This window comes from Streptomyces sp. NBC_01077 (genome assembly GCF_045162855.1).
Lineage (GTDB): Bacteria > Actinomycetota > Actinomycetes > Streptomycetales > Streptomycetaceae > Streptomyces.
In genome coordinates, this window is the sequence record NZ_CP108669.1 from 2,446,183 (window position 1) to 2,503,659 (window position 57,477).

The following is a 57,477-nucleotide window of genomic DNA, read 5'->3' on the forward strand; positions in this document are numbered from 1 at the left end:
CTGGCGGATGCCCAGCTCGGTCATGCGGACGCCCGGGGGCAGCGCGAAGACGATGGTGGCGATGATGCCGGGGACCACGCCGACGCCGAAGAAGATGATGCCGGGAATCAGGTAGACCATCGCCGGCATGGTCTGCATGAAGTCGAGGACCGGCCGGAGCACGGTGCTGACCGTCTTCGAGCGCGCGGCCCAGATGCCGAGCGGTACGGCGATCACCAGGGTCACCAGGGTGGCGACGAGGACGAGCGAGAGCGTCGCCATGGCCTCGTCCCACAGCTGGACCGAATCGACGAGCGCGAAGCCGGCGAAGGCGAGAACACCGGCGGCGAGACCGCGCAGCCACCAGGCGACGACGGCGAGGATGCCGGCGAAGAGCAGCGGCTGGGGAGCGGACAGGACGGCGTCGATGCCGTCGTAGAGGCCGGTGACGCCGGTGCTGATGGCGTCGAAGAGCCAGGAGAACTGGGCCTGGAGCCAGTCGACGGAGCTGTCGACCCACTCGCCGAGGGGAAGCCTAGGCACGGGCGGTCACCTCCTTGACGTCCTTCGTGGCCGGGACGGCCTGCACGGCCTTCACGGCCTTCACGCCCTTCGCTTCGCCGGCGGTCTGCGTGTCACTGGCGGTCTTCGCGCCGAGCCCGCCCATGACGGCGAGCAGTCGCTCCGTCGGTACGACTCCGAGGACCGTGCCGTCGGAGTCCTCGACGGTCACGGGGTGCGGGGCGCGGGCGGCGACGGCGCACAGGTCGGCGACGAGCGTGTCCGGCCCGACGGCCTGGCAGGCGCAGTCGGCGGGGCAGTCCGCCGGGGTGGCGCCGTCCGTCATGACGGCGGAGGCGGTGAGCACCCGGGAGCGGTCGACGTCCTGGATGAAGGAGGCGACGTAGTCGTCGGCGGGGCGGACCAGGATGTCCTCGGCGGTGCCGAGCTGGACGATCCTGCCGTCGCGCATGACGGCGATCCGGTCACCCAGGCGCATGGCCTCGTTGAGGTCGTGGGTGATGAAGACGATGGTCTTCTTCAGCCGCTGCTGGAGGACGAGGAGCTGGTCCTGCATGTCACGGCGGATGAGTGGGTCGAGCGCGCTGAAGGACTCGTCCATGAGGAGCAGGTCGGCATCGGTGGCGAGCGCGCGGGCCAGGCCGACGCGCTGCTGCATACCGCCGGAGAGCTCGTCGGGCCAGGACTTCTCCCAGCCGGCGAGGCCGCACAGTTCGAGGGCCTCGGTGGCCCGGGTCTCGCGCTCGGCGCGCGGGACGCCCTGGACCTCCAGGCCGTAGGCGGCGTTCTCCAGAACGTTTCGGTGCGGGAACAGTGCGAAGTGCTGGAAGACCATGCTGATCTTGGTGGAGCGGACGGTGCGCAGATCGCGGGGGGACAGCGCGGTGAGGTCACGTCCGTCGAAGAGCACCCGGCCGGCGGTGGGTTCGAGCAGGCCGTTGAGCATGCGGAGAAGGGTCGACTTGCCTGACCCGGAGAGCCCCATCACGACGAAGATCTGGCCGGGTTCGACGGTGAAACCGGCGTCCACGACGGCTGCTGTCGTGCCCTCGGCGCGCAGTTCCTCGCGGTCGGCGCCGGCGGCGAGCCTGCGGACGGCTTCGTCGGGTCGTCTGCCGAACACCTTGTACAGGTGGTCGGCCTGGAGCCTGGACACATAGACCTCACGGGTAGCAACGAGAACGGCCCTCGCCACCCCCGCGTGGTCGGGCCGTGGAGCGGGCAGGATCGGCCCGCGGGCCCGTCGCGTACGGGGATCCTTTTGTTGAATCCCGTACCGGGTTCCGCTCCGGGCTCGCGCCTGCCCGGCTTCACAGGATGCAAACGCAAAGGTGACGGGGGTCACGTGCGGGGGTGGGGTTTCGGCTGCCCGAGGGGGCGTCACGCCGCGAGCCCGGCCTGATCCACGAGACGCCCCCCAGGTGTTCGCGGGGCGGGCCCGCGGTCCGGTGGGAAAGCGCCCCGGAGGCACCCCGAGCCCTAAAATCAAGCAGGTGACTCGACGCTTGATGCTCCTCGACACCGCCAGCCTCTACTTCCGCGCCTACTTCGGCGTGCCGGACTCCGTCCGGGCCCCCGACGGCTCGCCCGTGAACGCCGTGCGCGGACTGCTCGACTTCATCACCCGGCTCGTCCAGGACCACCACCCGGACGACCTCGTGGCCTGCTGGGACAACGACTGGCGGCCGCAGTGGCGGGTGGACCTGATCCCCTCGTACAAGGCACACCGGGTGGCCGTCGAGACGGAGACCGGCCCGGACGAGGAAGAGATCCCGGACACGCTGTCCCCGCAGGTTCCGGTGATCGAGGAGGTCCTCGCGGCGCTCGGCATCGCCCGGATCGGAGCGGCGGGGTACGAGGCGGACGACGTGATCGGGACCCTCACGGGGCACGCTGCGGGGCCCGTGGACATCGTCACGGGCGACCGGGACCTGTTCCAGCTGGTGGACGACGCGCGCGGGGTGCGCGTGCTGTACCCGCGCAAGGGCGTCGGCGACTGCGATCTGGTGGACGCGGAGCTGATCCGTACGAAGTACGGCGTGCGCCCCGACCAGTACGCGGACTTCGCGGCACTGCGCGGCGACGCCAGCGACGGCCTCCCCGGAGTGAAGGGCATCGGCGAGAAGACGGCCGCACAGCTGATCACGGAGTACGGGGACCTGGCGGGCGTCCGGGCGGCGGCCGAGGACCGGACGTCGAAGCTGACGCCGGCCAAGCGGCGCGGAATCGTGGAGGCGGCCGCATACCTGGACGTCGCACCGACGGTGGTGCGCGTCGCCGGAGACGTACCGCTGCCGGAGTTCGACCCGACCCTGCCGAAGGCCCCGCGCGACCCGGCCGCCCTCGACGCCCTGGTGAAGCGCTGGAATCTCGGCGGGGCGGTGGGCCGCCTGCTGCCCGTCCTGGAGCGCTGACGAAATCAGGCCACACTGGGTCGACCGCGCCTCGGGATGCTAGCTTAGGCATACCTAAGTACGTCGAGTCAGGAGAGCCCCCCGTGGCAGAGCAGCCCCGCACGGCACCGAAGGCCACCGAAGCGCGTGTGGTGCGCACCGAGCGCATCACCCCGCACATGGTGCGGGTCGTCCTGGGCGGCCCCGGTCTCGACGCCTTCGAGGTCGGTGCGTACACCGACCACTACGTGAAGCTGCTCTTCGCCCCCGAGGGCGTCGCGTACCCGGAGCCGTTCGACATGGAGCGGATCCGGGAGGACTTCCCCCGGGACCAGTGGCCGACGACGCGGACGTACACGGTCCGGGCCTGGGACCCGGTCCATCGCGAACTGACCATCGACTTCGTGGTCCACGGCGACGAGGGCCTCGCCGGCCCGTGGGCGGCGCGCGCCCGGGCGGGCGACACGATGCGCTTCCTCGGCCCCGGCGGCGGCTACGCGCCGGAGCCGGCGGCGGACTGGCACCTGCTCGCGGGCGACGAGAGCGCCCTGCCGGCGATCGCGGTGGCCCTGGAGCGACTGCCCGCCGGGGCGCGGGTGCACGCGTTCGTCGAGATCTCGGACGCCGCCGAGGAGCAGAAGTTCGCGACGGAGGACGGCATCCACGTCACCTGGCTGCACCGAGGCGACCGGCCGGCGGGCGAGGCGCTCGTCGAGGCCGTGCAGACCCTGGACTTCCCTGCGGGCGACGTCCACGCCTTCGTCCACGGCGAGGCGGGCTTCGTGAAGGAGCTCCGCCGCCACCTGCGACAGGACCGCGCCGTCCCGCGCGAACGACTGTCGATCTCGGGCTACTGGCGCCTGGGGAAGTCGGACGAGGCATGGCGCGCGATCAAGCGCGAGTGGAACGACCAGGTGGAACGCGAACAGGAGAACTGAGGCGCGAAGCGGGGAAGATGCTTGAGGCCTGGGGCCCGGGGGTGAACCCCCGGGCCCCATGCTGTTCCCCAGGCCATTCCCCGGGCAGTCCCCCGGGCCGTTCCCCGGGCCCCCAGGCCGCTCCTCAGGGCGTTCCCCGGGCCGCTCCTCGGGCCGTTCCCGGGGCCACTCCTCGGGCCGCTCCCGGGGCCGCTCCTCAGGCCGCTCCTCGGGCCTTCGACCCGCCGGCTACCTCGCCTGCCCGTACATGCGGTCCGAGGTGTCCGTCTGGGCCATGCGTCGCAGCGCCGAGAAGATCGCGTCGCCGAGGACGGTGCCGACGACCACACTCTCCACCAGTCCTTCGCGCGCCACATTGCGCGCCACGTACTCCAGGTCGGCCTTCGCCACCCGCTCTGCCGCTTCCGCGTACGAGTCCAGGACCTCGATGAACGACCCGTGGCCGACCTCGTCGACGGCCGCGAGGGCCACGGCAAGCGCCTCCGCCGCCGGGCTGCCCGGGTACGTGCGCCAGCCACGCGCGGCAATCAGTGCCGCCACCTGCTTCCGCGCCTCCTCGATCCCTGCGTGCGGCTCACGGTCGTAACGCGGCACCAGCCCACCGGCCACCGTGCCCAGCAGCTCGTGCACCGACTGCTCGGGGTCGTCGACCGCGACGATCACCTCGCGGATCGCCGCGACCGACAGGCCGCCCACGTCGAGGAGCGCCCGGATCAGGCGGAGTCGCTGCACATGCGCCTCCCCGTACGAGGCCTGGTTCGGGCTCGTCAGCTCTCCGGCCGGCAGCAGTCCCTCTCGTACGTAGAACTTGATCGTCGGCACGGACACCCCGGTCCTGCGACTCAACTCTCCGATGCGCACCGCGTATTCACCTTCCCGGTTTTGCTTCGGCCTTGCCGACCGACGCCCCATCATAGATAGTGGGGCTATCAGATAGCGGCTAGTTCCACTATCCATATCTTTCCACGGGGGATCCGTATGTCTTCATCGCACAAACCCTCGCTGAACACGGCCTCACAGAACGCGCCGTCACAGCACGCGTCGTCGCCGAACCCGCTCACCCGGCTCCACCGACCCCTGCTCTGGTTCGCCGTCTCCATGGGCGTCCTCGCCCTGGTCTCCGCCGTCGGCATCTTCGTCGACGACCGCATCCTGGTCGGCGTGCCGATCTGGACCAAGCCGTTCAAGTTCTCGGTCTCGTTCCTCGCGTACGCCCTCTCGCTCGCCTGGATGCTCTCGCTGCTGCCCCGGGGCCGCAGGGTCGGCTGGTGGGCCGGAACCGTCGTCGCCGTCGCCAGCGTCGGCGAGATGGTGCTCATCACCCTCCAGGTGATCCGCGGCCGGCGGAGCCACTTCAACCACGCGACCCCCTTCGACGACACCGTCTTCCAACTCATGGGCGCCACCGTCCTCGTGCTGTGGCTGGGCGCCCTGGCCATCGCCGTCCTCCTGCTGCGCGCCAAGATCCTCGACCGGGCCACGGCCTGGGCGGTCCGGCTGTCCTCGCTGATCGCCCTGGCGGGCGCCGCCGTGGGCTTCCTGATGGTCCGTCCGACCCCGGAACAGCTGACGGTCGACAACTCGCCGATCCAAGGCGCCCACGCCGTCGGGGTACCGGACGGCGGCCCTTCGATGCCGCTGACCGGCTGGGCCAGCAACGGCGGTGACCTGCGCATACCGCACTTCTTCGGCATGCACGCGCTGCAGCTGCTCCCGCTGCTGCTGCTCGTCCTGGCCGCGCTCGCACCGCGCTTCGCCCGCCTCGCCGACGAGCGGGTACGGCTCCGGCTCACCCTCACCGCCTCGGCGGCATACACGGCGACGTTCGTCCTGCTGACCTGGCAGGCACTGCGCGGCCAGGCACTGTTCGCACCGGACGGCGCGACGCTGGCGGGCGCGGGGGCGATCGTCCTGCTGGGCGGGGCAGCCGCGGCACTCTGCCTCCGGGGGGCCTCCCCTTCCCCCTCCCCCTCCTCCCCTCCCTCCCCGTCCTCGCCCGCCCCCGCCCCCGCCCCCGCCCCCAACCCCACCGAGGAAGTCACGTCATGACCGGATTCCTCTTCGAGCTGACGTTCTTCCTCGCCGCGCCGTTCTGGCTGCTGATGATCTTCGCGCCGGCGTGGCGGATCACCGAACGCGTCGCCGCCTCGCCCCTGACCGTGCTGCCGCTCCTGGCCGTCTGGGCGGTCCTGGCCGTCCCGGTCGCATCGGAACTGTGGACGGCGGTCAGCAGCCCCGACATCGACACCTTCCGCGATCTGGTGCGACTCGCGAACGGAGCCGGGGCGATCTGGGCCCAGATCATCGCCTGGGACCTGCTGCTCGGTCAGTGGATGTACCGGGAGGCACGCCGCCTCGCCGTCCCGCCCCTCCTGATGGCCCCTCTCCTGCTGCTGACGATCCTCCTGTCCCCCCTCGGCCTGCCGCTGTTCCTGGTGGTCCGCGCGGTGTGGGCGACCAGGGCGCAGCGGCTGGGGTCCGAGCCCGCTCTACCCTGATGGGATGCGAGACAACGACCGGTCCATGGGCGCCGTCCTCGGCTCCGCCGCGGGCGACGCCCTGGGCGCCCCCTTCGAGTTCGGGCTCCCGGGCGTCTTCCGGGAGCGTTTCCCCGACGGTGTCGGGGAGTTGTGCGGGGGCGGTGGCTGGGATCCGGGCGAGGCGACGGACGACACGCAGATGGCTGTCCTCGTCGGGGAGTCGCTCCTCGAACGGGGTGGCCTCGACCTGCCGGACGTCTTCGACCGGTTCCGCCGCTGGGCGGCGGCCGACCCGAAGGACATCGGTCTCCAGACCGAGCAGGTCCTGCTCGGCGGGGACCCCTGGGACCTGGCCGCCGCGATGCACTTCCAGATCAACTCCCGAGCCGCGGGCAACGGTTCGCTGATGCGGGCCTCGACCTCCGCCGTGTACTTCGCGGCGCGGGGACGGGCGGAGACGATGGACGTGGCGCGCCGGGTCAGTGCCCTCACCCATGGGGACGGTGCTGCCGGGGAGGGTACGGCGATCCTCCACGAGCTGGTGCGCGTCGCCCTCCTCGGCGAGGACCCGGTCGCCGCCCTGCCCGCGACGCTCACCGAGGTGGCCCCGGCGCACCGGGAGCGCTGGGCGACGGTCCTCGCACCCGGCTGGCACCCGGACGACGCCACCGAGTTCAACGGCGCGGTCTGGCCGTGCCTCGGTTCGGCCGTGTGGGCGCTCCGTACGACGGACACCTTCGAGGAGGCCGTCGTCGCGGCGGTCGACCTGGGCGGGGACACCGACACGGTCGCTGCCGTGACCGGCATGCTCGCGGGGGCCGTGTACGGCGCCGGCGCGATCCCCGCCCGCTGGACGACCACCCTCCACGTTCCCCTGCCCGGGTCCGGTGACCGGGTCCTGTACGCCGACGACCTCCGGGACCTGGCGACGGCTCTGGCGAGCCGTGGTGCTGCGACGGGGAGTTCCTAGGAGTCGGTCCGCTTCCGTGCCGTCAGTTGGAACAGTCGCGCGGTGTGCATGTAGGGCGCTCGGTCGGTGGTGGCGAGTTCCAGTCGCTCCAGGTCGTCGTAGTAGGCCTGGTCGTACTTGCGTGCGTCGTCGGTGATGTAGTCGCAGAAGCTGCGGATGCCGTGGTGCCGCACGTCGTGGCACCCCAGGTCCTCAAGGACCGGTATGACCTCCTCCGCTGTGTGCAGGGTCAGCTCCGAGTCGAACATCTCGTTCCGGAGCCGGTCGGAGTCGAGTGCGGCCAGCGCCGCCGCGGGGTCCATCTTCCGGACCGCGATGTTCAGCGGTGCCGAGTGCCGGTTGATCGCCATCAGGGAGAAGAGCCCTCCGTTCTTCAGGGGGGTGAGCGCCGTGGCGAGCGTTCCGGGCACGTCGTCCACGTACTGCAGGAGGTTGTGGCACATCACCACGTCGAACTCCCCCGTGGTGATGTCGGCGGGCAGGGCGGTCACATCGGCCTGGAGACAGGTCAGCCGCTCCGTCACGCCGCTCGCCGCGGCTCGCGTTTCCGCGGCGGCGAGCATGGCAGGCGCGTGGTCGACGACGGTGACGTGGTGCCCACGTGCCGCGAGGCGCACCGCGTCGCCGCCGTCACCGCCCGCGAGGTCGAGTATCCGCAGGAGACCGCCGCCCGGGGCATCGAGGCGACGCATCAGGTTCGCTTCGGCGAGTGTGTAGCGAATCCGGCCCCACGGGGCCTCCTGCCACTCTTTCCAGGTGGTCATCGCGGTGTTGAACTTCTCGGGATCTGCAGACATCCCGCGACGATAGCCGCGCCCCGAGCTCGCGGCCCCGCTTCAGCCCCGCGCCCGTACCGTCGCCAGGACGTCGCGGTCCGGTTGGAGGGTGAGGCTCGGGACCGGGAGGATCTCCTCGGTGGTGACGTCCACGTGGTAGCGGCGGGCCAGGACCGCGAGGACCAGGACGGCCTCCACGAGGGCGAAGCGGGTGCCGAGGCAGACGCGGGGGCCGCCGCCGAAGGGGAACCAGGCGTATTCGGGTATCTCCTCGGCGGGTTCGCCCTCCTGGTCGATCCAGCGCTCGGGGCGGAAGGCTTCCGCGTCGCCGTACCAGCGGGGGTCGCGGTGCGTGGCCCACTGGCTGGACCAGACGCGGGTGCCGGCGGGAACGGCCGTCCCGCCGAGTGTGGCGCCTTCTTTCGCGAGGCCGGTGATCAGCCAGATCGTGGGGTAGAGGCGGAGGGTCTCCTTGATGACGGCCTGGGTGTACGTGAGGGAGGCGTAGTCGTCGTAGCCGGGTTCGTGGTCGGCGAGGACCCGGTCGAGTTCCTCGGTGAGGGCGTCGCGGACCCGGGGGGTGCGGGAGAGCAGGTACCAGGCCCAGACGAGGGTGGAGCTCGTCGTCTCGTGGCCGCCGATGTAGAGGGTGACGGTCTCGTCGCGGATCTCCTGGTCGGAGAGGGGCGCGCCGGTCTCGTCGCGGGCGGCGAGGAGGCGGCTGAGGAGGTCGGGGCGTTCGGTCTCGCCTTCGCGGTGGCGGGAGACGACGCGGGAGACTTCCGCGTCGATGACGGCGGTGGCGCGTTTGATGCGGGCGCGTCCGGGGGTCGGGAGCCAGTCGGGCAGTACGGCTCCGATGCCGCTGAACTCGGCGCCGATCTCCTTCTGTGCGACGTCCATCGCCTGTCCGATGGCTTCTGCGTCGGCTGTGGTGTCGACGCCGAAGATGGTGCGGACGGCGACGAGTTGGGTGAGGGCCGCCATCTCCTTCTTGATGTCGATGTGCTGCCCGTCGGTCCATCGGTCGGCGAGGGCGACGGCGCATTCGGTCATGGTCGCGGCGTAGGAGCGGACCTGTTTCGGTCGGACGGAGGGCTGTACGAGTGAGCGCTTGCGGCGCCAGTCGGCACCCTTGGAGACGATGACACCGTTGCCGAGGAGGGTGCGGAAGGCGATGCCGAGGTCCGGCTGGTCGAAGGTGCGCTCGACCTCGGTGAGGAGTTCGCCGACGGTGTCGGGGTGGGCGATGAAGAGGGAGGGCTTGCGGCCGAAGCGCCAGCGGACGAAGTCGCCGCGGTCCCGGAGCTGTTCGAAGAAGGCCAGGGGGTTCTTGCCGAAGGCGGGCAGGCTGCCGAGGAGGGGCACACCTCGCGGCCCGTCGACCACAACCGGAACCACTGCCGGAGTCTCTGCCGGAGCCGCATCGGCCGGCGCGGCCGCTGCCGCGGTCGCTGCACGCGCCTCTGTCGGTTCCCCCTCGCCCTGCGTCTCGGCGTGCGAATGACCGGCTTGCGTGGTCATGGATGTCCCCTCCCCAACTGGCCTTCCCTGCTTGTGAGTCCATGCAATCGGAACGGCCGGGCCCGCGCCACCCCTGTGGACGACGGCCTGTGGACAACCGCGACGGGACGTCCGGAAAGGCCGAGTGCCCGTGGCGTGTTCGCCACGGGCACTCGGCCTTACAAAGGGGCTGGAGACCGTCAGCCCACCGAGCTGTAGGCGACGACCCCGCGCAGCAAGGAGTCCACGGCCTTGCGGGCGTTCTTGGCGACGGTGCTGTTCTCTCTGGGAGCCGCCGCCGCGATCTGTCCGAGGACGTCGATGACCTGCTTGCACCAGCGGACGAAGTCGCCGGCGGGCATCTCGGCCTCGCGCAGCACCTCGTCGAGGCTCTTGTCGGAGGCCCACTGGTAGGCGGCCCAGGCGAATCCGAGGTCGGGCTCGCGCTGGCCGACCCCCTCCGCCTGGTTGATCTTGAATTCCTCTTCGAGGGCGTCGAGACGGCCCCAGATCCTGACCATCTCGCCGAGCGCCGCCTTGGCGTTGCCCGCGGGCAGCTTGGGCGCGACGGCGTCGTCGGACTGGCGCGCCTCGAACACCAACGCCGAGACGCAGGCGGCCAGTTCGGCCGGAGTCAGGCCTTCCCAGACTCCGTCGCGGAGGCATTCGCTGGCGAGCAGGTCGAGTTCGCCGTAGAGCCGGGCGAGCCGCTTGCCGTTCTCGGTGACGTCGTTGCCACGCAGGTAGTCGAGCTCGGTGAGGAGCGCGACGATCCGGTCGAAGGTGCGCGCGATGGTGTTGGTGCGGCCTTCGATGCGCCGCTCCAGTTGCTCGGTGTCGCGCTGGAGACGGTGGTAGCGCTCGGCCCAGCGGGCGTGGTCCTCCCGCTCGTCGCAGCCGTGGCAGGGATGGGCGCGGATCTCGGTGCGCAGCCGGGCGATCTCGCGGTCGTCGGCGGCGGCGGAGCGCTGCTTGTGGTGGCGCTCGGGGTTGATGTGTCCGGCCTTGCTGCGCAGGGCGGAGGCGAGGTCGCGACGGGACTGCGGGGAGCGCGGGTTGAAGGACTTGGGGATCCTCATCCGCTCCAGCGCCTCGACCGGGACGGGGAAGTCGATGGAGGCGAGCCTCTTGACCTGCCGCTCGGCGGTGAGGACGAGGGGGCGGGGCCCGTCGTGGTGCTCGAAGCCGCGGTGGCCGTTGGTGCGGCCGGCCGGGATGCCCGGGTCGAGGACGAGGGCGAGTCCGGCGAACTTGCCGGTGGGGACGTGGATGACGTCGCCGGGCTTGAGCTTCTCCAGGGAGCCGGCGGCCTGGGCGCGGCGCTGGGCGGCACCCTGACGGGCCAGTTCGGTCTCGCGGTCCTTGAGGTCGCGGCGGAGCCGCGCGTACTCCTCGAAGTCACCGAGGTGGCAGGTCATGCCCTCGCGGTAGCCTTCGAGGCCCTCCTCGTTCTTCTGCACCTGCCGGGAGATGCCGACGACGGAGCGGTCGGCCTGGAACTGGGCGAAGGACGTTTCGAGGAGTTCGCGGGAGCGGTGCCGGCCGAAGCCTTCGACGAGGTTGACCGCCATGTTGTACGAGGGCTTGAAGCTGGAGCGCAGCGGGTACGTGCGCGTGCCGGCGAGTCCGGCGAGGTGGTCCGGGTCGAGACCGCGCTGCCAGAGGACGACGGCGTGGCCCTCGACGTCGATGCCGCGGCGTCCGGCCCGGCCGGTGAGCTGGGTGTACTCGCCGGGGGTGATGTCGGCGTGCTGCTCGCCGTTCCACTTGACGAGCTTCTCCAGGATGACGGTGCGCGCGGGCATGTTGATGCCCAGGGCGAGCGTCTCGGTGGCGAAGACGGCCTTGACGAGGCCCTTGACGAAGAGGTCCTCGACGACCTCCTTGAAGGTGGGGAGCATGCCGGCGTGGTGGGCGGCGATGCCCCGCTCCAGCGCTTCGAGCCACTCGTAGTAGCCGAGGACGTGGAGGTCTTCGCTGGGGATGGCGGCGGTGCGCTCCTCGACGATCTCGCGGACGCGTCGGCGTCCCTCGTCGTCGTTGAGCCGGAGTCCGGCGTAGAGGCACTGCTGTACGGCGGCCTCGCATCCGGCGCGGCTGAAGATGAAGGTGATGGCGGGCAGGAGCCCTTCGGCGTCCAGGCGCTCGATGACCTCGGGGCGGCCGGGGGTCCAGATGCGGGAGCGCTGGCGGCGCTCGCGCTCGCGGTCGGCCTCGCGGATCATCTTGCCGCGCCGCCGGTCGCGCGGGTTGTACGTGCGCGTGTTCTCGGTGCGGGCGAGGCGCTGGAGGTCGGGGTTGACCTCGCGGCGGGAGGCGCCGCGGCCGCCGTGGTCGGTCTCCTCCTCGAAGAGGTCGTACATCCGGCGTCCGGCGAGGACGTGCTGCCAGAGCGGGACGGGGCGGCTTTCGGAGACGATGACCTCGGTGTCGCCGCGGACGGTGTCGAGCCAGTCGCCGAACTCCTCGGCGTTGGACACGGTCGCGGAGAGTGAGACCAGCGTGACGGACTCGGGGAGGTGGATGATCACTTCCTCCCAGACGGCGCCGCGGAAGCGGTCGGAGAGGTAGTGGACCTCGTCCATGACCACGTAGCCGAGGCCGGAGAGGGCCTGGGATCCCGCGTACAGCATGTTGCGAAGGACTTCGGTGGTCATGACCACGATGGGCGCATCGCCGTTGACGCTGTTGTCACCGGTGAGCAGGCCGACCTTGTCGTTGCCGTACCGCTTGACGAGGTCGGCGTACTTCTGGTTCGACAGCGCCTTGATCGGGGTCGTGTAGAAGCACTTGCGGCCCTGGGTGAGGGCGAGGTGGACGGCGAACTCGCCGACGATGGTCTTGCCGGAGCCCGTGGGCGCGGCGACGAGTACGCCCTTGCCCGATTCGAGGGCCCGGCATGCCTCGATCTGGAAGGGGTCCAGATCGAACTCGTACATCTCGCGGAAGGGGGCCAGCGCGGTGGCCGCATCGGCGTTGCGAGCCAGTGCGGCCGCGTACGCCTCGGCTGGTGTGAGGTCCTCTGTCATCTTGTTGTCGAGCCTACCCGCCCCCTGTGACAGTGACGCGATCTTTATCGAGGGGATGTGGAGGGCCCGGCTCCGGGCCCGTGTTCGGGTCTCTCGTCGGGGGCCGGGGCCAGGACGCGCAGGGCGCCGGGGACGCAGCTCACGGTGAGGGGGAGCCGGCCGAGGGGCTCGCCGTCGGCGTAGCCCGTGGTGTCGGGGGCGTCGAGGGTGAGGGAGCGGACCCGGTACGTGGTGACCTTCGGGTGGCTGAGATGGGTGCCCTTGTAGACGCGGGGGAAGACCTTGATCAGGGTCCTGCGGTCGCAGTCGCCGACGACCGTGACGTCGAGGAGTCCGTCGTCGAGGCGGGCGTCGGCGCAGATCCGCATGCCGCCGCCGTAGGAGCTGCCGTTGCCGACGGCGACGAGGGTGGCGTCGGTCTCGACGACGCGCCCGTCGTCGAGGGTGAGGCGGTACGGGACGGGCCGGAAGCCGGCCAGTTCGGCGAGGATCGCGAGGTCGTACTTGAAGCGTCCGGCGGGGATGCGCATGCGGTTGCCCCGGTCGTTGACACGGGAGTCGAAACCGGAGGCGAGCACGGTGCCGTACCAGCGGCCGGTGACGGAGTCCCCGGCGGACCCTTGCGCAGTCTTCTCGGCGGAGTCCCCGGCGGACCCCCGGCCGGCCTCCTCGGCAGAGCCCCCGACGCACCCCCGGGCGGCATCCCCTGCAGGGTCCCCGCCGCCCGTCCCGATCCGCCCGAGGTCGACGCTGCGGCCGCCCGTGGTCCTGAGGATCCGCGCGGTGACGCGTGCCGCGGCGCCCGGGTCACGGACGGGCAGGCCCAGGGTCCGGGCGAAGTCGTTTCCGGTGCCCGCGGCGATGATCCCGAGCGGGGTACGGGTCCCGGCGACCGCCTGGAGGGCGAGGGAGATCATGCCGTCCCCGCCGACGGCGACCAGCGCGCCGGTGCCGGCGGCGACCGCCTCACGGGCGCGTCGCAGGGCGTCGTCGGCGTCGTGCCCGAGGACGGTACGGACGGAGAATCCGGCGTCCCTCAGGGCGCGGGCGGCGGGCTGGGCGGCATGGGCGCCGCGGCCGCGGCCCGCGGTGGGGTTGACGAAGAGGGTGAGATCGCTGGTCATTGGGGGTCCCCCCGGACGGAGTCTGGGGGGACCCTACAAGATCAGGTGATGTCGTCGTAACCGTTCGCCCGCTGTACGGCGGTCCCGCCCGGCTCGCCGGTGGCCTGCTCGGGCAGGGCCCGGGAAGCGCCGACCGGTTCGATGGCCCCGACGGTCTCCGGGGTCAGGTCCAGCGCCGAGGCCTCGTCGTCGTCGAGCTCGGCGTCGGGGTTGTTGCGCTTGCGTCGCCGGTCGTTGAGGAGGGAGAAGCCGACGGCCCCGAAGTACAGGACGGTGATGGGTCCGGCGAGGGCGATCATGCCGACGGGGTCGGTGGTCGGGGTGATGACGGCGCCGAAGACGAAGACGCCCATGATCACGCCGCGCCACCAGCCGGCCATGCGGCGCCCGGTGAGGACGCCGGTGAGGTTGAGCATCACCAGGACGAGCGGCAGCTCGAAGGCCAGGCCGAAGACGAGCACCATGCGCAGGGTGAAGTCGAGGACGTCACCGAGCGAGAGGATGTTCGCGGAGCCTTCGGGCGTGAGGCTGATGAGGACCTTCACGCTGATGGGGAGGATCAGGTACGCGAGGTAGGCGCCGGCGGAGAACAGCGGCACGGCCGCACCGACGAAGGCGTACGTGTACTTCTTCTCGCTCTTGTGGAGTCCGGGCGCGACGAAGGCCCACAGCTGGTAGAGCCAGACGGGGCTCGCGACGACGAGGCCCGCCGTCAGCGACAACTGGATCGTCGTGCTGAACGGGGCCATCAGCGTGTTGAAGGAGACGATCGCGCAGTTGCCGCCGTCGCTGGTGACGCCCGGTGCGCAGGTGGGCACCGACTTCGTCAGGAACTGCATCAGCTCCTCGCTGTACACGAGGGCCACGATCGTCACCGCGGCAACGGCGAGGAGTCCCTTCGCCATGCGGTTGCGGAGTTCACGCAGGTGCTCCACGAGGGGCATCCGACCCTCGGGATCCTTCTCCTGCTTGCGGGCAGACTTGGGCAACCCACGTCCTCATCTCGTGCGGCAGGCCGCCGCCCGGTGCGGCGGCCGCGGCGGACCGGGTCAGCGCTTGGTGGTGTCCGAGGGCTCGGTCACGGGACGCGAGCTGGTCACGTCACCGGGAGCGGCCTGGATGGTGCGCGGGGCGGGGTCCTGGGCGGTGGCGCCGGTGCCGGTGCCGGCCTGCGGCGGGTCGGCGGGGGCGCTCTGCTGGTCGTCCGACTTCATCGCCTTGGCCTCGCTCTTGAGGATGCGGGCGGACTTGCCGAGCGAGCGGGCCATGTCCGGAAGCTTCTTGGCGCCGAACAGCAGGATGATGACGACGAGAATGAGAATGATCTCGGTGGGGCCGAGCCTACCCATAGCTGTTTACCTTCTTCACCGAGGCGACATGGAGTGCGTGCCCGGCGGGTCGGACAAGCGTCCGGCCACCGCGCTGCCTGCGATCGTAACCCGCAGGAGTAAACGCAGGGCAATGGCCTTGCATACTCCCGATTGCGTCCGCCGAGCCCGGTTCAGGGCCACTTCGGGCAGCGTACGGCACGGATTCAGCGCAGGGACTCGCCCGTTCGGGCCAGACCGACGGCGGCTGTTTCGAGGTCTTCGGCGGCCTGGCTGATCCGCTGTGTGGTGTGGGCCACCTGACGGCCGAGGCGCTGGACCTCGACGAAGACCCGGACGGCGAGGACGCCGAGGACGGCGATGCCGAGGAAGCCGAGGGCGATGGCGAGCATGGGCCAGAACATGTGCTGAGCCTAGACGTTGGGCGGGGAGCGGTCGGGCGCAGGGCACGCGGGGACGCGGGCCCTCGGGTCGTGCGAAGCCCTCAGGCGGTCGTGTGGAGCCTCAGAGTGCGGACGCCGCCGCCGGTGAGGAGTTCGACGATGCGCTCGCCGGCGGGCTTGCGGACGGAGCTGCCGCACTCGGGGCAGGTGAAGGAGTAGAAGGTGGTGCGGCGGCTGGCCCCGATGGCGAGGCGCAGGGCGCTCGCGGAGAGTTCGAAGCGGGAGCGGCAGTCGGGGCAGGCGGCCTTGAAGAGGACCGGGGCCATCGTCGCCGTAAAACCGTGCATCACGGACATTTCCCTCATCTCTCGACTCCCGCGCTCACGCACCACGTGCACCCCACTCCCCCGCACCCTGTACGCCGGCTCCCCCCGCTCGTACACCCTGCACGTGCGCGGTCGCGTCCGGCGTCACGTCAGTAACAGCGTCCCCCGGGCGGGGAACGTCACTCGCCCTCGTACGCGGCGAGCGCGGCGGCGGCCGCCGTCCTGGCGTTGTCGGCGAGCTCCTGCGGCGCGACGATCCGCCCGTCGCTGCCCAGCCGCAGCGCCAGCCGGCGCAGCGAGGCCGGATCGGGCGTCCGCAACGTGATCCGCAGCCCGCCGTCGGTCAGCTCCTCGGCCCGGTCGTGCGGGTAGTACTCGGCGACCCAGCGTCCGCCGGGACCGACCTCGGCCACCACCTCGGGGTCGTCGGCGGAGGGCTGGACGAGACCCGCGGAGAGGTCGCGCAGCTCCAGCTCCGGCGGCGCCGCGTGCTCGTCGAGGATGCGGATCTCGGCCACGCGGTCGAGCCGGAAGGTGCGGCGCGCCTCGGAGAGCCGGCACCACGCCTCCATATAGGTGTGGCCGACGGCGAACAGCCGGATCGGGTCGACCTCGCGCTCGGTGAGCTCGTCGCGTGCCGGCGAGTAGTAGCGCACCCACAGGCGGCGGCGCTCGGAGATGGCCCGGTCGACTTCGGCGAAGACCCCGCCCTCGGACTCGAAGGTCACCGAGAGCCGGGAGCTGGCCCCGGCGGCCTCGCCGGCGGCGGCCTCCAGCTTGGCCGTGGCGCGGAGCAGCGCCTCCCGGTCGCTCTCCCGGAGCCCCGGGAGGGTGGCGACGGCGCGGGCGGCGACCAGGAGGGCGGTCGCCTCGTCGGCGGCGAGCCGCAGCGGCGCGGCGACGTCGTCAGGGTTGTGCCACCAGATCCGATCGCCGTCGGTGTCGATGTCGAGGAGGTCGCCGCCGCGGAAACTGGTGCCGCACATGGGCAGCACGTCCAGGTCGGAGATCAGCTCGTCCTCGGTGATCCCGAAGGCGCGTGCGACGTCGGCGACGTGGGCGCCGGGGCGCTCACGGAGATAGGTGACGAGCGAGAGCATCCGCCTCGTCTGGTCGATCGCGTTGGCAGCCATGCGGTACGTCTCCCCCTCAGCCCTTGGCCACGGCGCGCAGCCGGTCCACCACGTCGGCCCGCAGATCGGCCGGTTCCAGTACGACGACGTCGGGGCCGAACTCGACGAGCCAGGCGTCGAGGCCGTGCCCGTACGGGATCTCCAGCTCGTCCCAGCCGTCGGCGCCCTCGCTCACGGACTGGGCGCGGGCCCGCAGCGGGTAGCCGCAGCCGGTGCGCAGCCGGATCCGGGCCGAGCGGGTGGCGGTCTCGCCCGCCCAGCTCTCCACGGTCTCGCGGACGGTGACGACGTCGGGCACGGGGGCGGTGAAGGCGCCGGCCCGGGAGCGGACCTTGCCGGTGATCCGGGAGAGCCGGAAGACGCGCTCGGCGCTCCGGTCGCGGTCCCAGCCGGCCAGGTACCAGTGGCCGCGCCAGCATTCGAGGGTCCAGGGCTCGACCTGACGGGCCTCGGGGCGGGCGGCGTTGGCCTTGCGGTAGTCGAAGGCGACGGGCCGGCGGTCGCGGCAGGCCAGCATCAGCGGTTCGAAGGCGGCCTCGTGCACCGGGATGCGGGGTTCGAGGGCGCTGGCCTGGGTGTCGTACGAGTCCTCCGCCTCCGGCATGCCGGCGGCGCGGAGCTTCTGGAGGGCGCCGCTGGCGGCCCCGGCGAGACGGGCCTGCTGCCAGACCTTGGCGGCGAGGCCGAGCGCGGCGGCCTCCTCGGCGTCCAGGGTGATGGCCGGCAGCCGGTTGGAGTCGCGGCGGGCGAGGTAGCCGGTCTCGCCCTCCAGGTTCTCCACGGTCTCGATCACGAGGCCCAGCTCACGCAGGTCGTCCTTGTCGCGCTCGAACATGCGGTTGAACGCGTCGTCCCCGCTCGCTTCGAGGTAGGCCTCGATGGAGCCGCGGAGTTCCCGCTTGCTCAGGGGGCGGCGCGTCCCGAGCAGGCACAGCGCGAGATTCATCAGCCGCTCGGACTTGGCAATCGCCATCGACGCCCTGCACCCTTCCGCCGGGATCCACTTCTCGGACGTCCGACCGTACCGCTCCGGAGTGTCGGGACCAAAGCCGAGGGCCCCCGCCGTGGATGGCGGGGGCCCTCGGAGGACCGTCACCGGCCGGGACCGTGCCCGGCCGGCCGCGTCACGTGGCCGGGACGGTGCCCGGTCGCGTGTCGGGTCAGTGCTTGGCGACGCCCACGAGGTCGCAGACGAAGATCAGCGTCTCGCCCGGGGCGATCTTGCCGCCGGCGCCGCGGTCTCCGTAGGCGAGGTCCGCGGGGATGATCAGCTGGCGACGGCCGCCGACCTTCATGCCCTGGACACCCTGGTCCCAGCCCTGGATGACCTGGCCGGCACCGAGACGGAAGTCGAGCGGGGCACCGCGGTTCCAGGAGGCGTCGAACTCCTCGCCGGAGTCGAAGGACACACCGACGTAGTGGACCTTCACGAAGTCACCGGGCTTGGCGACCTCGCCGTCGCCCTCCCAGATGTCCTTGATGTCCAGGTCCTTCGGCGGCTCGCCACCCGGGAAGTCGATCTCGGGCTTCTCGATGCTCACTGAACTGCTCCTCATACTGATGAACTACGCGATCGGGACAGTCTTACATCTTCGTCAGGATGTCCACGGCGAACACCAGCGTGGAGTTCTTCGGAATGCCCTGCTTCTCCTCGTTGCCGAACGCCTCGGACGGCGGGGCGACGATGAGGACGCGGCTGCCGACCTTCTTGCCGACGAGACCGTCCTTGAGGCCCTTCAGCGTGAGCTGCGCGAGCGGGAAGTTCGCGGGCTTGCCCGTGGTGTACGTCGAGTCGAACACCTTGCCGTCCTTCCAGAGGGCGGCGACGTAGTTCACGACGACCGTGTCGGTGGCCTTCACGGCCTCGCCGTCGGCCTCGAGCACGTAGTTCGAGACGAGCTTGGTCGGCGGGTCGGTCTTGGGGACCGTCAGGGTGGGCGCCTTGCCGTCGGTGTTCGTCCCGACCTTCGGCAGGTCCTTGTTGTCCTGCGCGACCGGGGTGCCGGTGGCGGACTTCGGGATCGTGACGGACTTCAGGATGTCCACGACGAAGACGAGGGTGGCGTTGGGCTTGATGTCGCCCTGGCCCTGCGCACCGTAGCCGAGCTCCGGCGGGATGCCGATCTCGATGCGGCTGCCGACCTTCTGGCCCTCGAGGCCCTGGTCCCAGCCCTTGATGACCTGGCCGGCGCCCAGCGTCAGGTCGAAGGGCTGGCCGCGGTCGAAGCTGTTGTCGAAGGGGGTGGTGGAGTCCCAGGCCTGACCCAGGTAGTTCACCTGGAGCGCGTCGCCCTTCTTCGTCACCGGGCCCTTGCCCTCGCTGATGACGTTGACCTTGAGTTCCTTGGGCGGGGCGCCCTCGCCCTTGGCGAGGGTCGGCTTCTCGCCGAACTTGGCCCCCGCGGTGATGGCGGGCAGCCCGTTCGTCATCGAAGCGGAATCGGAGCCCTTGTCGTCGCTGCCGCACGCCGCTGTCGAGAGCAGCAGCAGCGGGACGACGAGAAGGCCGGCAAGTCGGCGCACGTGTTCCTCAGATCTCAGACGGCACAGTAGTTGTCCCGACACTCTAGGGGACCCTCCTGTCACGCCGAAGGGCTCCGCACGTCAAACGTGCGGAGCCCCATGACCGGTATGACCTGCTTACATTCCGGCGATCAGCTTTTCGACGCGGTCGTCGACGGAGCGGAACGGGTCCTTGCACAACACCGTGCGCTGCGCCTGGTCGTTCAGCTTGAGGTGCACCCAGTCGACGGTGAAGTCCCTCCGCTGCTCCTGCGCGCGGCGGATGAAGTCGCCGCGGAGCCGGGCCCGAGTGGTCTGCGGAGGCACCGACTTGCCCTCGAAGATCTTCAGGTCGTTGCAGATCCGGGCCGCCTGGCCGTTCTTCTGCAGCAGGTAGTACAGCCCACGACGGCGGTGGATGTCGTGGTAGGCGAGGTCTATCTGCGCGACCCTCGGGTTCGACATGGTCATGTTGTGCTTGGCCCGGTAGCGCTCGATGAGCCGGTGCTTCATGACCCAGTCGATCTCGGTCTCGATCCTGTCGAGCCGCTCGCTCTCGATGGCGTCGAGCGTGCGGCCCCACAGCTCCAGGACCTGGGCGACGTTGCCGGACCGGATCCCGCGGCGGTCGACGAAGTCGACGGCCTTCTCGTAGTACTCGCGCTGGACCTCCAGGGCGGAGGCCTCGCGGCCGCTGGCGAGCCGGACCTTGCGCTGGCCGGTGATGTCGTGGCTGACCTCGCGGATGGCCCGGATCGGGTTCTCCAGGGTCAGGTCGCGCATCACCGTGCCGGCCTCGATCATGCGGAGCACCAGGTCGGTGGCGCCGACCTTGAGCAGCATGGTCGTCTCGGACATGTTCGAGTCGCCGACGATGACGTGGAGTCGGCGGTAGCGCTCGGCGTCCGCGTGCGGCTCGTCACGGGTGTTGATGATGGGCCGCGAGCGGGTGGTCGCGGAGCTGACGCCCTCCCAGATGTGCTCGGCGCGCTGGGAGACGCAGAACACCGCGCCCCGCGGAGTCTGGAGGACCTTTCCCGCGCCGCAGATGAGCTGACGGGTGACCAGGAACGGAATGAGGATGTCCGCGAGCCGGGAGAACTCCCCGTGACGGGCGACGAGATAGTTCTCGTGGCAGCCGTAGGAGTTTCCGGCCGAGTCGGTGTTGTTCTTGAAGAGGTAGACGTCGCCCGCGATTCCCTCCTCGTGCAGGCGGCGTTCGGCGTCGACGAGCAGGCCCTCGAGAATGCGCTCACCGGCCTTGTCGTGGGTGACCAGTTCGGTCACGTTGTCGCATTCCGGTGTGGCGTATTCCGGATGCGATCCCACGTCCAGGTACAGGCGGGCGCCGTTCCGCAGGAAGACATTGCTGCTGCGGCCCCATGACACGACACGGCGGAAGAGGTAGCGCGCCACTTCGTCAGGAGACAGTCGGCGCTGTCCCCTGAACGTGCACGTGACGCCGTACTCGTTCTCCAGCCCGAAAATGCGGCGGTCCATGTCTGAACATTACGCCTGACGGCCTGTGCTGAAACCGGGTTGGACGTTCCCGTTTCGATCATTTTCCGATCAGTGCGTGTTCTTTTCCGTGTGTACGGAGGTGAGGGCGCCCGCATCTCCGGCGTGTCGCGCCTCGGCCCCGGGGGTTTTCGGGGCGGCGGGCACGTCGAGGACGCGGCCGGTGGCGAGCAGGACGAGGAGGGCGACGAGGCCGCCCACCCCGGCGACGGCGAATCCGGCGACCGTCCCGGCGAGTTCGACGGCGGGTCCGGCGACGGCGGAGCCGAGGGCCGAACCGACGCCGAAGGTGGTGACGAGCCAGGAGAAGGCCTCGGTGACCGTGCCGCGCGGCGCGTGCCGGTCCACGACGATGAAGGCGCAGGCGAGGACGGGCGCCAGGAAGACGCCGGCGAGGGCCGCCAGGCCGGCCATGGCGACGGGGCCGGGGGTGAGCACCAGCGGCAGGTAGCAGACCGCGAGGAGCAGGACGAGGACGCGGAGCCGCCGTTCGGGGGCTCCGGACCACTGCCGGGCGCCGTAGGTGACACCGCCGAGGAGCGCGCCGAGGCCGAGTGCGGCCATCAGCCAGCCGTAGACGGACGGGTCGCCCCGGTCGTCGGCGTACGCGATGGCGGCGACGGTGATGGAGCCGAGGGCGAGGCCGACGAAGAAGAAGGAACCGAGGAGGGCGAGGAGTCCCGGGGAGCGCAGGGCGCCCAGCCAGTGGGCTTCCCGGGGCGCGGAGCGCCAGCTGCGGGAGGGCTCGGAGAGGACGACGGCGAGGGCGCCGAGGACGCCGAGGAGGTTGATGACGAGGAGGGCGGCGGCGGGCGACCAGAGGGAGACGAGGAGGGTCAGCAGCAGCGGGCCGACGGTGAACATGACCTCCTGCGCGACCGCGTCCATGGCGTACGCCCGGTGGACCCGGTCCTCGCGGCCGAGGACGCTCGGCCAGAGGGCCCGCAGGCCGCCCTCCAGGGGCGGCGTGAAGAGCCCGGCGACGACGACGGCCGCGTAGGCGAGGCCGAGGTGGCCGATGCCGGTGAGGGCGAGCAGGACCATGCCGAGGGCGGAGAGGACCGCGGCGGGCAGCTGGACGCGGGGCTGGCCCTTGAGGTCGACGGCGCGGCCGAGGAGGGGCTGGCCGACGGCGGTCGCGACGCCGTAGGCGGCGATGAGGCCGCCGGCGAGGGTGTAGCTGCCGCCCTGGTCGCGGACGAACAGGGTGATGGCGATGGGACCGACGCCGTTGGGCAGGCGCCCCACGAGGGTGCCGGCGAGCAGCCGGGCGGCGTGCGGCGCCCGAAGTATGTCGAGATAGCCGCCGTGTGCCGGGGCCTCGGTGGCCATGTGGTCTCCCCTCGTCTCGGACCGCGCCCGAGGTTTTACGTATAACTTCCGTCGTCATACGTACCATGTCGGCAGTGCGCGGGTCCACCCCGCGACCGGGCCGGGGCCCCCTCCCGCGACCCGGAACCGTCCGACGCGGAGGCTTGTGTGCAGACCCCGGAGCCGCTCGGCGGCACCCGCCCCACCAGCCGGGACGTCGCCCGGACCGCGGGTGTCTCCCAGGCGACCGTCTCGCTGGTCCTCGGTGACAAATGGCGCGGCCGCGTCTCCGAGCCCACCGCCGAGGCCGTGCGGGAGGCCGCCCGGACCCTCGGCTACCGGCCCAACCTCGCCGCCCGCAACCTCCGCCTGGGCCGTACCCGCACCGCCCTGCTGATCGTCCCGGCGCTCACCAACGAGTTCTTCGCCCACGTCTACACGGGCGCCGCCGCCGCGGCGGCCCGGCACGGCTTCGGCGTCGTCCTCTACCCCTCGCCCGACGGCCTGGGCCCCGCGCGGGACCCCTTCGCCTCGGCGCAGGCCGCCCTCGACGGCGTGCTCGCCTCCTCGATGGCGACCGACGCCCTGGAGGCCTTCAGGGGCACCGACCTCCCGCTCGTCATGCTCGACAGCGACCCGGCCGGCCCCGGCGCCGCGGCCCATGTGAACCTCGACGTCGCCGACGGGATGCACCGGGTGACCGACCACCTGCTGGGCCTCGGCCACCGCCGCTTCCTCCACCTGGCGTCCGCGGCCCCGTCCTGGACCTTCGACGTGCGGGCCGCCACGCTGGCCCACGCCCTGCGCGGGACGGACGTCCGCACCGTACGGTCGCCGCTGAACGTCGCGGACGCGTGGGAGGCCGCGGGCCTGGCCCTCGCCGCCCCCGGGCCCCGGCCCACGGCGGTGATCTGCGACGACGACATCCTCGCGGTCGGCGTGTGCAAGGCCGCGCGTCGGCTCGGGCTGCGGGTGCCCGAGGACCTGTCGGTCACCGGCTTCGACGACATGGCCCTGGCGACGGTGGTCGAGCCGGAGCTCACCACGGTTCGACTGCCCGCCGAGGAGTTCGGCCGGCGGGGCATGGAGGCGCTCCTCGCCGTCCTCGGGGGCGAGCCGCCGGCGCCGACCTCTCTCCCCGTCACCCTGATCCCCCGGGGCTCCTCGGGGCCCGCACCGGCCTCCTGAAGCTCCTGAAGACTCCTGAAGGCCTCCTGAGGGGCCTTCTGAGGGCGGACACGCCGAAGGGGCTCCGGTCCGCTCGCGCGCGCCGAAGCCCCTTTGATCGGTTCGATCGGAGCGTCTACTCCTCGGGAGCCTCGTCCGAGGGCTCGTCCGTCTTCGTCGCCGCCGCGTTGTCCGCCTCCAGGAGACGCGACAGCTGACGGCCGACGATCCGCTTGAACTTGCGCTGCTGCGGACGCGTGCGGTCCAGGACCGCCACCTCCAGGCGCTCCGCGGGGATCTCCCGCTCACTGCCGTTGGTGTCCCGCGACAGGGCCTGCACGGCCAGCTTCAGGGCCTCGGCGAGGGACATGCCGTCCCGGTGCCGCTGGTCGAGGAAGGTGCTGATCTGCTCCGCGTTGCCGCCGACCGCGACCGAGCCGTGCTCGTCGACGATCGAGCCGTCGTGGGGCAGTCGGTAGATCTGGTCGCCCGACGAATCGGCGCCGACCTCGGCGACGACCAGCTCCACCTCGTACGGCTTCTCCCCCGCGCTGGAGAAGATCGTGCCCAGCGTCTGGGCGTACACGTTGGCCAGGCCGCGCGCGGTGACGTCGTCCCGGTCGTAGGTGTAGCCCCGCAGGTCGGCGTAGCGCACGCCGCCGATGCGGAGGTTCTCGTACTCGTTGTACTTGCCGGCGGCCGCGAAGCCGATCCGGTCGTAGATCTCGCTGAACTTGTGCAGCGCGCGGGACGGGTTCTCACCGACGAAGACGATCCCGTCGGTGTACTGGAGGACGACAAGGCTGCGGCCTCGGGCGATGCCCTTGCGGGCGTACTCCGCCCGGTCGGCCATGGCCTGCTGGGGTGAGACGTAGAACGGAGTGGACACCGGCGGTCCGTCCCTTTCTTCTGGGCTTCAGTCGGGCGACGAGTGGTCAGAGCAGGGCGGCGCGGGGCCCGTCGGGCTCCTCGAGACGCCGCTCGGTGACCGACCGGGCCAGCGCGGAGGACTCGTCCTCCGTCAGCCTGCGGTAGCCCTCGTCCGTGATGACCGTGATGATCGGGAAGATCCGGCGTGCCATGTCCGGACCTCCGGTCGCCGAGTCGTCGTCCGCCGCGTCGTAGAGCGCCTGCACGACCAGCGTGGTGGCCTGCTGCTCGGTCAGGTCGGCGCGGTAGAGCTTCTTCATCGAGCCGCGCGCGAAGATCGAGCCGGAGCCGGTGGCGGCGTACCCGTGCTCCTCGGAGCGGCCGCCGGTCACGTCGTAGGAGAAGATCCGGCCCTTTTCCTTGCCCTCGTCCCAGCCCGCGAAGAGCGGCACGACGGCGAGTCCCTGCATGGCCATGCCGAGGTTGCCGCGGATCATGGTGGAGAGACGGTTCGCCTTGCCCTCCAGGGAGAGCGTGACGCCCTCCACCTTCTCGAAGTGCTCCAGCTCCAGCTGGAACAGCTTGACCATCTCCACGGCGAGACCGGCGGTGCCGGCGATGCCGACGGCGGAGTACTCGTCGGCCGGGAAGACCTTCTCGATGTCCCGCTGGGCGATCATGTTGCCCATGGTGGCTCGCCGGTCACCGGCGAGCACGACCCCGCCGGGGAACGTGGCCGCCACGATGGTCGTCCCGTGCGGGGCCTCGATGATCCCCTCGGGCAGCTTCCGGCCGCCCGGCAGCAGCTCCGGCGAGTGGTCCGCCAGAAAGTCGAGGAAAGAGGACGAGCCCGGCGTCAGGAAGGCCGCCGGCAGACGCCCGGTGCTACGAGGGTTGGCTTCCACGCGATTCCTTCCGGGTGGGAGAGTCGGCCCGCCGTGGGAAGCGCCGGCCGATCTTGCTTGCTGTGCACGGACCTTACCCGTGCCACCGCTTGTCATCCGTCCCCGGACCCACGGCTTTCACCGGGGCTCCGGGGACGGAGGACTTCAGGCGCGTGAAGCGGCTACTCGCCGCCCTTCTGTACGAAGCTTCGGACGAAGTCCTCGGCGTTCTCCTCGAGTACGTCGTCGATCTCGTCCAGGACGGAGTCCACGTCGTCGCTCAGCTTCTCCTGGCGCTCCTGGAGGTCGGAGCTCGCCTCCGTGGTGGTCTCCTCGACCTCCTCCGTGGAACGCGTCGCCTTCTGCTGTCCGCCGCCGGTGTCCTTGGTCGCCATATCCCTCACCCCGCTCGAATCGGCCCGCTCGGTTGAGTCCGTACAAGATCAGACCCTATAGGGCGGGTCCGACATCGGCCCCGCAGTTTCGACAACGTCCGGGCACTGCTTCCATGATTCCCAGTGCCGGGGTATTTCAGGCCCGTGCCGGGCCTCCGATCAGCCCCCGGACAGGACCCGCACCAGTTCCTCGGCGGTCCTGCAGCGGTCCAGGAGCGACTTCACGTGCGCTTTGGTGCCCCGCAGCGGCTCCAGGGTCGGCACCCGCTGGAGCGAGTCCCTGCCGGGCAGGTCGAAGATCACCGAGTCCCAGGAGGCCGCCGCGACGTCGTCGGCGTACTGCTCCAGGCACCGGCCCCGGAAATAGGCCCTGGTGTCCTCGGGAGGCGCCGTCTCGGCCCGCTCCACCTCGGGCTCGTCCAGGAGCCGTTTCATGCGCCCACGGGCCACCAGGCGGTTGTAGAGGCCCTTCTCGGGGCGTACGTCCGCGTACTGGAGGTCCACCAGGTGCAGCCGGGCCGCGTCCCAGTCCAGGTCGTCCCGGCGCCGGTAGCCCTCCATGAGCTCCCGCTTGGCGATCCAGTCGAGCTCGCCGGCCAGGCTCATGGGGTCGTTCTCGAGCCGGTTGAGCGTGTCCTCCCAGCGGATCAGGACGTCCTTGGTCTGCTCGTCGGCGTCCGCCCCGTACCGCTCCTCCACGTACTTCCTGGCGAGCTCGAAGTACTCCATCTGGAGCTGCACCGCGGTGAGTGTGCGGCCGCTGCGCAGCGTGACCAGGTACTGGAGGGTCGGGTCGTGCGAGACCTGGTGGAGGGTGCGCACCGGCTGGTCGACGGCGAGGTCCACGGTGATGAACCCGTCCTCGATCATCGAGAGGACCAGGGCGGTGGTGCCCAGCTTGAGGTAGGTCGAGATCTCCGAGAGGTTCGCGTCGCCGATGATCACGTGCAGGCGGCGGTACTTCTCGGCGTCGGCGTGCGGCTCGTCCCGGGTGTTGATGATGGGCCGCTTCAGGGTGGTCTCCAGGCCCACCTCGACCTCGAAGTAGTCGGCGCGCTGGCTGATCTGGAAGCCGTTCTTCCGGCCGTCCTGGCCGATGCCGACCCGTCCCGCCCCGGTCACGACCTGGCGGGAGACGAAGAAGGGGGTGAGGTGGCGCACGATGTCCGAGAAGGGGGTCTCCCGCTTCATCAGGTAGTTCTCGTGCGTGCCGTAGGAGGCGCCCTTGTTGTCGGTGTTGTTCTTGTAGAGGTGGATCGGCTGGGCCCCGGGGAGCTGGGCGGCGCGCTCGGCGGCCTCCGCCATGATCCGCTCGCCGGCCTTGTCCCAGAGGACCGCGTCGCGCGGGTTGGTGACCTCGGGCGCGCTGTACTCGGGGTGGGCGTGGTCCACGTAGAGGCGTGCCCCGTTGGTGAGGATCACGTTGGCCAGGCCGATGTCCTCGTCGGTGAGCTGACTGGAGTCGGCGGCCTCGCGGGCGAGGTCGAAGCCGCGGGCGTCCCGCAGCGGGTTCTCCTCCTCGAAGTCCCAGCGGGCGCGGCGCGCCCGGTGCATCGCCGCCGCGTAGGCGTTGACGATCTGGGACGAGGTGAGCATGGCATTGGCGTTCGGGTGGCCCGGGACGGAGATCCCGTACTCCGTCTCGATGCCCATTACTCGCCGTACGGTCATGCGGCCCTCCTTGCCCGGCGGCGCTCACTGTGCGCGACTCGGCGGTACCGATGAGCCTAGAGCGGCTCCGCGCTGGTGGGGAGATCAGTTGCGTATTTCCCTGTGATGCCGGGGGAAATGCTGGATGGAATGCGTCGGCTGCGGATGCCCGGTTTCCGGACATCCGCAGCCGGTGGGCGTTTTACAGGTACTGACCGGTATTGGCCACCGTGTCGATGGAGCGCCCGGTGTCCGCGCCCTGCTTTCCGGTGACGAGTGTGCGGATGAACACGATCCGCTCGCCCTTCTTTCCGGAGATTCGGGCCCAGTCGTCGGGGTTGGTGGTGTTGGGCAGGTCCTCGTTCTCCTTGAACTCGTCCACGCAGGCCTGGAGGAGGTGGGAGACCCGGATGCCCTTCTGGTTGTGGTCGAGGAAGGCCTTGATGGCCATCTTCTTGGCCCGGTCGACGATGTTCTGGATCATCGCGCCGGAGTTGAAGTCCTTGAAGTAGAGGACTTCCTTGTCGCCGTTGGCGTACGTGACTTCGAGGAAGCGGTTCTCCTCGGATTCGGCGTACATCTGCTCGACGACGGACTGGATCATTCCGTGGGCGGCGGCTGCCTTGGAGCCGCTGTGCTCGGAGATGTCGTCCGAGTGGAGCGGCAGGGTGGCGGTGAGGTACTTCGCGAAGATGTCCTTCGCGGCCTCGGCGTCCGGGCGCTCGATCTTGATCTTGACGTCGAGCCGGCCGGGTCGCAGGATCGCGGGGTCGATCATGTCCTCGCGGTTGGAGGCGCCGATGACGATGACGTTCTCCAGGCCCTCCACACCGTCGATCTCGGCGAGCAGCTGGGGGACGATGGTGTTCTCCACGTCCGAGCTGACACCGGAGCCGCGGGTGCGGAAGAGGGATTCCATCTCGTCGAAGAAGACGATGACGGGGGTGCCCTCGCTCGCCTTCTCCCGGGCACGCTGGAAGACGAGGCGGATGTGCCGCTCGGTCTCACCGACGTACTTGTTGAGGAGCTCGGGGCCCTTGATGTTGAGGAAGTAGGACTTCCCCGCGGGCTGACCGGTCACCTCGGCGACCTTCTTGGCCAGGGAGTTGGCCACGGCCTTCGCGATCAGCGTCTTGCCGCAGCCGGGCGGCCCGTAGAGCAGGATGCCCTTGGGCGGCCGCAGTTCGTGCTCCTTGAAGAGGTCCGGGTAGAGGTACGGGAGCTCGACCGCGTCGCGGATCAGCTCGATCTGGTTGCCCAGACCGCCGATCTTCGTGTAGTCGACGTCCGGGACCTCTTCCAGAACGAGCTCTTCGACCTCGCTCTTGGGGACCACCTCGTAGACGTAGCCGGACCTGGAGTCGAGCAGCAGGGCGTCGCCGGGGCGGATGGTGACGTCCAGCAGAGGCTCGGCGAGCCTCACCACCCGCTCCTCGTCGGTGTGCCCGACCACCAGGGCGCGCTCGCCGTCCTCGAGGATCTCCTTGAGGGTGACGATGTCCCCGGCGCGCTCGAACTCCATGGCCTCGACCACGTTGAGCGCTTCGTTGAGCATGACTTCCTGGCCGCGCCTGAGCTCTTCGAGCTCGATGCTCGGGCTGACGTTCACCCGGAGCTTGCGGCCCCCGGTGAAGATGTCGCACGTGCCGTCCTCGTTGGCCTGCAGGAAGACACCGAAGCCGGCCGGCGGCTGTGCGAGCCGGTCGACTTCCTCCTTGAGGGCCACGATCTGGTCACGGGCCTCACGGAGCGTGTTCGCCAGTCTTTCGTTCTGCGCGGACACGCCGGCCAGGCTGGTCTGCAGCTCGACGATCCGCTCTTCGAGAATCCTCGTGTGTCGCGGAGAGTCGGCGAGCTTGCGGCGCAGGACGGCGATTTCCTGCTCGAGATAGGCAACCTGACCGGCGGGGTCTTCAGACCCCCGCCCCGGCCGGATGCCGCGGTTGATGTCGTCGTCGTGGGCTGCCACGGTCCTCACCTCCTCCAAGGGGAGCTGGACGCTTCCTGACCCTACCTGCGTGGGTGGTGATTGAAACCCCTAGATCAAAAAGACTCCGAGGTGTGTCCGATCTTCACCCTTGCGCTTCCCCTGTCGACAGGGGAATACCCACCCTTCGCTGCTTGAATGCGGGCGGTTGTATCGTCGTCGTGGGTCAACACCCGTCAGAGGTGGCCCGACTTACCCGCGAGAAGCAACACGAGAAGCAGAAACGGCAGGAGATATGACCGTGCAGCACGAGGCTCCGTCCACGGGCGCCGCAGAGGCGCTGGAGGTCTGGATCGACCAGGACCTGTGCACCGGGGACGGGATCTGCGCGCAGTACGCTCCCGAGGTCTTCGAGCTGGACATCGACGGGCTCGCTTATGTGAAGAGCGCCGACGACGAGCTTCTCCAGGACACCGGTGCGACGACGCCGGTCCCGCTGACGCTGCTCCAGGACGTGGTGGACTCGGCGAAGGAGTGCCCGGGCGACTGCATCCATGTGCGCCGGGTCACGGACAAGGTCGAGGTGTACGGCCCCGACGCGGAGTGACGGGTCAGGCGCCGCGCGCTTCGGCCCCTCCGGAGCGTACGAAGGCGCCGCCCTTCCAGCGCCAGCTGACCTGCTCCTTCTCGTCGGGGCAGCAGCTGGGGACGTCGGGGGACGAGTAGCCGAGCAGGGTGGCGTGCACCGCTCCGTCGCGTACGGCGAACTCGGTGACGCTCTTGAGGAGCTCGGGTGCGACGAGGGTGGCCACCACGCGCGCGGGTGCGCCGGCCTCCTTGCCCCGGGTGAGGACGTAGACGCCGCTCGGCGGGGTGCCGGAGCCGGCTTCGCAGTGCACGACCGCAACGGTCTCGGGGTTTCCGTCCCCGTCCAGGTCGCCGGTCGCCCGCTTGGCGACCTTGTGGGGCGCTCCCCCGCAGTCCAGCGGGTAGGCGGCTCCGGCGGCCTCGGGAGCCGGTGCGGGGCGCGGGGTCGCGGCCGGGGTCGCGGTGGCTCCGGCGGGGCCGGGCTGGAGCAGGCCCGCGAGGGCGACGACCGCAGCGGTCGCGGTGGCGGTGGCGAGCCAGTGGGCCGACCGGGCGTGGGTGTGTGCGAGGTCCGCGAGGTCCGGGGCGGCGGAGGGCTGCACGCGAGACGTCTCCTGTGGGGGTGCGGCGGGTTTCCGGCATCGTGCCACACGTCACAGGGGGACGGAACAGTCGGGGTCGGCCCTCGGGGGAGACAGAGCGCCCGCCGAACATGAGGACGCCGCCGCCGAGTTCCGCCCGTGGGCGGGGAACTCGGCGGCGGCGCACCGTGGATGTCGGGACGTCAGCCCTTGTTGGGGCCTTCGTAGTCCTCGCCGTAGGCGCCCTTGGCGGGGCGGCGGCGGCGCATCGGGGGCTCGACGCCGTCCGCGAGGCGACGGGCGGTGACGAGGAAGCCGGTGTGGCCGATCATGCGGTGATCGGGGCGGACGGCGAGGCCCTCGACGTGCCAGTTGCGGATCATGGATTCCCAGGGCTGCGGCTCGGCGTAGCAGCCGAACTCGCGGATGGATTCCACGGTGCGCGCGAGCTGGGTGGTGGTCGCCACGTAGCAGCAGAGGATGCCGCCGGGGACGAGCGCCTTGGAGACGGCCTCCAGGCACTCCCAGGGGGCGAGCATGTCCAGGATGACGCGGTCGACGTCGGTGTCGGACAGGTTGTCCTGGAGGTCGCCGACGGTCAGCTGCCACGCGGGGTGCGGGCCGCCGAAGTAGCGCTCGACGTTGCCCTTCGCGATCTCGGCGAAGTCCTCGCGGCGCTCGTAGGAGTGCAGCATGCCGCTGTCTCCGATGGCGCGCAGGAGGAAGCTGCTCAGCGAGCCCGAGCCCACTCCCGCTTCCACGACGCGGGCGCCGGGGAAGATGTCGGCGAAGGCCAGGATCTGCCCCGCGTCCTTGGGGTAGACCACGGCGGCGCCGCGGGGCATGGACAGGACGTAGTCGGGGAGCAGGGGGCGCAGCGCGAGGTAGGCGACGTTTCCGGTGGTGCGGACAACGCTGCCCTCGGGGGCGCCGATCAGTTCGTCGTGCGGGAAAGAACCCTTGTGGGTGTGGAAGTTCTTTCCCTCTTCGAGCGTGAACGTGTAGTGACGGCCCTTGGGGTCGGTCAGCTGAACCTGGTCCCCGACCTTGAAGGGCCCGCGTCGGCGGGCGGCACCGGTCGGTTCGGACATGTGACCAGAGTACCGGGGTTACGAAGACGGTCGTGCCATGGCCTGGACGAAGGCACGCTCGACGTCGGTGGTGGAGAGGACTCCGTAGATCTCGCCGGCGTCCTCGACGACGAGGTACTCGGTGGCCGGGCTGGCGCGGAGGTGGTCGAGGAGGGGCTGGCCGGTGAGTTCGGCGGGGACGCGCATGCCGTCGGTGAGGTCCTGGGCGAGGGTGCTGACGGCGACCCAGGGGCGGCGGTGTTCGGGGACGGCTGCGATGGCTGCCTCGCGGACGATGCCGGTGGGGTCGCCGTGGCCGTCGACGACGACGAGGGCGCGGGCGCCGGCCTCGTTGGCGCGGCGTAGGGCCTCGGAGAGGGGGGTGGCGGGTTCCACGGGGATGGCGCGGCGGGTGAGGCTGCGGGCGCGGAGCTCGGGGAGGTGTTCGCGCAGCCGGGCCATGCGGAGGCTGTTGCCGGCGCCGGTCCAGATGATGGCGGCGAGGATCGCGGCGAGCAGGGCGTCGGTGACGGTGTTGAGGCCGCTGATGTCGTCGGTGGAGTTGCCGAGGAGGCCCGTGCGGGTGAGCAGGGGCAGTCCGACGAGGACGAGGACGGCGAGGGCGCGGCCGACCCAGGCGGCGGCGATGGTGCCGCTCATGGGCTTGCCGGTGATCTTCCAGACGACGGCGCGGAGCATGCGGCCGCCGTCGAGCGGGAGCCCGGGCAGCAGGTTGAAGATCGCGACGATGAGGTTGGAGATCATCAGGCCGGCGAGGAGGACGCCGGGGACGGTGCCGGGCTCGACCGCGTGCATCGAGAGATAGAACACGCCGGCGAGGACGAGGGAGAGGAGGGGGCCGACGAAGGCGAGGACGAATTCGCGGCCGGGTGTCTCGCTCTCCTTCTCGATCTCGGAGACGCCGCCGAAGAACTGGAGCTGGATGCGGCGCACCGGGAGTTTGAAGCGGAGCGCGGCGATGGTGTGGGCCAGTTCGTGGACGAGTACGGAGGCGTAGAAGGCGACGGCGAAGAACAGGGAGACGAGGTAGCGGGCGGCGCCGAGTTCGGGCAGGACGCGCTCGATCTGGTCGCCGAAGACCCAGGTGATGAGGGCGGCGACGAGGAACCAGCTGGGGGCGACGTAGACGGGCACGCCGAAGGGCCGGCCCATGAGGATCCCGCCGCCGGGCTCCTCGGTCCGCTGCGGCTTGGGCTCGTCCTGGTTCACGGGTTCCTTTCGTCGCGGAGGGTGACCCACGTCGGTGTGTCACGGTTCGATCATGCAGTGCGACGGGGTCCCAGGTCGATGGTATTCCGCTCGCTGTCGGTGGCGGGTCGTAGGGTCTTCGTCATGAGTACGAGCGAGCAGGTGCCGGCGGAGCCCCGGGCGCCCATGTCGTTGTCGCCGTCGCGGGCGAGCGATTTCATGCAGTGTCCGCTGCTGTACCGGTTCCGGGTGATCGACCGGCTGCCGGAGAAGCCGAGCGAGGCGGCGACGCGGGGCACGCTGGTGCACGCGGTGCTCGAGCGGCTCTTCGACGATCCGGCGGTGGAGCGGACGGCTCCGCGGGCGCGGGCGATGGTTCCGGGGCAGTGGGACCGGCTGCTGGAGTCGAAGCCTGAGCTGGGCGCGCTGTTCGCGGAGGACCCGGAGGGCGAGCGTCTCGCGGGCTGGCTGGGTGAGGCGGAGCGGCTGGTCGAGCGGTGGTTCACGCTGGAGGATCCGACGCGTCTGGAGCCGGCCGAGCGGGAACTGTTCGTGGAGACGGAGCTGGATTCCGGGCTGCGGTTGCGCGGGGTGATCGACCGGATCGATGTGACGCCCTCGGGTGATGTCCGGATCGTCGACTACAAGACGGGCAAGGCGCCGCGGCCGGAGTACCGGGACGGCGCGCTGTTCCAGATGACGTTCTACGCGCTGGTGGTGTGGCGGCTGAAGCGGGTGATCCCGCGGCGGCTGCAGCTGGTGTATCTGGGCAGTGGTGAGGTGCTGACGTACGACCCGGTGGAGGCGGATCTGCTGCGGGTGGAGCGGAAGCTGCTGGCACTGTGGGAGGCGATCCGGCTGGCGACGGATTCGGGTGACTGGCGGCCGCGTCCGACGAAGCTGTGCGGCTGGTGCGATCACCAGGCGGTCTGTCCGGAGTTCGGGGGGACTCCCCCGGTCTATCCGCTGAAGATCGTTTCCGCGCGCCCGCCGGAGTCGGGCGATTCGGGTCAGGGCAGAATGGACCTGGCCCCGCCGGCACCGTAGTGCCGGCGTACCTCGTGAGTTCAGGTCCCCTGAAGGAGCCCTTGTGACGATCCGCGTCCTCTTGGTCGACGATCAGCCGCTGCTGCGCACCGGCTTCCGGATGATTCTGGAGGCGGAGCAGGACATCGCGGTGGTGGGTGAGGCCGGGGACGGTCTCCAGGCGCAGGACCAGGTGCGGGCGTTGCAGCCGGACGTGGTGCTGATGGACATCCGGATGCCGCGGATGGACGGGGTGGAGGCGACCCGGCAGATCACGGGTCCGGGCCGGGACGGTCCGGCGAAGGTGCTGGTGCTCACGACGTTCGATCTGGACGAGTACGTGGTGGAGGCGCTGCGTGCGGGGGCGAGCGGTTTCCTCCTGAAGGACGCCCCGGCGACCGAGCTGGTGCAGGCGATCCGGGTGGTGGCGGCCGGTGAGGCGATGCTGGCTCCGTCGATCACGCGTCGGCTGCTCGACAAGTACTCGGCGCATCTGCCGACGGGCGAGGAGCAGATGCCTGACACGCTGAACACCTTGACGGACCGTGAGGTCGAGGTGCTGAAGCTGGTGGCGCGGGGTCTGTCGAACGCGGAGATCGCGGCGGATCTGTTCGTCAGCGAGACGACGGTGAAGACGCACGTGGGTCATGTGCTGACGAAGCTGGGCCTGCGGGACCGGGTGCAGGCCGCGGTGTACGCGTACGAGAGCGGTCTGGTGCGGCCCGGCGCCAACGGCCAGTAGCGGCAGAGGACGGAAAAGGGGCCCGGTGCGCGTGTCGCGCGCCGGGCCCCTTGTCGTCGTGCGGAGGGGTCAGCCCTTGCGGATCTCCCAGAAGCGGAAGACCGTCGAGGAGTCGAGGGTCCATTCGAGGCCCGTGACGTCCTGGCGGGCGACGGCGTACTGCTTGCCCTGCCAGAGCGGCAGGAGGGGCAGCTGTTCGGCGACGAGGTCCTGGACCGTGCCGTACTCGTCGGCGGTGCCGGCGCGGTCCGGGGCGGCGGCGGTCTTCGGGAGGAGAGTGCCGGTGATGGTGGCGTTCTCGTAGTGGTTGCCGAGGACGTTGCCCTTGCCGAAGAACGGGGTCGTGAAGTTGTCGGCGTCGGGGTAGTCGGGGACCCAGCCCTTGACGTAGACGCCGTACTTGCCGGCCGCGATGTCCTTCTCGTACTGGTCGTAGGCGACGGACTTGACGTCGGCGTCGAAGAGGCCGCTGGCGTTGAGCTGCTCGGCGATGGCCTTGAGCTCCTGGTCGGTGGACGGGCCGTAGCGGCTCGGGGTGGACCAGAGGGTGAGCTTCACCTTGTCGGTGATGCCGGCCGTGCGCAGGGCCTTCTTCGCCTTCGCCTTGTCGGGGGTGCCGTAGGTGTCGTAGAAGGCGGTGTTGTGTCCGGCGATGCCGGCCGGGACGATCGAGTACAGCGGGGTGGCCGTCGACTTGTAGACGTCTTCGACGAGGGCGTCGCGGTCGACGAGGTGGGCGATGGCCTGGCGGACGCCGAGCTTGCCGACGACCGGGTCCTTCATGTTGAAGACGAGGTGCTGGACCTCGGCGCTGCTGCCCTGTGTGACCTCGATGCCCTTGTCGTTCGTGGTCTCGGAGGTTTCGAGGGCGGCGATGTCCTCGGCGGAGAGTCCTCGGTAGGCGACGTCCACGTCGCCGTCGGTGAGGGCCTTGGAGAGCGCGGAGCGGTCGCCGCCGTAGAGCTTGAGGGTGACGGCGTCGTTCTTGGGCCGTGCGGTGCCCCGGTAGCCGGAGTTGGCGGAGAAGGTGGCCTCGGTGTCGCTGAAGGAGTCCAGCTTGTAGGGGCCGGAGCCGGTGGCCTTGCCGTCGGTGCGCAGGGCGTCGGCGGGGTACTCGCGGTGGTCGACGATGGAGCCGGCGCCGGAGGCGATCTTGCTGGGGAAGGTGGCGTCGGGGACCTTGAGGTGGAAGACGACGGTCCGCTCGTCCGGGGTCTCGATGCTCTTGATGGTGGCGAGCAGCGGGGCGGGGCCGGAGGGGTCGGCGATCCTGAGGGCGCGCTCGAAGGAGAACTTGACGTCCTCCGAGGTGAGCTTGTTGCCGTTGGAGAAGGTGAGGCCGTCCCGCAGGGTGCAGCTGTACACCGTGCTGCCGGAGGAGAAACCGCACCTGTCGGCGGCCTCGGGCTCGGGCTCGAGGCCGCCCTTGGGGAAGGCGAGCAGGGACTGGAAGACGTTGTTGAACAGCAGCCAGGAGCCGGGGTCGTAGCCGGCGGCCGGGTCGGTGGCGAGGATCTCGTCGGACATGCCGACGCGTATGCCGTTGCCCGAGTCGCCCGAGCCCCCCTGCTCGGTGCCGCAGCCGCTGAGGAGGGCGGCGGACAGGCCCGCGGCGAGGGGTGCCGTCAGCCACTTGTTGTGCGTCTTCACAGAACGTGCCTCGTGATCTCTTGTCAGGCCGGCCGCGCGCGGGTGCGCGGCCGGTGTAACCGATCCAGTCGACGGGTTATGCGGTACCGCGGCCCAGTTCCCAGAGCAGGAGGTCGGAGGACGTGTTGAGGGCGTACTCGACTCCGTTGAGGTCGTCGCGCGCGGCGACGTACTGCTTGCCCTGCCACAGGGGCAGGACGGGTACGTCCCGGGCGACGATCTTCTGGATCTGGTTGAAGACGGGGCTCGCGGCGGTGCGGTCGGCCTGGCGGCGCGAGCGCGGGATGAGCTGGTCGCGGACGACCTTGTTCACGTACGGGGTGTTGAGGAAGTTGTCGCTGTCGAGGAACGGCGCGATGTAGTTGTCCGGGTCCGGGTAGTCCGGGAACCAGCCGAGGCCGTAGACGGCGTAGTCGCCGCGCTTCTGGGCGGTGCGGAACTTCGACCACTCGGCGCCCTGGACGGTGGCGTCGAAGAGTTCGCTGGCGACGAGCTGCTTCTTGAGCGCCTCGAACTCCTGCGCGGTCTCGGCGCCGTAGTGGTCGGTGGTGTAGTTCAGGGTCATCTTGACCGGGGTCTTGACGCCCGCGTCCTTGAGGAGCTTGGCGGCGCGGGCGACGTCGGGCTCGCCGTACTCGTCGAAGAACGGGGTGGCGTGACCGGTGATGCTGGAGGGGATCAGCGAGTACAGCGGCTCGGCGGTGGGGCCGTAGACGAGGTTGACGAGGGCGCCGCGGTCGACGACGGCGGCCATGGCCTGGCGGACGGCCTTCTCCTGGACGGCGGGGGCCTTGGTGTTGAAGCCGAGGTAGCGGATCTCCAGGCCGGGGACCTCGACGACCTCGATGCCGTCCTTGGGCGTCTCGGTGAGGTCCTTGATCTGCTGCCGGGACAGGGAGCGGGCCATCATGTCGATGTCGTCGCTCTCCAGGGCCCGGCCCATGGTGTTCGCGTCGCTGTAGGGGCGCAGTTCGACCTTGTCGTTGCGCAGGGTGATGTCGCCCTTGTAGGCGGGGTTCTTGGTGAAGACGAAGCGGGTGGCCTTCTCGCCCTCGCGCTCGACCTTCATGGTGTACGGGCCCGAGCCGTCGACGTCGAAGCCGTCGCGGAGCTTTCCGGCGTCGTACTTGTCCTTGCTGAGGATGCCGGCGACCGGGGTGGAGAGCTTGTACGGGAAGGTGGCGTCGGGGGTCTTCAGGTGGAAGACGACCTCGTCGGTGCCCTTGGTCTCGACGGTGTCGATGTTCGCGAGGAGGGCGGCGGTGCCGTTGTCCGACTTGATCTTCAGCACCCGCTCGATGGAGAACTTGACGTCCTCGGCGGTGATCGGGTTGCCGTCGGCGAAGGTGAGGCCGGAGCGGAGCTTGCAGCGGTAGCTCTCGCTGGCCTTGTCGGAGAATCCGCAGCTCTGGGCGGCTTCGGGGACGGGCTCGCCGCTGTCGCGGGGGACGTGCATGAGGGTCTGCACGGTCTGCCGCAGGATGTTCCAGGCGCCGGTGTCGTAGGCGAAGGCCGGGTCGAGCGGGGCTGGGGCGTCCGCGGTGGCGATGAACTGGTCCGTGGTGCCGACGACGATCGCTCCACGGTCCTCCGCGCCGCCGCAGGCGGCGAGCAGGGGGGTGAGCAGTCCGGCTACGGCCGGGAGCACCAGGGTCTTGCGGTTCATCAGGGACGATCTCCTCATCCGGCACTGGGATACAGCGGTCAGTGGAACTCCGCCGCCGGCCGCCCGGTCGGGGCGGGAGCGATCGGGCCGGGTGTTGCGATCGGTCCTGTGTTCACGGCGACTTGGGTGTGCGCCGGTGCACGCGGGTTATGCGGCGAAGTACTCGCGAAAGATTAGTGGGCGGCGCAGCTATTGCCGGACCACCGGCCGCCGTGGGGGTAATCGCACAGTGATCATGAATGCGGGAGCTTCGATAGTCATGCGTCGGATGATGCGGACGGTGGCGAGCGAATCGGGACACAAAGGGGCGCCGAAACCTGCCGATTCCGGGCACGGAACGCACGAAGGCCACCCGCCGTCAGGCACTCTGCGTGACCAAGGTCACGCAGAGGCCTTTTCGGCGAATGGCCTGATCGTTTTCCCCGGGCGTCCCCCCGGGGAAAGCGCATTCCGCCGGGGAAGCTCAGATAAAGCTCAGATTCCGGTGATCAATGTGCGGAGGAAGGGCACGTCGACCTCTTCGAGGGAACGCACGACGACCCGGCCCGGGGAGGGCGCGATCGGGGCGACGGAGGGCACCGCGACGACCCGGCACCCCGCCGCCTCCGCGGCCGCCACACCGGTCGCCGTGTCCTCGATGACGGCACAGAGCACGGGGTCGGCCCCGACGCCGTGGGCGGCCGTCAGATACGGCTCCGGGTGCGGCTTGGTCCGTACGACCTCGTCTCCCGCGACGGTGAGGGTGAAGCGGTCGCGGCCGAGCGAGTGGAGGACCTTGTCGATGATCCGCCGGTGCGAGGCGGAGACCAGGGCGGTCGGGATGGAGTGCCGGGCCAGCTCGGCGAGCAGTCGCTCGGCGCCCGGCATGAGGGGTACGCCGCGCTCGATGCGCTGCTCGAACTTCTCGTTGAGCAGGACGGTCAGCTCGGCGACGGTGATGTCGGCGCCGGTCGACTCGATGAGGTAGCCCGCGCTGCGCGTCATCGGCCCGCCGACGACGATGTCCCGCCAGGCCTCGTCCAGCCGGTGCCCCAGGTCGGCGAAGACCTCGACCTCCGCGTCCCACCAGAATCCCTCCGTGTCGACGAGGGTCCCGTCCATGTCGAGGAAGACCGCCTGCAGGGCGGAGCTTCCGTTCGTACGGAACAGGGACGCGGGGACCGTACTGGTCATCCGGCACACCTCCATGGAGGGACGAGAAGGCCGGCCCCCTCCCCGGTACGGGGAGGAAGACCGGCCTGCACTGGACCGACAAGTGTACGTCCGGATCACCGAAAGAGCGCGGATTTACCCCTGGGGGCGGCTCTGCCGGTCACCGGGCGTTGAAGTACTTCGCCTCAGGGTGATGGATCACGATGGCGTCGGTGGACTGCTCGGGGTGGAGCTGGAACTCCTCCGAGAGGTGCACGCCGATCCGCTCGGGACGCAGCAGCTCCGCGATCTTCGCGCGGTCCTCCAGGTCGGGGCAGGCCCCGTAGCCGAGGGAGAAGCGCGCGCCGCGGTACTTGAGGTCGAACATGTCCTCGACCGCGTCCGGGTCCTCGCCGCCGAAGCCGAGCTCGGCGCGGACGCGGGCGTGCCAGTACTCGGCCATGGCCTCGGCGAGCTGGACGGAGAGGCCGTGCAGCTCCAGGTACTCGCGGTAGGAGTCGGACTCGAACAGCTTGGCGGTGGCCTCGCCGATCTTCGAGCCGACGGTGACGACCTGGAGTCCGACCACGTCGGTCTCGCCGGACTCCTCCGGGCGGAAGAAGTCCGCGAGGCAGAGGCGGCGGCCCCGGCGCTGGCGCGGGAAGGTGAAGCGGGTCCGCTCGTTGCCGGCGTCGTCGAGGATGATCAGGTCCTCGCCCTTGGAGACGCAGGGGAAGTAGCCGTACACGACGGCCGCCTCCAGCAGGTTCTCGGTGTGCAGCTTGTCGAGCAGGCCGCGCAGCCGCGGCCGGCCCTCGCTCTCGACGAGCTCCTCGTACGTGGCGCCGCCGACGCGGGCCTGCTTGAGGCCCCACTGGCCCTTGAAGAGGGCGCCCTCGTCGAGCCAGGAGGCGTAGTCCTTGAGCGGGATGCCCTTGACCACGCGGGTGCCCCAGAACGGCGGGGTGGGGACGGGGTTGTCGACGGCGACGTCGGAGCGGCCGCCCGGCTCGTCCGGCTCCTCCACCTGGAGGACCGGGGCGTCCCGCTTGGCGACGCGGCGCTGCTTGAGTTCGGGGAGCTTGGCGCCGGGGACGCCGCGCTTGACGGCGACGAGGGCGTCCATCAGGCGCAGGCCCTCGAAGGCGTCGCGGGCGTAGCGGACCTCGCCCTGGTAGATCTCGTGCAGGTCCTGTTCGACGTATGCCCGGGTGAGGGCGGCTCCGCCGAGGATCACGGGGTACTTGGCGGCCAGCTCGCGCTGGTTCAGCTCCTCCAGGTTCTCCTTCATGATCACGGTGGACTTCACGAGGAGTCCGGACATGCCGATGACGTCGGCCCGGTGCTCCTCGGCCGCCTCCAGGATCGCGGAGACCGGCTGCTTGATGCCGATGTTGACGACGTTGTAGCCGTTGTTGGAGAGGATGATGTCGACGAGGTTCTTGCCGATGTCGTGGACGTCGCCGCGGACGGTGGCGAGGACGATCGTCCCCTTGCCGTCGGCGTCGGTCTTCTCCATGTGGGGTTCGAGGTAGGCGACCGCCGTCTTCATGACCTCGGCGGACTGGAGGACGAACGGCAGCTGCATCTGGCCGGAGCCGAACAGCTCGCCCACCGTCTTCATGCCGTCGAGCAGGATCTCGTTGACGATCTCCAGGGCGGGACGCCCGGCCAGGGCCTCGTCGAGATCTGCCTCCAGACCGTTCTTCTCACCGTCGATGATCCGGCGCTTCAGACGCTCGTCCAGCGGCAGCGCGAGAAGCTCCTCGGTCTTGCCGGCCTTCATCGACTTGGTGTTGACCCCCTCGAAGAGGGCCATCAGCTTCTGCAGCGGGTCGTAGGCCGGTTCGTCCCCCTGCTGGGGGCGTCGCCGGTCGTAGATCAGGTCGAGGGCGGTGGTGACCTGCTCGTCGTCGAAGCGGGCGATCGGCAGGATCTTCGACGCGTGGACGATCGCCGAGTCGAGGCCCGCCTTCACACACTCGTCGAGGAAGACCGAGTTGAGCAGGATGCGCGCGGCCGGGTTCAGACCGAAGGAGATGTTGGAGAGACCCAGGGTGGTCTGGACGTCCGGGTGGCGGCGCTTCAGCTCGCGGATCGACTCGATCGTGGCGATGCCGTCCTTCCGCGACTCCTCCTGACCGGTGCAGATGGTGAAGGTCAGGGTGTCGATGAGGATGTCCGACTCGTGGATGCCCCAGTTGCCGGTCAGGTCGTCGATGAGCCGCTCGGCGATGGCGACCTTGTGCTCGGGGGTACGGGCCTGGCCCTCCTCGTCGATGGTGAGGGCGATGAGTGCGGCGCCGTGCTCCTGGGCCAGCCGGGTGACCTTGGCGAAGCGGGACTCGGGCCCGTCGCCGTCCTCGTAGTTGACGGAGTTGATGACCGCCCGGCCGCCGAGCTTCTCCAGACCGGCCTGCAGGACGTCCACCTCGGTGGAGTCGAGGACGATCGGCAGGGTGGAGGCGGTGGCGAAGCGGCCGGCGAGCTCCCGCATGTCGGCGACGCCGTCGCGGCCCACGTAGTCGACGCAGAGGTCGAGCATGTGCGCGCCCTCGCGGATCTGGTCGCGGGCCATCTCGACGCAGTCGTCCCAGCGCGCCTCCAGCATGGCCTCGCGGAACTTCTTCGAGCCGTTGGCGTTGGTGCGCTCGCCGATCGCCATGTACGCGGTGTCCTGGCGGAACGGCACGGTCTGGTAGAGCGAGGCGGCGCCTGGCTCGGGGTGCGGCTCGCGCGTTCCGGGGGTGAGGTCCCGGACGCGCTCGACGACCTGGCGCAGGTGCTCGGGGGTCGTACCGCAGCAGCCGCCGATCAGGGAGAGGCCGTACTCGCGGACGAAGGTCTCCTGGGCGTCGGCGAGCTCGGCGGGGCTGAGCGGGTAGTGGGCGCCGTCGGAGGTGAGGACGGGCAGGCCGGCGTTGGGCATGCAGGAGAGCGGGATGCGCGAGTGGCGGGCGAGGTAGCGGAGGTGCTCGCTCATCTCGGCGGGGCCGGTGGCGCAGTTCAGCCCGATCATGTCGATGCCGAGCGGCTCCAGGGCCGTCAGGGCGGCGCCGATCTCGGAGCCGAGGAGCATGGTGCCGGTGGTCTCGACGGTGACGGAGACGATGAGCGGCACGTCGGCGCCGAGGGCGTCGAGGGCGCGGCGGGCGCCGATGACGGAGGCCTTGGTCTGGAGCAGGTCCTGGGTGGTCTCGACGAGCAGGGCGTCGGCACCGCCGGCGAGGAGGCCCTCGGCGTTCTGCTGGTAGGCGTCGCGCAGCAGGGGGTACGGGGCGTGGCCGAGAGTCGGGAGCTTGGTGCCGGGGCCGATGGAGCCGAGGACCCAGCGCTGCTGTCCGGTGGAGGCGGTGAACTCGTCGGCGACCTCTCGGGCGATGCGGGCGCCGGCCTCGGAGAGTTCGTGGACGCGCTCGGGGATGTCGTACTCGCCCAGGGCCGCGTGGTTGGCGCCGAAGGTGTTGGTCTCGACGCAGTCGACGCCGGCGGCGAAGTACTCCTGGTGGACCGAACGGACGATGTCGGGCCGGGTGATGTTCAGGATCTCGTTGCAGCCTTCGAGGTTCTGGAAGTCCTCGAGGGTGGGGTCCTGTGCCTGGAGCATGGTGCCCATGGCGCCGTCGGCGACGACGACTCGACTGGCGAGTGCCTCTCGGAGGGCTGCGGCGCGGTTCCGGCTGTCAGCGGAAGGGGTCGGCAACGAGGCCATGGATGAGCTCCCTGGGATGCGACGGCTGTCGGCTTTGCACCTTCGGAGGAGGGTGCACGGGGCCAGCGTAACCGCGCACCGGCCGGGGTGGACACGGTGTCTCGCGAGGCGGACGGCATCCTGTGTGCGGGGACTCCCGGTTCGGCCCGTTCTTGACTGACACTGTCATGTGTAACGCAAGGTCGGCATCGACCGATAGTGTTCAGCATTGTCGAACAGTGTGAGAGGGAGAAGGGGCCGGGCGATGGCGAAGAACATCCAGTCGCTTGAACGGGCGGCGGCCATGCTGCGGCTGCTCGCGGGCGGCGAGCGCCGGCTCGGCCTGTCCGACATCGCGTCCTCGCTGGGACTCGCCAAGGGCACCGCCCACGGCATCCTGCGCACCCTCCAGGCGGAGGGCTTCGTGGAGCAGGAGGCGGCCTCGGGCCGCTACCAGCTCGGCGCGGAGCTGCTGCGGCTCGGCAACAGCTATCTGGACGTGCACGAGCTGCGGGCGCGCGCCCTGGTCTGGACGGACGACCTGGCGCGGTCCAGCGGCGAGAGCGTGCACCTGGGGGTGCTGCACCTGAAGGGCGTCCTGATCGTGCACCACGTCTTCCGGCCGGACGACAGCCGTCAGGTCCTGGAGGTGGGGGCCATGCAGCCGCTGCACTCCACGGCGCTCGGCAAGGTCCTCTCGGCGTACGACCCGGTGGCCCACAGCGAGGTCCTGGAGGTCGAGCGGGAGGCGTTCACGCCCCGGACGACCACGACCCTGGGGGACTTCGAGTCGCTGCTCGACATGACGCGGGCCCGGGGCTGGGCGGCGGACGTGGAGGAGACCTGGGAGGGCGTCGCCTCGGTGGCGGCGCCGATCCACGACCGGCGGCGGATGCCGGTGGGCGCGGTGGCGGTCACCGGCGCCGTGGAGCGGCTCTGCCCGGCCGGGGAGCTGCGCCCCGAACTGGTGGCGGCGGTACGGGACTGCGCCCGCGCGGTCTCCCGGGACCTGGGAGCCGGGCGCTTCTGACCCTGCGCCACCGCACCCCCCGACCTGAGTGAACCCGCCGGTAACGATCGCGTTATCGGCGGGTTTTTCGCTTCCCGGGGCCTTGACGTGCTGTTAACCCCGGGGCAAAACTTCCGTTCATCGGTCGGCAATGCCGAACACCTAACGGCAATACACGCTAAGGTGTGGCAGTGCCAAGGGCCGGAAACAGCCCTCACACGAGGGTGCGGACCTCCGGAGGGACCCGGAGTCCGCCGTTCCCCTGGACGAAGGACAAAGGAGTCGCGGGTGTCCAGCTCCGACATCTTCCTCGGCGAGACCATCGGTACCGCCGTTCTCATTCTGCTCGGCGGCGGTGTGTGCGCCGCCGTCACGCTCAAGGGCTCCAAGGCCCGCAACGCGGGCTGGCTCGCGATCACCTTCGGGTGGGGCTTCGCCGTCATGACGGCCGTCTACATGACGGCTTCCCTCTCGGGCGCCCATCTGAACCCCGCCGTCACGGTCGGAATCGCGATCAAGGACGGGGAGTGGAGCAACGTCCCCGTCTACATCGCGGGTCAGATGCTCGGCGCCATGATCGGCGCGGCGCTGGTCTGGGTGGCCTACTACGGCCAGTTCCAGGCGCACCTCGCCGACCCCGAGGCCTCGGGCAAGAAGCCGATCGAGGGCCCCGGCCCGGTGCTCGGCGTCTTCTCCACCGGCCCCGAGATCCGGAACACCTGGCAGAACCTGGCCACCGAGATCATCGGCACCGTCGTGCTCGTCCTGGCCGTGCTCACCCAGGGCCTCAACGACAGCGGCAAGGGCCTCGGCGTCATAGGCGCCCTGATCACCGCGTTCGTGGTGGTCTCGATCGGCCTCTCGCTCGGCGGCCCGACCGGCTACGCGATCAACCCGGCCCGTGACCTCGGCCCGCGCATCGTGCACGCACTGCTCCCGCTGAAGCACAAGGGCGGCTCCGACTGGAGCTACGCCTGGATCCCGGTCGCCGGTCCGCTGATCGGTGGCGCCATCGCCGCGGGTATCTACAACATCGCGTTCGCCTGAGCCGTCCTTCTCCCAGACCTCTCTTGGAGCACACCGTGACCGACGCACACACCTCCGGCCCGTTCATCGCGGCCATCGACCAGGGCACCACCTCCTCCCGCTGCATCGTCTTCGACAAGGACGGCCGGATCGTCTCGGTCGACCAGAAGGAGCACGAGCAGATCTTCCCGAAGCCGGGCTGGGTCGAGCACGACGCCGCGGAGATCTGGACCAACGTCCAGGAGGTCGTCGCCGGCGCCCTGACGAAGGGCGGCATCGCCGCCTCCGACGTCAAGGCCATCGGCATCACCAACCAGCGCGAGACCACGCTGCTCTGGGACAAGAACACCGGTGAGCCCGTCCACAACGCCCTCGTCTGGCAGGACACCCGCACCGACGCCCTCTGCAAGGAGCTCGGCCGCAACGTCGGCCAGGACCGCTTCCGCCGCGAGACCGGCCTGCCCCTGGCGAGCTACTTCGCCGGCCCGAAGATCCGCTGGATGCTCGACAACGTCGAGGGCCTGCGTGAGCGCGCCGAGGCCGGCGACATCCTCTTCGGCACCATGGACTCGTGGGTCATCTGGAACCTCACGGGCGGCACCGACGGCGGCGTGCACGTCACCGACGTCACCAACGCCTCGCGCACCATGCTGATGAACCTGCACACGCTGGCCTGGGACGAGAAGATCGCGGAGTCGATGGGGGTCCCCCTCAACGTCCTCCCCGAGATCCGGTCCTCCGCCGAGGTGTACGGCAACGTCAAGGACGGCGCCCTCGCCGGCGTCCCGGTCGCCTCGGCGCTCGGCGACCAGCAGGCCGCCCTGTTCGGCCAGACCTGTTTCGCCGAGGGCGAGGCCAAGTCCACGTACGGCACCGGCACCTTCATGCTGATGAACACCGGTGACAAGATCATCAACTCCTACAGCGGCCTGCTGACCACGGTCGGCTACCAGATCGGCGACCAGAAGCCGGTCTACGCCCTGGAGGGCTCGATCGCCGTCACCGGTTCGCTGGTGCAGTGGATGCGCGACCAGATGGGCCTGATCAAGTCCGCCGCCGAGATCGAGACCCTCGCGTCCTCGGTCGAGGACAACGGCGGCGCCTACTTCGTGCCGGCCTTCTCCGGCCTGTTCGCCCCGTACTGGCGCTCCGACGCCCGCGGTGTCATCGCCGGCCTCACCCGGTACGTCACCAAGGCGCACATCGCCCGCGCCGTCCTGGAGGCCACCGCCTGGCAGACCCGCGAGATCACCGACGCCATGACGAAGGACTCCGGCGTCGAGCTGACCGCGCTCAAGGTCGACGGCGGCATGACCTCCAACAACCTGCTGATGCAGACCCTCTCGGACTTCCTGGACGCGCCCGTCGTGCGTCCGATGGTCGCCGAGACCACCTGCCTCGGCGCCGCCTACGCCGCCGGTCTCGCCGTCGGCTTCTGGCCGGACACCGACGCACTGCGCGCCAACTGGCGCCGGGCGGCGGAATGGACCCCTCGCATGGACGCCGACAGGCGTGACAGCGAGTACAAGAGCTGGCTCAAGGCCGTCGAGCGGACCATGGGCTGGATCGAGGACGAGGAGTAAGACACATGACCACCCTGCAGAGCGTCCCTGCCCTCGGGACGCACCCGGCGTCCGGCTCCCTCCCGAGCCGCGCCGAGACCCGGGACCAGCTTTCCAAGGCGACGTACGACCTCCTGGTGATCGGCGGCGGCATCCTGGGCATCTCCACCGCCTGGCACGCCGCGCAGTCGGGCCTGCGGGTGGCCCTGGTGGACGCCGGCGACTTCGCCGGCGCCACCTCCTCCGCCTCCTCGAAGCTGCTCCACGGCGGTCTGCGCTACCTGCAGACCGGCGCGGTGAAGCTGGTCGCGGAGAACCACTTCGAGCGGCGTGCGGTCTCCCGTCAGGTGGCACCGCACCTCGCCAACCCCCTCACCTTCTACCTGCCCGTCTACAAGGGCGGCCCGCACGGCGCGGCCAAGCTCGGTGCCGGTGTCTTCGCCTACAGCGCCCTCTCGGCGTTCGGTGACGGCGTCGGGCACCTGCTCTCCCCCGCCAAGGCCGCGCAGGACGTACCGGAACTGCGCACCGACAACCTCAAGGCCGTGGCCGTCTACGGCGACGACCAGATGAACGACGCCCGCATGGCCCTGATGACGGTCCGCGCCGCGGTCGACGCCGGTGCCACCGTCCTCAACCACGCCGAGGTCACCGGGCTGCGCTTCACCAAGGGCCGGGTCACCGGCGCCGAGCTCAAGGACCGCACCAGCGGCGACGAGTTCGGTGTCACCGCCCGCCTGGTGCTCAACGCGACCGGCCCGTGGGTCGACCACCTGCGCAAGATGGAGGACCCGAACGCGGCCCCCTCCATCCGCCTCTCCAAGGGCGCGCACCTGGTCCTCAAGCGGACCTCGCCGTGGAAGGCCGCCCTGGCCACCCCGATCGACAAGTACCGCATCACCTTCGCCCTCCCCTGGGAGGACATGCTGCTGCTCGGCACCACCGACGAGGAGTACGAGGGCGACCCCGGCCAGGTCGAGGTCACCGAGAAGGACACCGCCCAGATCCTGGACGAGGCCGCCTTCTCCATCCGCGACCAGCAGCTGTCGCGCGATCTGATCACCTACGCCTTCGCCGGTCTGCGAGTGCTCCCGGGCGGTCCCGGCGACACCTCGAAGGCCAAGCGCGAGACGGTCGTCACCGAGGGCCGCGGCGGCATGCTGTCGGTGGCCGGCGGCAAGTGGACGACCTTCCGCCACATCGGCCGTACGGTGATGAAGAAGCTGGAGCAGCTCCCCGGCCACCCGCTGGGCGAGGACTACGAGTCGGTGTCGACGCTGCCGAAGCGGCTGCCGCTGCCCGGTATCGCCAACCCGAACGCGGTCGCGCACCGGCTGCTCGTCGACGGTCCGGCGCCCGGCCCCCGGATGGCCGCCGACACCGCCAAGCACCTGGCGACGCACTACGGCTCGCTCTCCTTCGACATCGCGCGCATGGCGAACGAGAACCCGGACCTGGCCCGCCGTATCCACCCGGACGCGCCGGAGATCTGGGCGCAGGTCGCCTACGCCCGCGACCACGAGTGGGCCGAGACGGCGGACGACGTGCTGCGCCGCCGTACGACGCTGACCATCCGCGGCCTGGCGACGGACGAGATCCGCGCCGACGTCGAGAAGATGCTGGACAAGTAGCGCGGGGAGGCAACTCCCACTGCCTCGGGGGTGGTTCCTCTTCGGAGGACCGCCCCCGAGGCGTGCCACACGGCGTCCACACCACCGCAACACTCGGCGCGCAGAGTGGAGCGCATGAAGTTTCAGGTGCTCTCGATCGTCAACCACTCCCCGCACCCGCTGACCGGCGAACTCCTCTCCGCCGCCGACCGGTTGGAGCAGGTCGTCACGCTCGGCGAGACCGCCGAACGGCTCGGCTTCGACGCGTACGCGGTCGGCGAGCGGCACGCGGGCCCGTTCCTCTCCTCGGCCCCGACCGTGCTGCTCGCCGCGCTCGCCGCCCGCACCACCCGGATCAGGCTGCTCACCGGCGTCACCGTGGTCGCGATCCTCGACCCGGTCCGGGTCGCCGAGGACTACGCCACCCTCGACCAGCTCTCCCGCGGCCGGCTCGAACTCGTCGTCGGCAAGGGCGCGGAGGCCGGCCACTTCGATCTCTTCGGCCTGGACGAGGAGCGGCAGTGGGACCTCCAGAAGGAGAAGTACGAGCTGCTCCGCCGTCTCTGGACGGAGGAGGGCGTCGACTGGGAGGGCGAGTTCCGGCCGCCGCTGAAGAACGTCACCACGGTGCCACGCCCGTACGCGGGACCGCCCCGGATCTGGCACGGCTCGGCCACCAGCCTCAACTCCCCCGAGCTCGCGGCGAAGCACGGCGATCCGCTCTTCACCGCCAACGCGATCCAGCCCCGCGAGGCGTACGCGAAGCTCATCGCCCACTACCGGGAGAAGTTCGAGGAGTACGGGCACGACCCGGCCCACGCGCGCGTGGCGGCCGGTTCCGGCGGCCTGCTCATCGCCGACACCACCGAGGAGGCGATCGCCCGCTACAAGGACCTGTACGAGGCGAAGGTACGGCAGAGCTTCAAGCCGCACCTGGAAGGAAAGGCCGGCTACAACACCCCGTTCCGCACGATCGAGGACGCCGTCGCGGACGGCCCCCAGCTGATCGGCTCGCCGCAGCGGATCATCGACAAGATCCTCGGCTACCACGCCCACTACGGGCACGACCTGCAGTCCGTCACCGTCGACACCTTCGGTCAGTCGACGGCCGAGCAGATCGAGACGCTCCAGCGTTTCGCCGAGGAGATCGCGCCGGTGGTCCGGAGGGAGGCGCCGAGCACGCTCTGGGAGGAGTGAGACCGCCGTGTGCGGAGGCGAGTTCCTGGGTAGTCGATCAAGGCCGCACGGGTTTTCGGGGATGTCCGGGGGCTGCGGACGGACCTGAGGAAAGCCGTAAGGTTGGTCCGTACGACAGGAACTTCGAAAAGGAGGCGCTGGGTGATCGAGCTCGAGGGGGTACCCGAGCTGATCGACCCGGTCATGGTGGCCGCGTTCGAAGGCTGGAACGACGCCGGCGACGCCGCCTCCACCGCGGTCGCCCATCTGGACCGGGAATGGAAGGGCGAGGTGTTCGCGGCGCTCGACGCCGAGGACTACTACGACTTCCAGGTCAACCGGCCCACGGTCTTCCTGGACAACGGGGTCCGGAAGATCACCTGGCCGACGACCCGGCTCTCCGTGGTCCGGGTCGGCGGCGACAAGCCCCGTGACCTGGTGCTCGTGCGCGGGATCGAGCCGTCGATGCGCTGGCGCTCGTTCTGCAACGAGATCCTCGCCTTCGCGCACGAGCTGGGCGTGGAGATGGTCGTGATCCTGGGCGCGCTGCTCGGGGACACGCCGCACACCCGGCCGGTCCCGGTCAGCGGCGTGACCTCCGACCCGGATCTGGCGCGCACGATGGATCTGGAGGAGACCCGGTACGAGGGCCCGACGGGCATCGTGGGCATCCTCCAGGAGGCGTGCACCCACGCGGGCGTGCCAGCGGTGAGCCTGTGGGCCGCGGTGCCGCACTACGTGTCGCAGCCGCCGAACCCGAAGGCGACCCTGGCGCTCCTCAACCGTCTCGAGGACCTGATCGGGCTGCGCATCCCGCTGGGCGAGCTGCCCGAGGACGCGCGGGCCTGGCAGGTGGGCGTGGACCAGCTGGCGGCCGAGGACAGCGAGGTCGCCGAGTACGTGCAGACGCTCGAGGAGGCCCGGGACACGGCGGAGCTGCCGGAGGCCTCGGGCGAGGCGATCGCCCGCGAGTTCGAGCGGTATCTGCGGCGGCGCGAGCCGGGCACGGGTCCGGGCGGCGGCCCCGGGGTGGCGATGGAGGGCGGCGACACGGCGTTCCTGCGGGACGCCGGAAGCGGTCGTACGCGTCCTCCGAAGCCGGCGCAGCCGGGGCCGGAGGCGGTACCGGGGACGGACGCCGCCGAGGAAGCCGAGGAAGCGGAGGGGCCGGAGCGGCCGGAGGGATCCGCCGAGGAGACGACGGGACCCGCCGACGGGCCTGAGGGCTCCGCCGACGGGTCACCGGACACGGACACGGACGGCGAGTCCGAGAAGTAGCGACTCCGCGGAGGCCTTCCTCCGCTGAGGCCTTCTCCGCGAAGGCGACGGAACGGGAGGGGTGCCCGAGGGCGCCCCTCCCGTTCGTGCGTCAGGCGCAGCCGAACCGGGCCGCCGCCCAGTCCGCGTGGTCGCCGCTCTTGGACCCGTTGGTGTCCGTGATCCGCAGCCGGACGTGTCGCGCCCCGGTCACGTCGACGTTCACGGGCAGGGTCGCGGAGGCGCCGGTGAGCCGGGGCGAGGTCCACAGGACCTTGCCGTCGGCCTCGACGGAGAAGGCCACGTCGCCGTAGCCGTTGATCTCGTCGTCGATGCCGACGTCGGCGGTGAAGGTGGTGCAGCGGCCGCCGAGGTAGACCTCGATGTCGGAGTCGGCGTGGGCGCCGATGCCCTTCTCGTAGGTCGTGCCGGCCAGGGTGAGGGTCCGGCCGTCGGCGGCGCCGGATTCACCGTTGGAGCGGTCGCGTTCGGGCGGGCCCCAGCCGTTGGTGGAGCGCAGCCAGACCAGGTCGCTCGCCCAGGCGTCGCCGGTCGGCGGCGGGGGCATCACGCCGACCGCGAACCGCTGGGTGGCGGTGCGGTCGGTGCCCGCGGCGCGGTGCCGGGCGGTGGCCGTGAGGGTGGCCTCGCCGGGCTCCGCGTCCGGGGCGGGGGTGACGGTGACCTCGACCCGGCGGGTGGTGCCGGCCGGGACGCGGTCGAGCGGGGCGGCCGGGGTGACCTGCCAGCCGGCCGGGGCCGCCAGGGAGACCCGTACGTCGGTGGCGTCGCGGGTGCCCGCGGTGACGTCCACGGCGACGGTGCCGGGCGCTCCGGCGCCGAGCTCCTGCGCCGAGGGGACGGCGAGGGCCGCTGAGGCGCCCGGGACGGCGCCGCCGACCGCGCTGGTGTCGGTCAGCTTCAGCTCGAAGCCGCGGCCGGTGGACAGGGCGGCCGTCTTGACCCGGACCACTCCCCCGCGCTCGTCGCGGTCGTACCACCAGCCCTGGGCGGCGGCGTCGAAGGCGGCGCGGGAGGTGTGCGCGGGCAGCTTGCGCCCGTCGAGCCTGACGGTGCCGGGGGCGTCGCCGGTGTGGACGGTGAAGGCGTACGGCCGGGCGGCCGGCTTGCCGGTGTAGGTGCCCTTGCTCGCGCCGATGCGGACGGTGACGTCACCGGGGCCGCCGTTCGGGGCGCTGACCTCGGCGCGCTGGGTGGCGTACTTGCCGGTGCGGTGTTCGCGGGTGACGCCGTCGTCCTCGTACAGCTCGAAGGAGGAGCTGCCCTTCGGGTAGATGTCCCAGGCGAGCGGGGCGTCGGGGGCGCGGTCGGTGTACGAGCGGATGTCGCCGGGCCACATCGGGACGGTCGCCCCGGCCCGTACGAAGAGGGGCAGGGTGTCGAGCGGGGCGCTGTAGTCGTCGACGGTGACGGGGCCCTGGTAGGTGCGCCCGCTCCAGTAGTCGATCCAGGTGCCCTTGGGGAGATAGATGCCGTCGCGCTCCACGGCGTCCTGGTAGACGGGGGCGACGAGGAAGTCCTCGCCGCTGAGGAACTCGTACTTGGCGGCCTCGGTGGAGGCCTTGGGGTCGTCCGGGTACTCCAGGGCGAGCGGCCGGGCGAGGCCGACGCCGGTCTTCGTGGCCTGGTGGGCGTGGCTGTAGATGTACGGGAGCAGCGCCTCGTGCAGCTTGAGGGAGGCGCGGTTGATGCTGGTGTAGGGCTCGCCGTAGCGGAAGGGCTGCTTGTCGTTGGCGGCCCAGCCGTCCATGGTCATCGTGACCGGCAGGAAGGTCTTCCACTGGAGGTCGCGGGTGTACGTCTTGGCGCTGCCGCCGAAGATGCCGTCGACGTCACCGGTGGTGTAGGCGAGTCCGGACATGGACGCGCCCGCGTAGGTCGGGATCTGCCAGCGGATGTACTCCCAGGTGCCTGACTGGTCGCCGGACCACTGGACGCCGCAGCGCTGGGCGCCGGACCAGCTCTCGGGGGCCCAGGTGAAGCCGCGGGCGTCGCTGTGGGCCTCGATGCCGGCGTGGGCGTCCTTGCAGCCGTCGAGGGCGAACTTGTAGCCCTCGCCGACCCAGGCGACGTCGAGCTTGGCGACCCGCTGGCCGGCCTTGACCTGCTCTTCGAGCTTGTCGATGCCGTCCTCGGTCCACAGGCCGAGCTTCATGCCGCGCTCGCCGAGTCCGGCGGAGGCCTCGGCGAGGTTCTCGTAGCCGCAGCCGTAGCCGTCGTTGACGAGCATCCAGCCGTTGGGCATGTCGTTGGCGACGTAGCCGTCGGCGACCTTCAGGGCGTCGAGGGTGCGGCGCTCACCACGGTTGGCGTTGTGGAGGTAGCAGTCGGCGTCGCCGATCTCCAGGCCGTACACGGGCGGCAGGAAGGGCTTGCCGGTGAGCCGGGTGTACTGGCCGATGACGTCCTTGGCGGCGTCGCCGCCGGTGCCGGCGAAGTAGTAGGCGTCGAAGCGCCGTTCCTTCGCGCTGGTGGTGACGGGCTCGGTGAAGGCGTAGGTGTTCGGCGCGTAGGTGTTGCGGTAGACGCCGTATCCGGCGGAGGAGAGGTAGAACGGGACGGAGTTGGGGTGGCCGCCGTCGTTCCAGTTGTAGTCGACGCCGACCTCGACGGTCTTGTCGCGGTGGGAGGTGTTGCCGCGGCCGTTCTGCATGCCGGCGCCGTAGAACTGCTCGGTGGCGCCCCGGGCGAGGGTCTGGGTGGTGCGGTCGGCGTTCCAGCTGAGTCCGCGGGCCTCGCTCCAGAGCGGGGTGCCGTCGGCGCGTACGGCGGCGAAGCGGAGCGGTGACTTGTAGGCGCGCAGGGTCACCTGGGCGCTGCTCAGTTCGTAGCGGTCGCCCAGGTCCCGCCAGCGGGTGGCCGGAGGCGGGCCCTGGGGCAGCGTGATGTCGCTGCCGGTGGGGTCGGTGAACGCGCCGTCGGGGGCGAGTTCGATGCGGAAGGTGTCGGCGGTGACGAAGCTGACCCGGGCTTGGCTCTGGCCGGCGGTCAGCCGGTAGACGGGCCCGTCGGCGGCGAACCCGGTGAGGTCGCCGACCGTGGTGTCGGCCGTGTCGACGTTGTCGGCTGGCACAGCCGTGGCGCTGCCACCGGGTCCGGCGAAGGCCGCGAGGAACCCGAGCAGTGCACCGGCGACTGCAGCTCTCATGCGCATTGATGATTGCATGAGGCCTATTTAGCGCAGAATCGAGCAGCGCGACAGGACAAAAGGGAACCGCCCTCGGACTTCGGCGAGAAGTCCAAGGGCGGTTGCACAAACGACAGTCGGGTACGCGGCCCTGCTACAGGGCGACCCCCAGGAGGGCGTCGACGGCACGGGAGACGAGACCGGGGGCGGAGTCGTCGGTGCCGCCCTCGGCCGCCTGGAGCGCGGCCCAGCGGTCGACCGCGGCGAGCGCGGCCGGGGCGTCGAGGTCGTCGGAGAGGGCCTCGCGGAGCTCCTCGACGAGCGCGTCGGCGGACGGGCCGTCGGGCCGGGACACGGCGGCGCGCCAGCGGCCGAGGCGCTCCACGGCGTCCTGGAGGACCTGGTCGGTCCACTCCCAGTCGGCGCGGTAGTGGTGGGAGAGGAGGGCGAGCCGGATGGCGGCCGGGTCGACGCCGTCACGGCGGAGGCGCGAGACGAAGACCAGGTTGCCCCGGGACTTGGACATCTTCTCGCCGTCGAGGCCGACCATGCCGGCGTGGACGTACGCCTTGGCCATGGGGAATTCACCGGTGAGGGTCTGGGCGTGGGAGGCGCCCATCTCGTGGTGCGGGAAGATCAGGTCGGAGCCGCCGCCCTGCACGTCGAAGCCCATGCCGAGGTGGTCCAGGGCGATGGCGACGCACTCGATGTGCCAGCCGGGCCGGCCGAGGCCGAGGCTCGCGCCGTCCCAGCTCGGCTCGCCCTCGCGGGCGGCCATCCAGAGCATCGGGTCGAGCGGGTTCTTCTTGCCGGGGCGGTCCGGGTCCCCGCCGCGCTCGGCGGAGAGGTGGCGCATCAGCTCGGTGGTGTAGTTCGAGACCTGCCCGAAGTGCGGGTCGGCGTCGACGGAGAAGTAGATGTCACCGTCGAGCTCGTAGGCGGCGCCGGAGTCCCGGAGCCGCTCGACGAGCGGGACGATCCCGGGTATGGCTTCGACTGCGCCGATGTAGTGCTGCGGGGGCAGCATCCGCAGGGCGGTCATGTCCTCGCGGAAGAGGGCGGTCTCGCGCTCGGCGAGGCCGACCCAGTCGATGCCGTCGCGGATCGCGCGCTCCAGGAGCGGGTCGTCCACGTCCGTGACGTTCTGGACGTAGTGCACCTGCCGCTTGGTGTCGAGCCACACGCGCTGAACGAGGTCGAACGCGTTGTAGGTCGCCGCGTGACCCATGTGGGTCGCGTCGTACGGCGTGATGCCGCAGACGTAGATACGGGCGACGGGGCCGGGGGCGAGGGTCACTCGTCCACCGGTCGCGGTGTCGTGGATCCGGAGGTCGCGGCCCTTGCCGGGAAGGGCGGGGACCTCAGAAGCGGGCCAGGCATGCATGACCCGAGCGTAACCGGACAGGTGTTCCGGATACGAACCGGATCCGGGATCTTGACCGATTAGGCGCTCTTGCGGGTCGGAGGCACACGTGCATACCCCCCAGGGGTGCATGGCGCCCCGAACCCTCCTTGGCCGAAAATATTCGGTCCGTTGGAAGGGCCAGGGCCTGACCAGGGCCGGAGCCCGGGACCTCAGACCGGCGGCCAGGGGATCGCCGGCCACTGCCCCGAGGGCTCCGGGTGCCGGCCCGTGGTCCGCAGCGCCTCCACGCGGGCGCGTACGGCCGCCACCTCGGCCTCGGTGAGCAGTTCCGCCAGACGGGCGGCGAGAGGCGCTCCCGGGGCCAGGGAGCCGTCGAGGCCGTCGAGCACCCCGGCCGCCTCGGCGGGCAACTCCTCGCCCGCCCAGCCCCACAGGAGGGTGCGCAGCTTGTCGTCGACGTGGAAGGTGACCCCGTGGTCGATGCCGTAGAGGTGTCCGTCGGGGGCGGGCAACAGGTGTCCGCCCTTCCGGTCGCCGTTGTTGATGACGGCGTCGAGGACGGCGAGCCGCCGCAGGTCGGGGGTGTCCGCGTGGACGAGGAGCGCGGTGCGGTCCTCGTCGACCTGGGCGGGCCCGACGGCCTTCCAGCCCTCGCCGGCCTCGTCGTCCTCGGTGAGGGCCAGCAGCCGGGCCTCGGGGTCGGCCTCGATCCACAGCTGGACCATGCCCTCCCCGTACGGCCCGTTGCGGAGCACGGTCGGCGGGACCAGGCCCCAGCCGGTGGCCTCGGAGATCTCGTACGCGGCGACCTCGCGCTGGGCGAGGGTGCCGTCGGGGAAGTCCCACAGCGGCTGCTCCCCCGCGACCGGCTTGTAGACGCAGGCCGCCTCGCGTCCCTCGTACGCGACGGAGCAGTACAGCACGGCGTTGGAGGCCTCGCGGACCTGGCCGCGGACGGTCAGCTCACCGTGGGCGAGCAGCTCGGCGTCCTGGGGCGTCGAAGGGCTGCTGCTCATGCTCCGCGGCGGTATCCGTTCTGGCGCGGGCAGACATGGCCCTCGGGGTCGAGCGGCAGACTGCACAGCGGGCAGGGCGGACGGCCGGCGTTGACGACGTCCAGGGCCCGCTTCGCGAAGGCGCGCGCCTGGGCGCCGCTGAGGCGGACCCGGAGCATCGGCGGGCCGTTCTCCTCGTCCTGGAGCAGCCGCTCCTCGGCCTCGGCGAGGTCCTCCTCGGAGTCCACGTCGAGCTCCACGAGCGCCTGCGCCTCGACGATCATGCGCTGCTCCTCGCCGTCCCAGGCGAGCGCCATGGTGCCGACCCGGAACTCCTCCTCGACGGGTACGTCGAGGGGGGCGGTGTCGGCGACCTCGGCGGGGGCGACGGCCGGCACCGGTGCGTTGCCCCCGGTGCGGCGGACGACCTCGTCGAGGAGTTCGTCCATGCGCTCGGCGAGGGCGGCGACCTGTGTCTTCTCCAGGGCGACGCTGGTGACCCGGCCGCCGGCGGCCGCCTGGAGGAAGAACGTACGGCGGCCAGGCAGCCCGACCGTACCGGCCACGAAACGCTCCGGTGGGTCGTAGAGGAACACCTGACGGGACACGTTTCCCGGCTCCCTTGCGTCTCGACAGTCGTACTACAGCGGCGCGTCCACCCTACTGCGCGAAGGGATCACGGTGCGCCCGCACCACCCCCGACCTCAGCCGTCCCACTGCTGTCGGGGTGCTCGCGGGGGGCGAAGCCGCCGAAGTCCCCGGTGTCGCCGAGGCGGACGAGGAAGGGGCGCAGGCGCGTGTAGCGGATGACGGTGACCGAGCAGGGGTCGACGTGGATGCGCTGGAAGAGGTCGAGGTGGAGGCCGAGCGCGTCGGCCACGATCGACTTGACGATGTCGCCGTGCGAGCACATGACATAGGCGGCGTCGTCGCCGTACTCGGCCTCGATCCGCGCGTTCCAGTCGTGGACGGCGTCGACGGCGCGGGCCTGCATCGCGCGCATGGACTCGCCGGCGGGGAAGACCGCGGCGGAGGCGTGCGCCTGGACGACCTCCATCAGGGGTTCGTCGTTGAGCTCGGCCAGCTTGCGGCCGGACCAGTCGCCGTAGTCGCACTCGTTGATCCGGTCCTCGACGTGCAGCGGGAGGTCCGGGCGGGCGTCGAGGAGGGGCCGCACGGTCTCCCGGCAGCGCTGGAGCGGGCTGGAGACGACGGCGGCGAGCGGAACGTCCGCGAGGCGCCCGGGGAGCGCGGCGGCCTGCGCGGCGCCCCGCTCGTCGAGGGAGATCCCGGGCGTGCGCCCGGCGAGGACCCCGGAGGTGTTGGCGGTGGAACGTCCGTGCCGGACGAGGATCAACGTGGCCATGCCGGCCAGCCTAGGCGGTGCCCGGCAGCACCCCGCCGTGGCCCGGCCCCGCCCGTCCCGTACGGCCGGATCGGGGCCGGCGGGAGTCCGGGCGGATCCACGCGTGCGTGGCGGGGCCGTTCGATGGAGAATACGGCGCGTGATCGTGGACTCAGCCATCTACCGGGACGGGCGCCGTACGGACGGCCCCGCCGACCTCTCCGACGCGCTCGACGAGGCGCGGGCCACCGGGGACGCGTTTCTCTGGGTGGGGCTCCACGAGCCCACGGAGGCGGAATTCGACCATGTCGCCTCGGAGTTCGCGCTGCACCCGCTGGCCGTCGAGGACGCCCTGAAGGCACACCAGCGGCCCAAGCTGGAGGTCTACGACGACTCGCTGTTCGCGGTGCTCAAGCCGATCGTCTACGAGCCGGAGAGCGACCGGGTCTCCTCGGGCGAGCTGATGCTGTTCATGGGCGACTCGTTCGTGGTCACGGTCCGGCACGGCGAGGGCGCGCCGC

Annotated in this window: 50 protein-coding genes (2 of these 50 cut by a window edge); 16 read left to right on the top strand and 34 right to left on the bottom strand. The window is 70.7% G+C overall.

The features are described 5' to 3' along the window. Both OG462_RS10865 and OG462_RS10870 read right to left on the bottom strand, forming a co-directional pair. On the bottom strand, positions 1-522 hold the start of the coding sequence (locus OG462_RS10865) for an ABC transporter permease/substrate binding protein (RefSeq protein WP_406056804.1). 1,290 nt of this gene lie to the left of the window's left edge; the window shows 522 of its 1,812 coding nt (coding positions 1-522); its start codon is at positions 520-522; its stop codon lies off the left edge, out of view. Then, positions 515-1,657 carry a glycine betaine/L-proline ABC transporter ATP-binding protein gene (locus OG462_RS10870; RefSeq protein ID WP_406056806.1) on the bottom strand — a complete coding sequence of 381 codons (1,143 nt, stop codon included), beginning with the start codon at positions 1,655-1,657 and terminating at the stop codon, positions 515-517. The genes OG462_RS10865 and OG462_RS10870 overlap by 8 nt, the downstream gene beginning before the upstream one ends. Before the next feature lie 352 nt (positions 1,658-2,009). On the opposite strand from OG462_RS10870, the gene OG462_RS10875 reads away from it, so the two are divergent. Both OG462_RS10875 and OG462_RS10880 read left to right on the top strand, forming a co-directional pair. Next, complete coding sequence (locus OG462_RS10875; protein WP_406066458.1) at positions 2,010-2,915, top strand: 5'-3' exonuclease H3TH domain-containing protein; 906 nt, start codon at positions 2,010-2,012, stop codon at positions 2,913-2,915. 83 nt (positions 2,916-2,998) lie between these two features. After that, positions 2,999-3,832 (top strand): siderophore-interacting protein, encoded by an 834-nt coding sequence (locus OG462_RS10880; protein WP_406056808.1) that lies wholly within the window; start codon positions 2,999-3,001, stop codon positions 3,830-3,832. A gap of 228 nt (positions 3,833-4,060) precedes the next feature. Here OG462_RS10880 and OG462_RS10885 read toward each other — a convergent pair whose 3' ends face one another. Further along, positions 4,061-4,693, bottom strand: coding sequence for a MerR family transcriptional regulator (locus OG462_RS10885; RefSeq protein WP_406056810.1), 633 nt, complete (start codon positions 4,691-4,693; stop codon positions 4,061-4,063). A 237-nt stretch (positions 4,694-4,930) separates the two neighbouring features. Between OG462_RS10885 and OG462_RS10890 the strand changes: the two genes are divergently transcribed. Genes OG462_RS10890 through OG462_RS10900 form a run of 3 tightly spaced genes read left to right on the top strand, consistent with a single transcriptional unit; the run spans position 4,931 to position 7,282 of the window. After that, positions 4,931-5,881 (top strand): hypothetical protein, encoded by a 951-nt coding sequence (locus OG462_RS10890; RefSeq protein ID WP_406066460.1) that lies wholly within the window; start codon positions 4,931-4,933, stop codon positions 5,879-5,881. Further along, positions 5,878-6,330 (top strand): ABA4-like family protein, encoded by a 453-nt coding sequence (locus OG462_RS10895; protein WP_406056812.1) that lies wholly within the window; start codon positions 5,878-5,880, stop codon positions 6,328-6,330. Before OG462_RS10890 ends, OG462_RS10895 begins: the two co-directional genes overlap by 4 nt. A gap of 4 nt (positions 6,331-6,334) precedes the next feature. Further along, positions 6,335-7,282, top strand: coding sequence for an ADP-ribosylglycohydrolase family protein (locus OG462_RS10900; RefSeq protein ID WP_406056814.1), 948 nt, complete (start codon positions 6,335-6,337; stop codon positions 7,280-7,282). Here the strand turns inward: OG462_RS10900 and OG462_RS10905 are convergent. The 14 genes from OG462_RS10905 to OG462_RS10970 all read right to left on the bottom strand — a co-directional run bounded on the left by OG462_RS10905 (position 7,279) and on the right by OG462_RS10970 (position 22,236). Beyond that, the gene (locus OG462_RS10905) at positions 7,279-8,079 is read right to left on the bottom strand and encodes a class I SAM-dependent methyltransferase (protein WP_406056816.1); all 801 of its coding nucleotides are present in this window, start codon (positions 8,077-8,079) and stop codon (positions 7,279-7,281) included. The genes OG462_RS10900 and OG462_RS10905 overlap by 4 nt on opposite strands. Positions 8,080-8,118: 39 nt before the next feature. Then, a complete protein-coding gene (locus tag OG462_RS10910) occupies positions 8,119-9,459 on the bottom strand; it encodes a cytochrome P450 (RefSeq protein ID WP_406056818.1) in 1,341 nt (446 codons plus the stop codon). A 302-nt stretch (positions 9,460-9,761) separates the two neighbouring features. Further along, positions 9,762-12,590, bottom strand: a complete 2,829-nt coding sequence (locus tag OG462_RS10915) for a DEAD/DEAH box helicase (RefSeq protein WP_406056820.1) — start codon at positions 12,588-12,590, stop codon at positions 9,762-9,764. A 44-nt stretch (positions 12,591-12,634) separates the two neighbouring features. After that, on the bottom strand, positions 12,635-13,714 hold the full coding sequence (locus OG462_RS10920) for a diacylglycerol kinase family protein (RefSeq protein WP_406056822.1): 1,080 nt from the start codon (positions 13,712-13,714) through the stop codon (positions 12,635-12,637). 41 nt (positions 13,715-13,755) lie between these two features. After that, positions 13,756-14,658: a twin-arginine translocase subunit TatC gene (gene tatC, locus OG462_RS10925; protein WP_406066462.1), complete on the bottom strand. Its 903-nt coding sequence runs from the start codon at positions 14,656-14,658 to the stop codon at positions 13,756-13,758. Between the two features lie 105 nt (positions 14,659-14,763). Next, a complete protein-coding gene (tatA, locus tag OG462_RS10930; protein ID WP_406056824.1) occupies positions 14,764-15,063 on the bottom strand; it encodes a Sec-independent protein translocase subunit TatA in 300 nt (99 codons plus the stop codon). A 185-nt stretch (positions 15,064-15,248) separates the two neighbouring features. Beyond that, entirely contained in the window at positions 15,249-15,446 is a 198-nt protein-coding gene (locus tag OG462_RS10935; protein WP_030316018.1) for a hypothetical protein, read from the bottom strand. Between the two features lie 80 nt (positions 15,447-15,526). Next, positions 15,527-15,790 (bottom strand): hypothetical protein, encoded by a 264-nt coding sequence (locus tag OG462_RS10940; RefSeq protein WP_406056826.1) that lies wholly within the window; start codon positions 15,788-15,790, stop codon positions 15,527-15,529. Between the two features lie 140 nt (positions 15,791-15,930). Further along, complete coding sequence (locus OG462_RS10945; RefSeq protein WP_406056828.1) at positions 15,931-16,884, bottom strand: helix-turn-helix transcriptional regulator; 954 nt, start codon at positions 16,882-16,884, stop codon at positions 15,931-15,933. A 16-nt stretch (positions 16,885-16,900) separates the two neighbouring features. After that, complete coding sequence (locus tag OG462_RS10950) at positions 16,901-17,857, bottom strand: helix-turn-helix transcriptional regulator (RefSeq protein ID WP_406056829.1); 957 nt, start codon at positions 17,855-17,857, stop codon at positions 16,901-16,903. A gap of 187 nt (positions 17,858-18,044) precedes the next feature. Then, on the bottom strand, positions 18,045-18,425 hold the full coding sequence (locus OG462_RS10955; protein WP_406056830.1) for an FKBP-type peptidyl-prolyl cis-trans isomerase: 381 nt from the start codon (positions 18,423-18,425) through the stop codon (positions 18,045-18,047). Positions 18,426-18,468: 43 nt separating this feature from the next. Then, positions 18,469-19,407: an FKBP-type peptidyl-prolyl cis-trans isomerase gene (locus tag OG462_RS10960; RefSeq protein WP_406056832.1), complete on the bottom strand. Its 939-nt coding sequence runs from the start codon at positions 19,405-19,407 to the stop codon at positions 18,469-18,471. Between the two features lie 117 nt (positions 19,408-19,524). Beyond that, positions 19,525-20,886 carry a Pup--protein ligase gene (gene pafA / locus OG462_RS10965; RefSeq protein WP_406056833.1) on the bottom strand — a complete coding sequence of 454 codons (1,362 nt, stop codon included), beginning with the start codon at positions 20,884-20,886 and terminating at the stop codon, positions 19,525-19,527. Positions 20,887-20,955: 69 nt separating this feature from the next. Beyond that, positions 20,956-22,236 carry an MFS transporter gene (locus OG462_RS10970; protein ID WP_406056836.1) on the bottom strand — a complete coding sequence of 427 codons (1,281 nt, stop codon included), beginning with the start codon at positions 22,234-22,236 and terminating at the stop codon, positions 20,956-20,958. 147 nt (positions 22,237-22,383) lie between these two features. Between OG462_RS10970 and OG462_RS10975 the strand changes: the two genes are divergently transcribed. After that, positions 22,384-23,403, top strand: a complete 1,020-nt coding sequence (locus tag OG462_RS10975) for a LacI family DNA-binding transcriptional regulator (RefSeq protein ID WP_406056837.1) — start codon at positions 22,384-22,386, stop codon at positions 23,401-23,403. Between the two features lie 115 nt (positions 23,404-23,518). On the opposite strand, the gene prcA is transcribed toward OG462_RS10975, so the two are convergent. The 5 genes from prcA to arc form a co-directional block, all read right to left on the bottom strand. Beyond that, entirely contained in the window at positions 23,519-24,271 is a 753-nt protein-coding gene (gene prcA, locus OG462_RS10980) for a proteasome subunit alpha (RefSeq protein ID WP_406056839.1), read from the bottom strand. A 46-nt stretch (positions 24,272-24,317) separates the two neighbouring features. Further along, complete coding sequence (gene prcB, locus OG462_RS10985; protein WP_406056841.1) at positions 24,318-25,157, bottom strand: proteasome subunit beta; 840 nt, start codon at positions 25,155-25,157, stop codon at positions 24,318-24,320. Positions 25,158-25,318: 161 nt separating this feature from the next. Next, positions 25,319-25,531 carry a ubiquitin-like protein Pup gene (locus OG462_RS10990; RefSeq protein WP_030315996.1) on the bottom strand — a complete coding sequence of 71 codons (213 nt, stop codon included), beginning with the start codon at positions 25,529-25,531 and terminating at the stop codon, positions 25,319-25,321. A gap of 159 nt (positions 25,532-25,690) precedes the next feature. Next, positions 25,691-27,202 (bottom strand): depupylase/deamidase Dop, encoded by a 1,512-nt coding sequence (gene dop / locus OG462_RS10995; protein WP_406056843.1) that lies wholly within the window; start codon positions 27,200-27,202, stop codon positions 25,691-25,693. 181 nt (positions 27,203-27,383) lie between these two features. Further along, positions 27,384-29,150: a proteasome ATPase gene (arc, locus tag OG462_RS11000; RefSeq protein ID WP_406056845.1), complete on the bottom strand. Its 1,767-nt coding sequence runs from the start codon at positions 29,148-29,150 to the stop codon at positions 27,384-27,386. A 253-nt stretch (positions 29,151-29,403) separates the two neighbouring features. On the opposite strand from arc, the gene OG462_RS11005 reads away from it, so the two are divergent. Next, the gene (locus tag OG462_RS11005; RefSeq protein ID WP_030315991.1) at positions 29,404-29,715 is read left to right on the top strand and encodes a ferredoxin; all 312 of its coding nucleotides are present in this window, start codon (positions 29,404-29,406) and stop codon (positions 29,713-29,715) included. Positions 29,716-29,719: 4 nt separating this feature from the next. Here OG462_RS11005 and OG462_RS11010 read toward each other — a convergent pair whose 3' ends face one another. From OG462_RS11010 to OG462_RS11020, 3 genes are all read right to left on the bottom strand, one after another. Further along, positions 29,720-30,298: a hypothetical protein gene (locus tag OG462_RS11010; protein WP_406056848.1), complete on the bottom strand. Its 579-nt coding sequence runs from the start codon at positions 30,296-30,298 to the stop codon at positions 29,720-29,722. A 182-nt stretch (positions 30,299-30,480) separates the two neighbouring features. Beyond that, positions 30,481-31,368, bottom strand: coding sequence for a tRNA (adenine-N1)-methyltransferase (locus OG462_RS11015; RefSeq protein WP_015032448.1), 888 nt, complete (start codon positions 31,366-31,368; stop codon positions 30,481-30,483). Between the two features lie 18 nt (positions 31,369-31,386). Continuing rightward, positions 31,387-32,520 (bottom strand): site-2 protease family protein, encoded by a 1,134-nt coding sequence (locus OG462_RS11020; RefSeq protein ID WP_406066464.1) that lies wholly within the window; start codon positions 32,518-32,520, stop codon positions 31,387-31,389. 180 nt (positions 32,521-32,700) lie between these two features. On the opposite strand from OG462_RS11020, the gene OG462_RS11025 reads away from it, so the two are divergent. Further along, a complete protein-coding gene (locus OG462_RS11025; RefSeq protein ID WP_406056850.1) occupies positions 32,701-33,603 on the top strand; it encodes a RecB family exonuclease in 903 nt (300 codons plus the stop codon). Positions 33,604-33,646: 43 nt separating this feature from the next. Then, complete coding sequence (locus tag OG462_RS11030) at positions 33,647-34,324, top strand: response regulator transcription factor (RefSeq protein WP_266889982.1); 678 nt, start codon at positions 33,647-33,649, stop codon at positions 34,322-34,324. Positions 34,325-34,393: 69 nt separating this feature from the next. On the opposite strand, the gene OG462_RS11035 is transcribed toward OG462_RS11030, so the two are convergent. The 4 genes from OG462_RS11035 to metH all read right to left on the bottom strand — a co-directional run bounded on the left by OG462_RS11035 (position 34,394) and on the right by metH (position 42,483). Then, complete coding sequence (locus OG462_RS11035) at positions 34,394-35,974, bottom strand: ABC transporter substrate-binding protein (RefSeq protein WP_406056852.1); 1,581 nt, start codon at positions 35,972-35,974, stop codon at positions 34,394-34,396. Positions 35,975-36,050: 76 nt separating this feature from the next. Beyond that, on the bottom strand, positions 36,051-37,640 hold the full coding sequence (locus tag OG462_RS11040; RefSeq protein ID WP_406056854.1) for an ABC transporter substrate-binding protein: 1,590 nt from the start codon (positions 37,638-37,640) through the stop codon (positions 36,051-36,053). 474 nt (positions 37,641-38,114) lie between these two features. Then, the gene (locus OG462_RS11045; protein ID WP_406056856.1) at positions 38,115-38,813 is read right to left on the bottom strand and encodes an HAD family hydrolase; all 699 of its coding nucleotides are present in this window, start codon (positions 38,811-38,813) and stop codon (positions 38,115-38,117) included. A 139-nt stretch (positions 38,814-38,952) separates the two neighbouring features. Then, positions 38,953-42,483, bottom strand: coding sequence for a methionine synthase (metH, locus tag OG462_RS11050; RefSeq protein WP_406056858.1), 3,531 nt, complete (start codon positions 42,481-42,483; stop codon positions 38,953-38,955). Between the two features lie 244 nt (positions 42,484-42,727). On the opposite strand from metH, the gene OG462_RS11055 reads away from it, so the two are divergent. The 6 genes from OG462_RS11055 (at position 42,728) to OG462_RS11080 (ending at position 50,123) form a co-directional block, all read left to right on the top strand. Then, the gene (locus OG462_RS11055) at positions 42,728-43,492 is read left to right on the top strand and encodes an IclR family transcriptional regulator (protein WP_406056860.1); all 765 of its coding nucleotides are present in this window, start codon (positions 42,728-42,730) and stop codon (positions 43,490-43,492) included. A gap of 267 nt (positions 43,493-43,759) precedes the next feature. Continuing rightward, positions 43,760-44,518 (top strand): MIP/aquaporin family protein, encoded by a 759-nt coding sequence (locus tag OG462_RS11060; protein WP_406056862.1) that lies wholly within the window; start codon positions 43,760-43,762, stop codon positions 44,516-44,518. Positions 44,519-44,553: 35 nt separating this feature from the next. After that, complete coding sequence (glpK, locus tag OG462_RS11065; protein WP_406056864.1) at positions 44,554-46,080, top strand: glycerol kinase GlpK; 1,527 nt, start codon at positions 44,554-44,556, stop codon at positions 46,078-46,080. A gap of 5 nt (positions 46,081-46,085) precedes the next feature. Beyond that, positions 46,086-47,690, top strand: coding sequence for an FAD-dependent oxidoreductase (locus tag OG462_RS11070; RefSeq protein WP_406056866.1), 1,605 nt, complete (start codon positions 46,086-46,088; stop codon positions 47,688-47,690). Between the two features lie 114 nt (positions 47,691-47,804). Next, complete coding sequence (locus tag OG462_RS11075) at positions 47,805-48,866, top strand: LLM class flavin-dependent oxidoreductase (protein ID WP_406056868.1); 1,062 nt, start codon at positions 47,805-47,807, stop codon at positions 48,864-48,866. 141 nt (positions 48,867-49,007) lie between these two features. Continuing rightward, positions 49,008-50,123: a PAC2 family protein gene (locus OG462_RS11080; RefSeq protein ID WP_406056870.1), complete on the top strand. Its 1,116-nt coding sequence runs from the start codon at positions 49,008-49,010 to the stop codon at positions 50,121-50,123. Between the two features lie 91 nt (positions 50,124-50,214). Here the strand turns inward: OG462_RS11080 and OG462_RS11085 are convergent, their stop codons facing one another. From OG462_RS11085 to OG462_RS11105, 5 genes are all read right to left on the bottom strand, one after another. Further along, positions 50,215-53,289 carry an NPCBM/NEW2 domain-containing protein gene (locus tag OG462_RS11085; protein WP_406056872.1) on the bottom strand — a complete coding sequence of 1,025 codons (3,075 nt, stop codon included), beginning with the start codon at positions 53,287-53,289 and terminating at the stop codon, positions 50,215-50,217. Between the two features lie 115 nt (positions 53,290-53,404). Continuing rightward, entirely contained in the window at positions 53,405-54,634 is a 1,230-nt protein-coding gene (gene mshC, locus OG462_RS11090) for a cysteine--1-D-myo-inosityl 2-amino-2-deoxy-alpha-D-glucopyranoside ligase (RefSeq protein WP_406056874.1), read from the bottom strand. Between the two features lie 191 nt (positions 54,635-54,825). Beyond that, a complete protein-coding gene (locus OG462_RS11095; protein WP_406056876.1) occupies positions 54,826-55,632 on the bottom strand; it encodes an SCO1664 family protein in 807 nt (268 codons plus the stop codon). Continuing rightward, positions 55,629-56,219: a DUF3090 domain-containing protein gene (locus tag OG462_RS11100; RefSeq protein WP_406056878.1), complete on the bottom strand. Its 591-nt coding sequence runs from the start codon at positions 56,217-56,219 to the stop codon at positions 55,629-55,631. The genes OG462_RS11095 and OG462_RS11100 overlap by 4 nt, the downstream gene beginning before the upstream one ends. 68 nt (positions 56,220-56,287) lie before the next feature. Further along, entirely contained in the window at positions 56,288-56,977 is a 690-nt protein-coding gene (locus OG462_RS11105; RefSeq protein ID WP_406056880.1) for a histidine phosphatase family protein, read from the bottom strand. A gap of 130 nt (positions 56,978-57,107) precedes the next feature. On the opposite strand from OG462_RS11105, the gene OG462_RS11110 reads away from it, so the two are divergent. Beyond that, positions 57,108-57,477 carry the beginning of a magnesium and cobalt transport protein CorA gene (locus OG462_RS11110; protein ID WP_406066466.1) on the top strand. Its footprint extends 623 nt past the window's final position, so only the first 370 of its 993 coding nucleotides appear in the window; it begins with the start codon at positions 57,108-57,110; the stop codon falls past the right edge of the window.

Excerpts from the sequence above, each read along its gene's own strand:
- OG462_RS10900 (WP_406056814.1), top strand. The coding sequence starts at position 6,335 with ATGCGAGACAACGACCGGTCCATGGGCGCCGTCCTCGGCTCCGCCGCG.
- OG462_RS11015 (WP_015032448.1), bottom strand. The coding sequence starts at position 31,368 with ATGTCCGAACCGACCGGTGCCGCCCGCCGACGCGGGCCCTTCAAGGTC.
- tatC (WP_406066462.1), bottom strand. The coding sequence starts at position 14,658 with ATGCCCCTCGTGGAGCACCTGCGTGAACTCCGCAACCGCATGGCGAAG.
- OG462_RS10895 (WP_406056812.1), top strand. The coding sequence starts at position 5,878 with ATGACCGGATTCCTCTTCGAGCTGACGTTCTTCCTCGCCGCGCCGTTC.
- tatA (WP_406056824.1), bottom strand. The coding sequence starts at position 15,063 with ATGGGTAGGCTCGGCCCCACCGAGATCATTCTCATTCTCGTCGTCATC.
- OG462_RS10970 (WP_406056836.1), bottom strand. The coding sequence starts at position 22,236 with ATGGCCACCGAGGCCCCGGCACACGGCGGCTATCTCGACATACTTCGG.
- OG462_RS10950 (WP_406056829.1), bottom strand. The coding sequence starts at position 17,857 with ATGGCGATTGCCAAGTCCGAGCGGCTGATGAATCTCGCGCTGTGCCTG.
- OG462_RS11020 (WP_406066464.1), bottom strand. The coding sequence starts at position 32,520 with ATGGGCCGGCCCTTCGGCGTGCCCGTCTACGTCGCCCCCAGCTGGTTC.
- OG462_RS11070 (WP_406056866.1), top strand. The coding sequence starts at position 46,086 with ATGACCACCCTGCAGAGCGTCCCTGCCCTCGGGACGCACCCGGCGTCC.
- OG462_RS10935 (WP_030316018.1), bottom strand. The coding sequence starts at position 15,446 with ATGTTCTGGCCCATGCTCGCCATCGCCCTCGGCTTCCTCGGCATCGCC.
- OG462_RS11005 (WP_030315991.1), top strand. The coding sequence starts at position 29,404 with ATGACCGTGCAGCACGAGGCTCCGTCCACGGGCGCCGCAGAGGCGCTG.
- pafA (WP_406056833.1), bottom strand. The coding sequence starts at position 20,886 with ATGGACCGCCGCATTTTCGGGCTGGAGAACGAGTACGGCGTCACGTGC.
- dop (WP_406056843.1), bottom strand. The coding sequence starts at position 27,202 with ATGACCGTACGGCGAGTAATGGGCATCGAGACGGAGTACGGGATCTCC.
- OG462_RS10890 (WP_406066460.1), top strand. The coding sequence starts at position 4,931 with ATGGGCGTCCTCGCCCTGGTCTCCGCCGTCGGCATCTTCGTCGACGAC.
- OG462_RS11055 (WP_406056860.1), top strand. The coding sequence starts at position 42,728 with ATGGCGAAGAACATCCAGTCGCTTGAACGGGCGGCGGCCATGCTGCGG.
- OG462_RS11040 (WP_406056854.1), bottom strand. The coding sequence starts at position 37,640 with ATGAACCGCAAGACCCTGGTGCTCCCGGCCGTAGCCGGACTGCTCACC.
- OG462_RS10920 (WP_406056822.1), bottom strand. The coding sequence starts at position 13,714 with ATGACCAGCGATCTCACCCTCTTCGTCAACCCCACCGCGGGCCGCGGC.
- OG462_RS10990 (WP_030315996.1), bottom strand. The coding sequence starts at position 25,531 with ATGGCGACCAAGGACACCGGCGGCGGACAGCAGAAGGCGACGCGTTCC.
- OG462_RS11085 (WP_406056872.1), bottom strand. The coding sequence starts at position 53,289 with ATGCAATCATCAATGCGCATGAGAGCTGCAGTCGCCGGTGCACTGCTC.
- OG462_RS11105 (WP_406056880.1), bottom strand. The coding sequence starts at position 56,977 with ATGGCCACGTTGATCCTCGTCCGGCACGGACGTTCCACCGCCAACACC.
- OG462_RS10915 (WP_406056820.1), bottom strand. The coding sequence starts at position 12,590 with ATGACAGAGGACCTCACACCAGCCGAGGCGTACGCGGCCGCACTGGCT.
- mshC (WP_406056874.1), bottom strand. The coding sequence starts at position 54,634 with ATGCATGCCTGGCCCGCTTCTGAGGTCCCCGCCCTTCCCGGCAAGGGC.
- OG462_RS11075 (WP_406056868.1), top strand. The coding sequence starts at position 47,805 with ATGAAGTTTCAGGTGCTCTCGATCGTCAACCACTCCCCGCACCCGCTG.
- OG462_RS10945 (WP_406056828.1), bottom strand. The coding sequence starts at position 16,884 with ATGGCTGCCAACGCGATCGACCAGACGAGGCGGATGCTCTCGCTCGTC.
- OG462_RS11025 (WP_406056850.1), top strand. The coding sequence starts at position 32,701 with ATGAGTACGAGCGAGCAGGTGCCGGCGGAGCCCCGGGCGCCCATGTCG.
- OG462_RS10905 (WP_406056816.1), bottom strand. The coding sequence starts at position 8,079 with ATGTCTGCAGATCCCGAGAAGTTCAACACCGCGATGACCACCTGGAAA.
- OG462_RS10940 (WP_406056826.1), bottom strand. The coding sequence starts at position 15,790 with ATGAGGGAAATGTCCGTGATGCACGGTTTTACGGCGACGATGGCCCCG.
- OG462_RS11095 (WP_406056876.1), bottom strand. The coding sequence starts at position 55,632 with ATGAGCAGCAGCCCTTCGACGCCCCAGGACGCCGAGCTGCTCGCCCAC.
- metH (WP_406056858.1), bottom strand. The coding sequence starts at position 42,483 with ATGGCCTCGTTGCCGACCCCTTCCGCTGACAGCCGGAACCGCGCCGCA.
- OG462_RS11045 (WP_406056856.1), bottom strand. The coding sequence starts at position 38,813 with ATGACCAGTACGGTCCCCGCGTCCCTGTTCCGTACGAACGGAAGCTCC.
- OG462_RS10875 (WP_406066458.1), top strand. The coding sequence starts at position 2,010 with ATGCTCCTCGACACCGCCAGCCTCTACTTCCGCGCCTACTTCGGCGTG.